Raw genomic sequence first — 57,671 nt, 5'->3', positions numbered from 1 at the left:
TGCTCCTGCAGCAGTGTAAGCTCTGCTTCCTTCTTCTTTAAATTCGATATGTACACCTCTCGGATTAACTCATCTATGTTCTTGCCCATGTCATTGAACGCCGCTGCTATTTGGGCGAATTCGTCATTTCCTTTGTACGAGATCCGCTTGCGGAAATCACCGCCTCGAAAGGCGTTCAAGGAAGCAATGATTTTGGTGATGCGGATGGAGAAAGTTCGGGATACCATAACACTCACAGCCGTTAAAACGAGGAAGCTGATCAAGCAAACCAGCATCGTAATCTGACGTACGGAATCTGCATTTGCAGCAAGCAGCTGCGTCGGAATATAGGCGACGATTCGCCAGTTGAGCCCGCTGTCCAGCGGTTCGTCTATTCGGAGATAATCCGATTTCCCGCTGTCTGCACCCTGCTCAAGCAGTGCGGTATCCTTGTCACCAGAGGAAAAGAGCGGTCTATTCTCCCCATCGTAAACGACCAATGTCGCATAATCGCCGATTTTCAAATAATCGATGGCATCGAATATTTCGCTCAGCTTCGCGGTAATGCGAATAAAGCCAATCTGATTGATCTTGGCATAATCGTTTAAATTGCGAAGCAGCGAGATATTCCCGTACTGCTTATCCTCTGCGATTTGCAGCCACTTCACCTCTTGATTGGCCCCGTAGATCGTCGAAATTTTCCAGGGTTCATACCATGCTTCGCTTTCCAGCCTATCAAGCTGATAGAGGTTGTATCGCTTACCCAGCGCAAGCGGGTCCTCATCTTCCGCCGTAAAATAATACTCCGGTATCGCCCTGTTCTTGATATACACCTGCATATTAATATGCAGCGTTGATAAGTCAATCGCGTTCTGAAAGGTTGGCTTCAGATGCTTAGTCAATGTCTCATAGCTGCTCCAAGCGTCCTCTTCTATGCTCAAGTTGCCCTGCAGCTGTTGATCCATATAAAGCTGGTCCGACACGCGTCCGACATCCTTGATTCGATACATGACGTTATCTTTCATTTGAAGCAGCGTTCCTTGAATATTCTGACGGGATTGCCTCTTGGCCGATTCTACGGAAGAATGATAGGAGAACGTGCCAATGATAATAACAGGCGTCATAATCAGAATAATGTAGGATACCATAAGCTTGAACCGGAACGACAGCTTATTCCCCATCCCATGTGGTCCTCCTTCTATCGAAACGACGTCAGCATTGCTTGCGGAAATCTCCCGGGGTCATGCCCGACCATTCCTTAAACTGCCTGCTGAAGTAGGCAATGTTCTGATAGCCTGCCCTATGCGCGACCTCGTATATTTTTAGCTTAGGATCCTGCAGATGGTTCCTAGCTGCGGTCATTCTAGCCCCAATTAAATAATTGCTGAACGTTTCTCCTATCTCTTCTTTGAACAACAAGCCCAGGTGATTCGGGGAGAAGGAAAAGTGGTCCGCTACCTCCTTCAGAGTCAGATCAGTACCCAACCGCTGCTCGATATACATCCGAACCTCTTCGATCAATTTTCTGTTCTTCTTCTGTCCCTTCACATGCAGCTTCTCCGACACTTCGAACAATTTACGCCGAAACCATGACACGATGTCGTCGATTGTCTCGTAACGATGCAGGATGTCCAAACTACGATAGTCCAGTCCGATCATTTGATAGAGATCTTCATTGATGCCAAGCAAATAGTGCTCCAGCTTTGAGATCAAATGCAGCAGGAAATTGTACACGGTACTCTTCTGCTCAAGCTTAGAAGCGAACGCAAACAAATCCAGCAAACAGTCGTCGACCTTCACTAAGTCGTAGTCGGCGGCTGCTTTGAATAGTTCGGACAGAATTTGATCCAAATTACTGCTGCTTGCAATCGGCTGGTCTTCCAGCTCCTCGTATGTGATGATCTTTCCTTTCCCGCTAAACAGCTTGGCATGCAAAGCTTTACGTGCTTGCAAATAGGAGGATGGAACTTCTTCGGGACAAATGACAACGCTTCCAATTCCAATTGTAATCGAAGCCTGAAACTGCTGTTTCACTCTCTGAATCAGCCGCCTCAATTTCGTTCCATAATCATCCCCGCCTACTACCAGACCTATTCGATGCGTTTCTACCTTGCACGGGTATCCGATTGCTTCTTCCACGCATGCGTTGGTAACAAATTGTTGCAGCTCATCTATCCCATCCCGGTGGTGCTGCTCATTCTGACCGGTAACCAGCTTCCAGGAAACATCGTCGACTTCTATTATTGCTGCGGCATAGGAGGCATTAAAACTACTCAGACCAAGCCGTTCCAGTTTCATGAACAGCTCTTTCCGTTCTCCTATTCCTGTTTCAGTGCCTTCCAGCCATTGACGGATAAACGCATTGCGCAAATAGGGAATTGACTGCGTGTAAGTTTCAATCCACGACTGCTTCTCTCGCTCCTCGTTCAACTGCATGCTTACTGTGTTCATGACCTGATTGAATTCCTCGTCATCTACCGGCTTTAGCACATAGTTGCTGGCGCCCATTTCCAATGCAGTTTTGGCATACTGAAAATCTTCAAAGCCGCTCACGAAAACAACCTTTAACGCCGGCTGCAAATCAAGCGCCGAGCGTGCAAGTTCAAGTCCCGTCATACGCGGCATACGCACATCCGTGACCAAGATATCGACCTTCTGCCGGTTAAGAAAATCAAGGGCCGCGAAGCCGCTGTTCACAGCTCCAATGACTTGCATGTTCATTCGTTCCCATGGGACAAGCCTTCGGAGTCCTTCCAGATCGAGTCGTTCATCATCGGCAAGCAACACAGTATACACAGCCATTCTCCCTTCCATCTCTCATTTTGGTAAAAAAAGAGAGTATACCTAGTTTCAAGTATACTCTCCTTCTAGTACCCGGCAAGATACAATTATTGTCCAACGATGGTCTGGTTGTTGTGCCAAGCATTCTCTTTATATTTCAACACACTGTCGAAACCCACTTTAAGTGCGTCTTTCTCTGCCTGCGCCAACACTTCATCGACCTCCGCGTCATTCTTTGCAAAGATAGCTTTAGCCAATGCTTCCTTCGCAATTTCGCCTACGCTTTGCGCCGCAATTCCCTCTGCTGTATCCGGCAAAGGATCCAGATTGACGAATTGGGTCGCGTTCATCGATGTTTTCCAGAACACATTGGTTTGCTGAACCGTCGACCAGTTCCGTTTATCTTCAGGCAGCGTCATTTCGATTTTCACTTTAGCGCCATCAATGAAGGTAGTGTTGCCGACGAAATTATACGATTGCAAACCGATCTTATCTTTCTCCTCCGGAGGCATAGTTGTCCACTTGTCATTCGGAATCGGAATCCCATCCCCGTCAACCGAATCCCACAGTACGCCTTGCGGACCGAACCATACGACCTGCTGTCCTTCCGGACTTGTCATCCAATCCAGGAATCTGAAAATCGCCTCCGGATCTTTCGCATTCTTCGTAATGACGTTCACGTTCCAGCCGAGAGAATTCCAGTTGTTTGGCGTAATTTTGTTTTTATCGAGACCGGCTTTATGAATCGGCCAGATGGCCATATAGCCGTCTTCCGGATCTTTCTTCTTCAATTCTTCGTCCGGTGAACGCCCGAGGTTCGCTGCATCGCCAGCTGCGATGACGGCAACGCGTCCGTTGACCAATTTCTCCGAAAGCTGATCTCCGGTTTGGGTAAGCGCATCTTGCGAAATAAGCTTCTCTCTGAAAAGCAAGCTCGTGTACTTCAACGCTTCGGCATAAGCCGGATCGCCCCAAATCGGTTTTAACGCATCGCCTTCGGTATACACAGAGTGGTCGACCAGCATCGGCGGGTTATTCTCTTTAAAACCGGTGTAGATCATGCGATGTCCCCAGCCTGATGTATCGATTTCCAGCGGAATGACATTCGGATATTTCTCTTTGACAAGTTTCAGGTAAGCATGTAAATCATCGAAGGTTTCCAGTGCCGGAGATCCAAGCTCTTTATAAATCTTCTTCTCGATCAGCCAGCCCGAGTTCCCGTTCGGCGTAGACGTATAGTAGTTTGGCAGCTGATAGAGCTTGCCGTCAGATGACCGGAGCAGATTGAGCGTCGCATCCCCGACATATTGCTTGAAGTTCGGATATTTGTCTAAATACTCATCAAGCGGCACGAGAGCTCCCGCGGCACGAAGTCGTTCCACGCCAGGTCCGCGATCCATCAAGATGAGATCAGGCAGCTCGTTGGACGCGATCATCGTATTAAGCTTGGCTTGCGATGCGCCTCCTGTAGCTACTTCCTTAACCGTAACACCCTTGTTGTCCGTTATCCATTTCGAGATGGTATTGTCACCCCATGTGCCAAGTCCCCACCAGTCATAATTGCCGAAATAAGTAAAGGTCAGTGGCTCCTCCTTTACAGCTTTCACATCGTCGCCATTACCTTCCTTACTCGTCGCATTGCCATTGGCCGACTTCCCATTATTCGAGCTGTTATTGCCGCTGCTGCATGCAGAAAGCAGTAGAGCCGAACCGAGCATGCTTACAAGAATTACCGAGAGCATTCTTCTGGCCTTCAAGTGGATTCCCCCTGATAACGATTAATGTAAATCATGTATGTGTAAGCTCTTCCCAAGCTTATCACCAATCCTACGATTCGATCAGCCCTTTAGTGAGCCAACCAATACACCTTTGACAAAATACTTCTGTACGAATGGATAAACCATAATAATCGGCAGTGTCGCCACCATCATCGTTGCCGACGACAGCGATTTGGTCGTGACCGTCTTCAACCGATCCATGGCGTCCAGCGCAGAAGCATTGCCCCCGGCAGCTTGAGCCAGCTGCTCTGAAACGATGTTGGAATTCAAAATCTGATTGAGCAGCGTTTGAATCGGAATCAGATTCGGATTATTAATGAAGATCGTCGCCGTAAACCAGTCATTCCAATGGCCAACAGCCGTAAATAGCGATAATGTGGCAACGACAGGACCGGACAACGGAAGGAAGATGCGGAAGAAGATACTAAAATGATTTGCACCGTCGATTTTGGCCGATTCCTCAAGTCCGTCCGGCAGCTCCATAAAAAAGGTCCGAAATATAATCATGTTCCATACGCTTATCAAGCCTGGAATAATCATGACCCAGAAGGAGTTCATCATGCCCAGAGAACGGCAAAGCAGAAAGAATGGAATTAATCCCCCGCTGAAATACATCGTGATAATACAGAAGACCATGTAAAACTTCTTGCCGGCTACTCCCCTGCGAGACATGGCATAAGCGAAGATTGCCGTGCAGAAGATCGCCATGGCCGTACCGATGACCGTACGTAAGACCGATACGGAGAATGCTTGCAGCAGACGTTCATCCTTAAAAACGATTCGGTAATTTACCAGCGTAAAGTCACGCGGCCAGAAAGTGATGCCGCCTAGTGTCGTATCGGTCCCGGAATTGAGTGAGATGACCAAACTGTTCCAGAACGGATACAACGTAACGAATGCAAGAATGACGAGAAAGCTATAAATAAACAGTTGCATAACGCGGTCTCCGCCGCTTAAATGCATGACTGGTCGCCCCTTTCCTTCCTATTCCAAGCTGCTGAGCTCCCGCGGTTCACCACAAACTTGAGCCAAGACGTCGCGCCACGCGGTTAGCCAGAACGAGCAGCCCCACACTGATAACGGCTTTGAACAGTCCAGCTGCTGTCGCGTAAGAGTACCGATTGCTCAAGATACCAATGCGATACACATAGGTATCGATGACATCGGATACATCTCTTAGAATCGGATTGTTGCCAAGCAGCAGCAGATCATCGAAGCCCGCATTCAATATTCCTCCTACCGCCAGGATCAGAAAGATGATCACAACCGGCATAATACAAGGAAGCGTGATGAGAATCATCATCCTAAAGCGGCTTGCCCCGTCTATGGAGGCCGATTCGTACAGATGCGGGTCAACACCGGCAATCGCCGCAAGGTAAACAATCGTCGCAAAGCCGATATCCTTCCAGATGCCCGTAGTAACCACGATTGTCCAGAAGTATTCCGGCATGGACAAGAAGTTAATCGGTTCCTCAATCAAATGCAGCTCCTGCAGAAGGATGTTAATACTGCCGTTATCCGTGGAAAGCATAGACATCGCAAAGCCGGCCACAATAACCCAAGAGAGGAAGTGAGGCAGGTAACTTACCGTTTGGACAATCCGCTTAAACACCATACTTCTGACCTCATTGAGAATCAGTGCCAGAAAGATCGGGGCCGGAAATCCGAAGAACAGTTTAAGCAGGCTGATCGCAATCGTGTTGCGCATGATTTGCCAAAATTCAGGCGCCTCAACAAACATCTTGAAGTGCTTAAACCCTACCCAAGGACTTGCCCAGAAACCTTCAAACATGTTGTAGTCCTGAAACGCCATCAGCACACCGTACATCGGAATGTAACTAAATACAAAGATGAAAACGATGGAAGGGATGATCATAAGTTGCAAATCCCATTGGTTTCTTAGCGTCTCGATCAGCTTCGGCTTTGCTGCTCGCTTTGTTTGTGCCGTCGCCGCAATGATGGATTGCTGCGCCTCCAACTTGTTACCCCCTCCTGATTTGTTACATTTAGTATAGAAAAGAATAGATCCCTTTCCTATGAGAGTGAGCAATGAAAACTTGCACATTTCAATGACAGTCGCACGATAATGTGTAAACAAAAAACAATCCGCTTCGCCGCTTAGGCGTTAGGATTGTTCTTGTCTTTGCTAGAATGTGCGCAGTCCATCTTGCGTTTCTCTTAGCTGCCAAATAAAATCAGAGCCGCGTTCCCGCAGCATGCCATAAGTAATAATCGTCCCTTTGGGGATGTTTACTCTGGCAATCACGTTCTGAGCGAGTGCATAAGGCAGTCCGTCCTCTGAAGAGGTGCCTACCGCCGCTACCAGATGAGCACGGACCGTTTCTCCGCCCATTCCATCGAGTGCTTCCCCTGCCTTAATCGTTCGTTTGGCGACAGCCACGACATCGCTTGTCGCTTTAAGCTGCGGACTTCCTGTAGCTTCACCGAGCAGAACGGCCTTTGCAATCGATATCGGCGTTTCCATCCCTACGAAGTGATGCGCGCGATAGATAACCCCTTGAGATCCATCCGTTGACATCGGTATCCCCTTATCCCGCAGCTGACGTTGTACGAAAGGATCAGTACTGCCAATGACGATAAAGACACCGCCGTTCAGATGATCATGGCTGACATCGCCAATTTCGCGAAAATCAACGACATCGACGACTCCATGACGGTGAAGAATCCCTCCCTCCTCCCGTAAACGAAACACCTCGGGAATTTGCGAGAGCGGCACTCGGGGCTTGTGCATGCCTGGAACATCCGGTACGTAACCAGTCATATTAGCCATGCACGCCATCTCGATTTGGTATTTGGAACCGTCCCAGTACGCAATATCGGTGTCGTGCATCGCTTCTCGATCGTTTAATCTGCGGTCGACTTCCTCCTGTGAATGAACGGTCATCCATTTGCCGAGCACCGGCACGTCAAACCCTAAGGTCCGCGCCCAATCGTACAGCCCCTTGGCTAAACTTGGTTGATCGCCGTCGGCAAGCGTATATATGACGCCTTCCTGTTCGGCAACGCTGCGAAGCGCAGCGCCAACGCCAACATCTGCTTCAATATTGACCATCACTACATGCTTCTTATGGCGAAGTGCCTCGTAGGCGAACTGTGCCCCGAATACGGGCAAGCCCGTCGAATCCACGATGACTTCGAGATCGCAGCTCAGCATATCGAATGGATTCATCGCAATGACGGGTTTACCAGCCTCAATCCCTGCTTGAATAGCAGCCTTAGAATCCGCAGTCTTGATCTCGTCTCTGGCGAATCCGGCTGCCATATACATTTCTACTGCGTAGGACGGATTCACATCATAGACAACCGCAATCTGCATCCCCTTCATTCGCGCAGCTTGAATGGCCAGTCCGGTGCTGAATCTGCCGGCACCGGCAATGCCCACACGAATCGGTCTCTCTCGACATGTAAGCAGCCGAAGCAAGAGATTCTCCATTTCATCACCTCTTTATTGGAATACACGCGGATCACGCGGCCACGGGCAGGCGCCTAGCAGCATATTTCGCAGCGGCGTGTTCTCTTTATTACCTAGCAGCGCAGCGCCTGGTTCATAACCCGGCCATTGCTTGAGAAACAGCGGACCATAATTGTAAATCAGCGATCTCCGCTGCTGATTTGAGGTATTATCCATTGCGGCGTGATAGGTGGCCCCATCGAACAAGACAGCCGTTCCTGCTTTCACGTTCATCCGTACATGACCGGGCATTTGTCCGCCCGCTTGGTCAGATGGCAGCACATCATCATGCATATGCCGGCTTCCCGGCAGGAAGGAGAGGCAGCCTCCATCGTATGGCACGTCAGCCGTAAAATAGAACACCTTCACCATAAACGGCACCCGCTTCCCTCCAATTAGCATCGTCGTTGCCGTATCCCTATGCCAATTCGCATGCGTCACTTGTCCGGGATGCTTGATAAACAGTTCATTGTCAATCATTGTGAAGGCATCGCCAATGACATCCCGCATAATGCCCATCATCCGTGGATGCTCCATCAACGCAAGATAAATCTCCCCATGCTCAATAACGCTGCTCACCTTATCGATATTAGGCGGCATGGCATTCCCTTTAGCCTTCCAAGCCGCGAGTGTTGCATCCATCGCCGTGTTGTAAGCAAGAAGCTCATCCTCGCTTAGAAAATCCTCAATCGCTATGTAGCCGTCTCGCTCCCAGGAAAGATACTGCTCCATCGTCAATTCATGCAAATGCATCGATTCAACCTCCCCTTAATGTTTATCCATAACCTTATGTTAAGTCGAATATGGGGATGATTATAGAGGTTCATTTGCTCCGTTTCCGTGACATTTTGCTGTTTCGACTCATTAAAAAGGCGTTATCTCACAAGCCCATCGCTTTAGATGGTGCTTGTCAGATAACGCCTTGATTTAATGCCTTTTCCTTACACGTCACTGCGCTTCGGACCGTCCGCCGAGCCGGTTAGCAAATCCTTCATTCGATCTTCCCTGCTGGGAAAGCCGGCAAACGGCTGCGAAGGCAGTGACTGATACCAGTAAGCAACCGCACAATAATCATCACTTAGCTCAAAATAACAATCGTCCGCATCAGGTCCATTACCTGCCGCCCGATACCTCGTATAATCATCTCCTAAATAAGCCTGAGCTTTGGCACCGGAGCCATAGCCGATTTGCTGCACCGTTACCTTCAAGCTATCTTGGAAATAGATCGGATCTCGGACATGGAACCGATAGATGGAATAAAGGCCGTTGTCATGATCGACCAACGGAGCACCTTGATACGGCGTCAATACCTCATCAAGTCCCCATGCTGAACCCATGTAATCCTCAGCGCCTGTTCCGCAGATGGTCGGGTAATCCGAATCGCCATCGATATAGAACTTCACTTCGCCTTCTCCCCACCAGCAATCCCGGTAGATGCTGCGCACGCCAAGAGTCGTTCCGAGATAAACGCCCCGCCCCTTAATGTTATCCGCGATGACGAAATCCTCGTGCATCGGGCATGGGTTACTCCGTCTGAATTGGGCATGAAAATATCCGGTCGACTCGTCCAGCTCATCGCCGCGCGTCACATCGAATTGATAGAACAGTAGGGATACATCAGAGCTGGAGTCATTCTCGATCGTGACGATCGCCTTCTTCTTGAAGGGCATCGGAATCCAGCAGTTCAGCCCTTTCCCGCTCTGCATCGTGACACAGTCGGATAACATCGACTTCTGCCGACCATGCGCAACGCCGAAGAAATCACCGATTGGCGCTTCCACGCTCGGATGCGTCTGATTATCCCAATACATGCGGATAATGACATTACGCATATGATCGATGTTACCCGGCGGCAGCGTAATCCATATATGACGGATTATGCCCGGTCCGTCGCAATTGACCAGCTCGATCGTCTGACCCCTCCGGAAACCTTCAATACACGGTGAACCCTTCCGGCCATTCTGCGTTTGCCCGCCGGCGCCGACTGCCCCTGTCTTATTTTCCGACGTAAAGGCTCGACTCTCTATGTTCTTCAACTCATACAGCATGCTGCAGCTACCTCCGTCTAATTAGGGATATAATTGTTCCTCTACCTATTAATGCCACTACTTTCACCCTATTGTCTATAGAAATAAAAAAGACCCCGAACCGGTTCAGCGAACACGCTTCGAGGCCTTCTTCTTGCTTAGTAAACTACTCTTTCACCGAGCCCAGCATAATACCGCTGATGAAGTACTTCTGCATGAACGGATACACAACCAGAATTGGAATCATGGTGATGACCAGCTTCGCAGCGGTCAAACTGCGGTTGGATACCGAAGCCATGCTCTTGATCTGCTCTACATCGCGTACCGTCGTATCGAATTTGACAACGAGCTGCTGGATATAGGTTTGCAGAGGGAAATCGTCCGTTGTCATGGAATAGATCAAGCCATCATAATAAGCGTTCCAGTTACCGACAACGACGAAGAGTGCAATGGTCGCCATAATCGGCATGGAAAGCGGAATATAGATTTGGAGCAATCTGCGCCACGGCCCTGCGCCGTCTATACTTGCGGATTCTTCAAGCTCAGCAGGGATATTTCTGAAATAGTTCAGCATGAGGATAATATTGAATTGACCGACAGCACCCGGAATGACAAGCGCCCAGATTGTCCCAAGCATGTGCATATCCTTCACGGTGAAGAACATCGGAACTACGCTTGGTCCAAAGAGCATGGTTGCGATAATAATCCACATGTACACGCCTCTGGAGCGAAATACTCTCTTGCTCCTGGACAGCGGATAAGCAGCTAGGACAACCAGCACCATGTTAATGATCAGAGCAAGGATAACCCGTTTGAACGATACGCCGGCCGCAGTCAGAATGGCGTGATCTTGGAAGATCGTCGTGTATGTTTTCCAGCTCAGGCCAAGCGGATAAATCGTTACCAGACCTGCTGTTGCTTTGGCACTGTCGCTGAGTGAAATGGCCAATATGTTGAGCAGCGGAACAAGTGTAATGACGGCCAACAAGGTCAGAATACCGTATATGATCGTGTTGGTGATAATATCGCTTTTCGTTAACCTAATTCCCATCTGTTTCACCCCAATCGTCTAGAACACCTTATATTCGCCGTATTTTTCTGCCAGCCATTGTGAGAGTAGAATAAATATAAAGGCAACTGCCGATCGGAACAGCCCTACTGCAGTAGCAAATTCATATTGATTGCTCTGGAAACCCATGCGGTAAATATACGTGTCATAGATATCCGCAACTTGGTAGACTAACGGATTGTACAAGTTGAAGATTTGGTCAAAGCCTCCGCTAAGAATACCTTGAAGACTTAGGATCAGAATCAGTACAACCGTACCTTTGATGCTCGGCAGCGTAATATTCACGAGCTTCGCCCATCTAGAAGCGCCGTCTACATCAGCAGCCTCATATAAATTCGGATTAATGGCCGTGAGTGCCGCCAAGAAGACGATGGCATTGAAGCCGAAGCCCTTCCACACATCCGTTAAATAAATGATGACCATAAACCAAGTGTTGTTATTGAAGAACATGGTCGGCTCGCCGCCGGAGATTTTGTGAACCAAGCCGTTAATCAGGCCGTCAATCGAGAAGAAGTCTTTAAATATCCCAGCCATAATAACCCACGATAGGAAGAACGGCAGATACACGATCGTCTGTACCGATCTCTTGAACCATTTTTTCTTAATTTCGTGCAGCAGCAAAGCGAAAGCAAGCGCGCAAGAAATATTGAGGATGATTTTGATAATAGAGATCGTGATGGTATTAATGGTGATTTGCTTAAACTCCGGTATTTGAAACAGCATTTTGAAATGGTCCAGCCCCGCCCAAGGCGATCCCCATATGCCAGCAATCGGATCAAAATATTTGAAAGCCATAATGGATCCAAGCGTTGGATAAATGCTGAAAATAGCCAATAGGACAATACTCGGAAACAACATGAAGTGATAGTGGATGGCTTCCTTGCTACGCACTCTGTTCGTCTTCAACATCATTCCACCTCAATTCGGATGAAACAAGTGCTGAGGCTGGGGGCAGCTCAGCACTTGTTAAAGAGTCATATTCTGAATTATTTACCTACGATATCATTCACTTCAGCCGTAATATCTTTACCACCCATGTCGTTCCACAGCTTAACGAAGCTATCGAACTCTTCAATGGACTTCTTGCCTGTAATGATTTCAAGGAAAGTCTTCTTCTCCAGGTCATCCATGGAAGCTTTCTTCTTCTGCATCAAATCAGTCGAACCGATAAATGCAGGAAGTGTTTGTTGAACCGGATTCTTCACCAGACCTGCTGCGCCGACCGCGAATTGGTTAGCAAGGCTCCACAATCCCATATCCGCAAACTTGTCTGTTGCTTTCTCATAGTTCTGAATCGCTGTTGCTTGTGCTTTGGACTCCGGATCTGCTTTGTCCATAGGCGTTGTGCCGTTTAGGACATCTTGAATCGCTTTGTAACGAACCGTAATTTCATGCGGATCCTTCGCGCTTACGCCAACCGGCAGCAAAGGCATTTTCGCATTCAAATATTTAGCGCCTTCGTCAATGGTAAGCTTGTTGTACCAATCCAGATGTTTCGTGCTTGCTTCTTGTGCATAGTTCAACATTTTCATAATGGCTTCCGGATGGCTGAAGCCTTTCTTCACCACTACAAATGATCTAACCGCGCCGTAACCTTTAGCGTGAGCAACGCCGTCTACACCTTGCAGTACAGTCGCCTGCCAGTTCGCTTTATTATCGTTCTTAATGGAGTCAGGAAGCGGATACCATGTGGACCACCAAGCGCCTTGGAAGACACCTGCTTTGCCTTTAGCAATCATTTCAACCGATTTGTTGCTGTCGTTCATGATGAAATCCGGCGCAATCATGCCTTCTTTATACCATTTAGCCAGTCTTTCCAGCGCGCCTTTCATTTCAGGCTGAACGGAACCGTAACCAACGCTGCCGTCTGCTGTTTTCACCCATTGACCCGGATAGGAATTGTAAGCTCCGAATACGAAGTCGAAGGAGTTTGTGTCTGCGCCATAGATATTTTGCTGAGCTGGAAGCACGCCGGCACCGAACTTGTCTTTGAATGCTTTAAGCGCTGTTTCTACATCATCAAGTGTTTTCGGTTCAGGAAGACCAACTTGATCCAGCCAGTCCTTACGTGTCCAAATCACCGGAATTGCCGTTTCAACGTCTGCGATCGATGGAATCGCATAGAGCTTACCATCAGAGGACACCGAATTCAGCGCATCAGGTCCACCTAGTGCAATGCTTTCTTTCAGGAATGGCGATGCATAATCTTCGTATACTTTAGACAAATCCTCGATCATGTCTGCTTTAATCAGCTTCTTCAAGATGCTCAGACCATTCGGGTCCACGCTGATCGACAGCACGTCAGGGATGTTATTAGCTGCAATCAGCAAGCTGACCTTCTGCTCGAAAGCAAAGTTCTGGTCACTTGTCGACCATGCCATCTTCGGCTTTACATTCAAGTTCTGTTCGAACCATTTCTGTACATCGTTATTCTCAAAGCTCTCTCCGGCAGGCGGTTTCGCTTCTGCGGAAATTGAAATCCCTGTCGTGAATTCAACCAATTCGTCCATCTTGCCAAACGGATCAGGCTTCTCAGCAGGCGCAGTGTTCTCTGCTGCCGCGGCGTTATTGGTGCTTGTTTCATTCGTTGCTGCCGCATTGTTGGTTGCTGCAGTGCTGCCGTTCTCGTTTGCGTTGTTTGAATTACCGCATGCTGCGCTTGTCAACATCAATGCCGCGATCAGTGAAATCGATGCTGCTGCCTTTACTTTGTTGTTCACGTGAATCCCCCTTGACCTCTGTGAATTTGTTGTATTGCGTATCTCTATAGTAAGCCTGAATTGCGGAAGGACGAGATAGACAATCATCATCAGCAACTGGGAATTCGGTTATCTGTTGTACACGTTTACAATACAAATTTCGTACCATTACAGCAAAATTTTCCCTTGTTGTTGAAAGCGCTTAAATTGCAAGTTCGGAACTACCGATTCCGTTCCCGAAACTCGGTAGGCGTCATGCCGCAATGCTCGCGGAACAGCTTGCTGAAATACTTCTCATCCTGGAAGCCGAGCTGGTCGGCGATCAAGTAGACCGGCTTGCTCGTTTTGCGCAGCAGCGATTCGGCAGATTGGATCTTCAAGTTTTTCAAGTAGTCACTGAACGGGGTTCCCACGATATCCTTGAAACACAGGCTGAAATACCCTCTGCTCATATTCACGGCCTTAGCGACCTCTTCTTGGTTAATGCCATGGAATAAATGCTCGTTCATGAATTTGACGGCATTGTTGATGCAGGAGACCACTTCCTCTGAATAACGTTTCCCATGTTCGTTCTTGAAGATCGGCGGATAATCGCTCCCGCTCCGATCTTTGTTATCACGCTGAATCCGGCTTTCGATCCGCTCCAACACGTCCTCGAGCTTCTCCTTCTCCAGCTGTGTTTTCACAATATAATCAATAGCGCCAAGGCGCATCGTTTCTTGAATGAACTCAAAATCTTGATGGCAGGTCAGCACGACCACCTTCAAATCAGGGAAGCTGTTGCGCGTCTCTTTCATAAGCTCAAACCCTGACATACCCGGCATTGTAAGATCCATAAACATAACATCGACACTGTTGTCCTTCAGAAATTCAAGCGCTTTGTCCCCGCTGCTGACGTCGCCAACGATCTTAAAGCTGAATTTCTCCCACGGCAGCACAGAAATAAGCCCTTTTCTCACATAAATTTCATCGTCTACGATTAAGGTATTGATCATTGCGATTCCTCCTTATGCGCTATGCGATTGATAGGTAGACGGAGCTTAAATACAGTCCCTACACCCTTCTCGCCTTTGATGTCCATTTCAGCCTCTTGCCCATAATTCACTTCAAGCATGTATTTGACATAGCTTAGTCCGATTCCCATACCGACCTTCTTGTGCTCCTCGGATTGCGGCTCCAGCATTCTTGCAATGTCCGCGTCGGTCATCCCTTCACCGCTGTCCTCAACGGTAATAATCAACTGCTTGTCCTGCTCATACACGGCAATCTTGATAGACCCGCTCTCATCTTTGAGACCGTGATAGATGGCATTCTCCACAATCGGCTGCATGATAAACCGCGGAATACTTACATCACCAAGCGTAGGATCGACGACAATTTGCACGTCAAAATGATAGGCGTACCGAATTCGCTGCAAATCCACATAGTTCTGAAGCGCCTCCACTTCCTCGTTCAAGGAGACGATGCCGCCTTCCTTGCCCAGGTTATAGTGAAGCACTCTCGTGAATAGGGCGACCAGACGGTCGATCTCGTCCTGCCCATTCATTCTTGCCAGCCACTGGACGGTATTCAGCGTATTATGCAAGAAATGAGGATTAATCTGATGAAGGATTTTCTCCACCTCAATCACTCGTTTCTTGCGCTCCTTCTCCTCCAGCTCCTTGAACAAGTCCGAAATTTTGATTTTCATATCGTTAAACTGCACTAGCAAACTATCAAACTCGACAATTCCGGTCATCTTTACTTTGGAATTAAATTTGTTATGCGCCAGCAACATAATCTCTCTATTAATTGTCCGCAGCGGCCGCGAGACAATTCTCCATATGGAGAGCCCGAGCAATATACTGATGACAATCGACAGTACGGCGAACAGCGCGAATTTGCCGATCCACTTCTTCACATCTGCGCTATAAGCCTTCGTCTCGACGGCGGAGAGAATATACCACCCCAGCTCGCCCTTCTGCGAGAAGACATAGTAGCCTTTCTTGATGGAATCCGATTTGCCCGTACTGCTTAGCTGCTTCACATCGATCCGCTCGCCAATTGCGAAATCCTCCGGACGCTGACTGTACATCACTTGGCCTTTGTCATTGAGCAGGATCGACGATACATCCAGCTTGTAACGCTGCGATTTCAACAGATCTTCAAACAGTTTGATGCTGGTCTCGATATATACGTATAAATCGGCTCCCTCAATGAGGTTGACCTTTCGCGCAATCGAGAAAACCATCATGTCCTTCGCACGCTTCACTGTCATATGCGGTCCGTAGAAGTTTGCGTTAAGGCCATCTGCCAGCTGCGGCAGCAGCTCCAGACTAAACCCATCATCGACACTTTGATTCTCGAACATGACTTGATTCTTATTGGCGTGATAGAAGAAAATCAGCCCAATATCCGGCTTAGCGGCATTTATGAGCGAAATGCTTTCAATGACCGCTTTCTTCTTCTCATATTTGGTCATAATATCCTTGGTATCAATAAAGGTCTCAATATCATCGGCCACTCGCCCGTTATACATCGCAAGCTGCAGCGCTGAATCTTCTAAATTCGAGAATACATGGTCAACGCTAATTTGGAACTGTTTCATATTGCTGTGAATGCCATCATCGATATTCGTGTTTAGCAGGGAAATCATAGATACATAGGAGATGTAGCCGATTAGAGATAAGGGAATGATAGAACTAAGGATTAGGAAAAAGTAGGCTCTGTTCTTCAAAGAGTACGATGATTTCGGCAGCAAATTGTGGTTCCCCCGCTCCTGATGAGTAGTTTCCATTGATTGTTATTATTGTAAGGAATGCAAAAGGGAACCGTCAATCCGCCATAATAATCCATATTCTGACAAACTTCACGCTTCCTCTATGAAGCAAGGCTGGCCTTGGTCCATTCGGACCAAGGGCCAGCCTTTGATGGATGCCGCTGAATTGCGCTTAAGACGGGAATACCAATGCGGTATGATTGTTGCGGAACGCATTCGTCGCAGGCGTTAGCGTGCTAAAGTTGCCGGCCGAATCAACCCCGTTCGAGGTCCAAGCCTGCACTCCCTGCCAACCGTTCAAGTAGCCGTTCTCATAATCCTGCGTCAGCGTATGCCCGGAAGTTCCTACGCCCGGCGTTTCTCCGAGCATGGCCGGCTTGCTTGTTTCGAGGCCGAAGGATGCAGGCGACGTGTAGAACGGATTGCCCCAATACTGCCCCATCCAGTCATAGTAGTGCACCGAGTAGAAGTCGACCTTCGCCTTCGTGTTGTTCACTTGGGCCTGCAGCGCCGAATTGCTGATCTTGTTGCCTTGTGCGCCGGATACAGTATCGCTGTTATACTTGATCATCGCCATGCCGACCGTCACGAGAATTTGGCTGTTGTTGTGAATCGCCACCGCGGCTTTGGCAAAGTAACGCTGAAGCACGTTCCAAGGCAGCTGTCCTGCCGCCGCATCCTCATAGATCCAGTCCGGCTCGTTGACCAGATCGATCGACCACAGATACGGATTGTTCTTGTAACGGTTGACGAACGGGATAATGTAGTTATTCACGAACGTATCTGTTTTGCTGCTGCTATTGATCATGTTCCGCCATTTCATGTAGTTGGTGTGGCTGTTCTTAAAGTGGTCGAACGAGATGAGCGTCGCCATAATATAGATGCCGTTCTGCTGCGCCAATTGGAACAGCGTATCGAGATTGTTCCAGTGTGCCGTCGTAGCGCCGGATACCGTACCGTCCGTTGCGATATTAATGCCGACTTCGCCATTGCAAGTAATCCAAATCCGCGTCGCGTTGACACCATTATCGTGCAGCGACTTGAAATGATTGCCCCACCAGGTGGCGTTGAAGCTGCCGCCAAAATCATTCCAGGAATTCCATGGCGTATTCGCGGCATTCATCCAAATCCGCTTTCCGCCGGCCATAAACTGCGTTCCGGATACCGTAATACGGTCCCCGAACGCAGCGCTCGCCTTCTTCGGTACGAGCGTCAGCAAGGTTGCGAGCATACACATCACCATAAGTAAGGATAAAGTCCGACGAGTCGTTAACGTCATTTCAATCACTCCCATGTTCATCAGAATAGGGTAGTCATCTCTTGCGTTAGCTAAGCCGCTAGTATGGCCATGCTGGCAGTTACATCAGACATTCCCCCTCTCGCGAAAGGCCTCCGTCTTCAAACCGGCTCTATGCTGACTGCTCGATACCTCCCGGAAGAATCAAACTTAGACGGTTTTGGATTAACCGCGGACAATGATTATCGTGTAAATTTGCTGCGTTGTACCGTCCGGTGCCGTTACTTTCACCGTCACGGTGTTGTTGCCTTTCACCAAGCTGCTGCCGCCGGTAATCGCTACTTTGGCTGTAGGGAATACCGAAAGCGCTGTAACTTGAACCGACTTCGTGTTCTTAGATACGTTTACCTTATAAGCGAGCTTGTCAGGAGAGAAGCCCGGAACCGGTTTCCCGTCAATTAATAGCAAGCTTAGATTTGCATTGCTTGATTTAGCGCGCGTAATCGTAATGGTATAGGTTTGCTTCGTGCCATCTTCCGCTGTTACTTGCACGTTTACTTGATTACTCCCGATGACGAGCGATAAAGCAGGATCCACGGAAACCTTGGCTGTTTCACTTTCCGCTTTAGCACTCACATACACCACAATCGTACTGTTCGGCACGGTTACGGAATACGTAAGCTTGCCGGGTACTAAAGCAATCAGCGATTGCCCGTTAATTTTCAATTCGCTTAGCGCGGTGTTGCTGGATTTAGCCCGAGTGATTGTCAGCGTGTATACCTTGCTGCTGCCATTCTCAGCTGTTACCGTTACCGTCGCCGTGTTGTTTCCAACCGCAAGTGACGTACCGCCATTCACCGCAACCGTTGCATACGGATCAGCTGTCGTTGTCACCGCGATCGAAGTCGTTTCGTTCGGCACCTGCAAGGAATAGGAGAGCGTATCCGCCGAGAAGCCTGCTACCGTGACACCGTCGACTTTCAGGTCACTCAGGTTCGCATTCTTGGAAATGCCGGATGGGAACACCAAGTCAGGATGTTGGTTGTAGAAGCTGCTTGCCGCCGGACCGACTCGCGTAAGATCACCAAGACCGTCTACGCCGTTGGAGGTCCAAGGCATCATGCCTTGCCAGCCATTCGTGTATGCACTGACATAATCCTGCGTCAATGTATGACCTGACGTGCCTAGTGCTGCTGTCTCGCCGATAACCGCCGGACGATCCGCTGACAATCCGAACTGCTCCGGTGTCATGTACATCGGGTTGCCCCAATATTGACCCATCCAGTCGTAGTAATGCGGTGACCAGAAATCAAGCTTCGCCTGCGGATTGCCGCCGACTTTAGCCATCAACACACCATCGCCGACTTTATTGCCTTGGCAGCCTTCCGTACAAGTGTCGCTGTTGTATTTGATCATCGCTACGCCTACTGTTGTAAGCACGTTGCTGTTCTCATGAATGCCTACACTCATTTTGGCGAAGAGGGACTGGAGGTTCTCCCAAGGAAGTTTACTTTCCTCGAACACCCAATCCGGCTCGTTCATAAAGTCGATCGACCACAGATAAGGATTGTCCTTGTACCGATTCGTGAACGGAATAACGTAGTTACTGACATAGGAATCGATGTTAGCCTCGCTCATTAACATCTTTCTCCAGCTGTCATAGCTCGGATGGGAGTTCTTCATATGGTCAAAAGAAAGCAGCGTTGCCATGATATACACGCCATGCTTCTGAGCCAAGTAGAACAAGCTGTCCAGATCATTCCAATGTGCCGCTGTCGCACCGGATACATGCCCGTTAGCATCGATGTTGATGCCGACTTCTCCGTTGGAAGTAATCCAAACGCGGGATGCATTCACGCCATTAGCATGCAGGAGCGCAAAGTGGGTATCCCAGAAGTCGTAATCGAAATCGCCGCCAAAATCATTCCAGTTATCCCAAGGCGTATTGGCTCCGTTGAACCAAATGCGCTCATGACCGGCATTGAACGCTGTGCCTTGGATTGTAATGTGATTGCCTTGGCTTGAAGGAAGATCGCGAATCAATCTAATCGTATACGTCTGCTTGGTTAGATCCTTCGCCGTTACCTCTACCGTAACTGCATTCTCACCGACGGCAAGATTGCTGCCTCCGGTAATCGTCGCAGCTGCATCAGCTGCAGTAGTTGTAGCCGTTACAGCTGCTGAAGTCGTTCCGTTCGGAACATGTGCAATATACGAGAGATCTTTGCTTGTGAAACCGGCTACCGTCGTGCCGTTGACGCGAAGATCGCTTAAGCCTGCAGGATTCGGAACCTCAACAGGCGTACCGCCAAGAATGCCGATGCTGTCGATATAGACGCTGCCAGCAAAGTCGCCGCTCGATTGCACTTGAACGCCAAACTCGTTGAAAGGCGTCTTGGCACCGGCTGGGATTGTCAGTGTCAGCGTATTCCATGCATCCTTCGTCAAATTGGTATACGGCACGTAGTTGCCTGTCCAAGACCAGGTGCTGTCCATCATATAAGGCTGGACACCTGCGATGCTTGCGCCGCTCGGTACCCAAATATGGAATTCATAAGTGCTTCCTGCAGTTAGTCCGGCAGGTGAGCTTAATTTAGCGAACGGCCCTGCGGAGCCTGTAACATTAAGTGTCATCTTCATGGATTGATTGCCTTGGTAGGCCTTCTCCGTAGTGACAGCGAGCGTCGCCCCGGACGTTCCTGTAAATCCTTGTGTATTCGTCTCGAAATTGAATTGTGCTGGATCCGCTGCAGCGTTTACACTTGCAGGTACGACTAGCAAAGCTGCCAACATAGACATGATGAGGAATAAGGCGATCTGTTTACGAAGCTTTATCATTCTTCATTCACCCCAACTAATTTAGTTTTAGTAGATTTCCTAAAGCCTAGCATTGACATTCTCGCTAGAACTCCCCCTCTCGGCATCGTGAAGCGCTTACATTTTTGTGAAAAAAAGAAACACAGTTTTGGATTCTGCTTTGGAACTCGAACTTTACAATACTGTAAATTTTGTAACATTTAAGTTTACAATTTCAACTTGAATCCTTAACTGTTTAGTGATTCTGATTATAGTCGCTTCATTTTATTACTGTAAATATGCAATTTTCGAATTTATCTATTGTTTAGGCTTTGTTCGTTCATCATTTTGTTTAGTTACAAAAATGATGTTTTGTTTATTGACTAAAATCACGGCTAACTTACAATGAAAAGAGAGATTTCAACATCGAAGGATGGGTTACCGTGAACAGAAAAATGACGACCAGCGATATTTCCCTAGCACTCGGCCTTTCCCGAAACACGGTTTCCAAGGCGCTTAACGGCCATCCCAGCATTACCGTAGAAACGCGAAAGAAAGTGGTGGACCACGCCATTGCAATGGGCTATAAGAAATTGAAGCCCTCCGCAACTAGCGGTACTGCTGCTGAATCCATCGGCAAAGCCCGGAGCATTGCCTATATCACCAAGAGCCAGATTAATCACGGAACAGGCTTCTGGATGAATGTCTTAAGCGGCGTGGAGCAGATGATCAGCCATAACGGATATGAGATGAAGCTCAGCTTTATTAAGAATGAAGATATTGAAGCGCTTGAGCTGCCGGCCCTGCTTGCAAGTGACATTGCCGGTTTTATCGTAGCAGGCAGCTTCGACCAACCTTATACAGAGAAACTGATGGCACTCCCGCATCCGAAGGTGTTCATTAATATCCATCCCGATATACCGCTGTCCGGCTTGCAGGCAGATGTCGTCTTTATGGAGAATGAAGACAGCATCTACCAGATCACGCGGCATCTAATGAATCACGGTCATACTGAAATCGGGTTTATCGGCGAAATTCACTCATGCCGCAGCTTCATGGAGCGTTGGTTCGGCTTCCAGCGCGCTCATTTCGATGCGAATTTGCAGATCCAGCCATCCCTCTGCATTACATCGCAGAACCCGGAGAGTTATCAGAACTATGAAGGGATTGCACGTTCCTTGAGGGAATTGACGAAGCTGCCAACCGCCTTCGTTTGTGCGAATGATAAGATCGCCCTTCATGTCATCAAGTATCTCTATGAAATCGGCAATGCCGTCCCCCGCGATATCGCTGTTACCGGATTCGACCAGATTAGTGAAGCTGAGTTTCTCGGCTTCACCCTTACGACCGTCGCGCTCGACGAGCACCAGCTCGGCCAGCGGGCGACGGAGCAGCTGCTTACCCGCATGAGCAAGCCTAACCGCGCGTTCGAGACGGTGCGCTTAGCGGCCGAAGTCGTCATTGGCGAGAGTTCATCGTCGAGACAGCAGTAAATAACAACGCAGGCTTCTCACCTCCAAGTTCAAGGGAACGTGGGAGAGAAGCCTGCGTTGTGTGTAACCTATAGAAACCGTTAGTTCACCTTAACCAGCAGATGCGAGTATTTCTTAATCTTCGCCTTCGAAATCGGGACACTTATTCCCGCATCCCCCTTGAAATAGGCATCGTTGCCGTACAAACCTACCTCAATTCGGTCCACAAGAGGGACATTGACCAGACAGGATGGATGAAACAAATCATAGCCAAGTGGTGTCAGCACCTGCTTATAGTGTTCCACATTGACTAATTGCAAGTAGATGCCATCCATCGTTACAAACATCGGAATGCCAGCCTTATAGCTGGACTTCCCCCTTAACTGCGGCGTTACCCCCATGTACAACACTTCTGTGGCCAGATTCAAATTTCGACAAATAACCTGGTTGTTGACCGGTTCCATTTTGACACAGTAGACATAAATGGAGTCCGTTCTCTCGTTGCTCTGATTGCTCTGATTGACCACCTATTGTATTCTACCTCCCATAACAATCACATATCGCGACTTTCATAGCTATTAGTATATGTTCACATTACGTGATTGTAAATAACGATAGACACATTTCGAGTCTGATTTTCCTCGACCATAGGTTGTAAGCTATAATAGCAAATAATTGGATGACGTTATGGGGGTGAACGGATGCGTACGTTCGGAGAACGACTTTCTTACTTAAGGCATCGCAAGGAGTTGTCGCAGGAGGAGTTTTCGAAGATGCTGTCGATTGGGAAAAGCACATTAGGGATGTACGAGACGAATAAACGTGAGCCCGGCCATGATATGACATCACATATCGCAGCATTCTTCGAAGTTAGTGTGGATTGGCTAACGACAGGCAAAGAGTTCACCTATACGCCGATGGCATCTACGCAAGAGGAAATCATCATCAAGGACCTCGTGCAGCGCTATAATATTGATCTGACAAGAGAGCGTGCCAGAGCGAAGCTGGAGAAGATCATTCAGCTTGTTTTTGAAGAAACGACTTGATGACCGCATTCTGAATAAACGCAATCAGTTCCTCCGTCGGCACATCTCGCAATTCCGGTATTTCCTTCTTCAATTCTTCGATCATACGCTGAACTTCGTCCATGGACTTCTACTTACCCCTTTGGCAGTTGTTCTTATAGTATTAGTATAAATCGAATTGCAAGATTTGACATATTGATTCAAATTGTTAGATTATTGTTGACATAAACTAGTAAAACATGGTAACGAAAGAGGCTTCCCCTCACGTTCGGTTGAACGTGCGAAGGGAAGCCTCTTGCGCGTGCTTGCGTTACGGCTTGCTAGGCAGTTTGTTCGCTTGACGAATCAGCGAGAAATACTGGTCCGCCAGGACGACGTCATATTCAGGTCCGAGCGAATCGGTAATCGCAACAACGTCTGTAGGTGTCAAGCTCCAAGCCAGAAGACCGATAGAGATGAAGAGCGGCGATTTGCCGTCCCATTTCGCTTTGGCATCGGCGAGAATGTTCTTGCCTTCGCTCACAGCGCTAATGCCTCGGATTGTCGAAACCGGCAATCCATTGCTGATTTGCACTTCGGAAGTATCGCCCCAGCTCAAGAATACTCCTGATGGATTGTACTCCTTAAGGTATGCCGTACTCTTCGCATCACTAAGCGGGATGTTCTGTCCGTCTACACGGTTAAGGATATAAGGAATGTCCATTCCCGTCTGTTTCAGATACTTCTTGCTGTTCTTCAAGAAATCGGCGAACGAGCTGTCCGGCCAAGCGTCCGGGTAGAAGTATCCGGCGCCGGAAGGTCCGGCGATAATTTGATCATTCGCTGTTTGCGAACTCCGGAAGTAGTTCAGCATGACCGGAGCCGCATCATATAACAGCGGGCTGGATGTCCAGTTAATCGGCACTTGACCGCGCTTTGGATCATCCCACAGAATACGCATCCGGTGCTGGTTATACTGAAGGTTGTCCCCTTCACTGAACGTATAGGTGACATAGATTTTGTTCTCTAGCTTCACCGGTGCAGGCGCTTTGGACTTCACATCCTTCGGCTTGGAACCGGAGAACACCGTTAGATTGCTAAACCAGTCTGCGGCCAGAACATAAACGCCATGGTTGGACGTGACTTCAACGCCGTTGAACTCGCCTTCCACATCATTGTTGAACCAACCTAAGTAAGGCGTGCCCGGTTTCACATCAGAGAGGATTTTCTCAAAGAGCTCCTTCTGCGCCGGAACGTTGGAATCGAGCCAGAACACCATCGCTTTATTGGCAACCGCGTAGTCGCGCAGATAACCATACGGCTCCTTCGTCATTGACGTGAACGGCTTCTCATTGCTTGCACTTACTTTGTATTGATTCCACATTTCTGCGGACACAACCAGCTCTTTCGTACCGGCCGGCGGTGTGAATTTGTACGTGAAGTAACGACCGTTATCCGCAAAACGATGACCGCCGCTGCCATCCGAAACCTGCGAGCTCTGCGGATCATAGAGGAACGGCTCTTCCTCAGGCTTACCCGGAAGGAAATGTGCGATGACTTGGCCATCCGCCTTCACGGTAACTTCATGCACCGCTGCCCCCCATCCGTCAGCCGGGAAAGCATCGCCGAACTTCACATACACATCCGGCTTGCTCAGATATTTGCTCAAGTCGAGGTCATATACTTTCCGATTCGCAGCATCCCGCTCTTCCGTCGGCTCCTGTGCAACCGTTTCGAAGCGGTCCGGCTGTTCGACAGGCGCCTTCGCCGTTACGTCAGGGCTGAGGCCGACTATCATCCGGTGTGTCGTTTCTTTCCATAGATTCTCATACTGCCACGTGTAGGCATCCAACCGGTCTTTGAATTTCCCCTGCAGATCCTCAATTACGCTTAGGTTATAAGGAGCAGCTTTCAGCTGTGCCGCAAGCTCCGGGCTTACTGCAACGCCGCCTCTTAGCCCTGCCAACGTTGTCGCAACGTTAATCGAATCCGGGACGGCCGGATCGTAAACGATGATGCCTTTGACTTCGCCTTTATAGCGCTTCAGAATATCCCAGTAGCTGTCGTAGACGCGGTAGTTTACATTCAGATCGTTAAGCCACTTGAATTTACCTTCTTCTTTGTTCTCAAGCAGGTAGATCCGCGGCTCCTGACGATTCACAATACCCTGCAAGGTACTGAACAACAGCTTTATGTCCCCTGGAGCATCGTAAATATCAGCAACATCAAGCTGCTTCGCCTGTTTGAAGCTTGGAAGCATTTGCTCCTTCGGCCAAGAGATGGACTGCGTAGATTGGTTTGCATTCTGCGGCTGTGGAGCATTCTCCTGAGGAGACTCGGCGAACGTGCCTGACGAGAATGTTATCGTGGATACTAATGCAAGACTGATTGCGGTTAGCTTACGGATCATATTTACTTACACCTCTCAGTTATGGGATTGTAACGCTTCTACAGAATCGTTCGTCGGGCTTCGTAAATCAGTCCCAGTCGCTTACACCCGCACCTCCTCAACAGCCGCTGCTCGTAGCCAACCGAAACTTTAACCTCATGTATATATTTAATATATCTTTTATGATAACACAATCGTTTCGACAAAATTTCCCATAAAAATAAACAGCTAGCCCTACATCTGGGACCGCCTCGAATCCATAAACGACATACAAACTGAGAAACTAATAACAAAAAAAGACCGCGATCGCGGTCTTCAGGCTGCCCAAGAAAGTCTCGACAGCCAATGTTAGTCTATACAACATGAATAAAACTGTAACGGTTGTCAGCGTGGCTATTTCGTGAATATATGCCTTTTTGAAACGCTAACGGTTGTGACAGACGTTATTCGCAGCATATTGGTCGATTCCTAGTGGAAAACGTTCAGATAAGCTCGCTGGCAACCGTTAGAAAATAAATAGGGTAAATTCAGGCTAAATAGCCACTGTCACAACCGTTAGAGTTAGAAGCGACAGTAGCATTCGTTCATCGCAGAGGCACAGGACATGCCCCTGCCGGAAGCTGAAAAACCCACGTTCTATCAACGCGGGTTCTCGACAGACCGAAGACCGCGACTGCGGCCTTCGGTCTGTTCCATTCCTAATCAACTACCACAACACTTCCACCTGAACACCATCAGGGCTGTTCGCATAACGGAGCAGCAACGTCATACTCCCCTCATCCCAAACGTAAGCCCTCTGAGACTTGGAACCATCCGCGGCACCTAGAACAACCCGCTTCGGCTCACGCGGGCAGCGGAAGCGCGCAGAAGCCTGAATGCCTTCCGGTCCTCGAGCGACGAACGCAAACCCGCCGTCCCGCTCCTCGATTCCATCGATTCTGGATGCCGCAGCAATAAGCTGCACGCCTTCCCCTACTCTGCTCAGATCATAGAGCAGCGCTTGTTCCCCCGGCTCTACCGTTACCTCATGAAGCACGGGAAGGTCAGCGTTCAGCAAATCCACATATGCCCCGTTCAGCACGAACGACTGCGTATCGACCGACTCTTCCAGCACGGCTGCTATAACATAAGGACCACGGCGCAACGCCATGCGGTTCATCGTTTCCCACTGCGAGCCAGCAGCATCCTGTCCCTGAGCGCCACCCGCTGCCGCAAGCGCTCCCCTGACCGTCAACCGCAGCTGCTCGGCTGCGTCGGCATGAAGCGCGCACTCGGCAGGATGAACATTCAAATAAGCCAGACTTCCTTGGCCAACGGAATAAACACCTGGCTGTAAGGAGGCTTCCAAGCCCAGACATGTAAAGAGATGCTCCATCGGAGAGGCGTATTTCTTTGCCCCCTGATTCCACCATTCACGAACGGTATGGAAGTCGTCGCTGCCATCGCCTATATAGACGAGCGCTCCCCCATCCTTCACCCATTCTGCCAATACATTATGAAGACCGGCCGATTCCGGCTTCATATACTCATAGCTTAGAACCAGCGCTTTGTAGTCATCCAGATAACCCGCGAATCTTCCGGCGTTATCCAGCTGAACAGGCCGTACGGCCGCACCGTGTTTCAATAAAGGCAAGGTCAGCCCATAGAATGGCGACCAATCAAGCAGTTCCATAAACTCGCTGCCAAGCGCCGATGCCACTTCCGTACCGTCATATTTGAATCCGGTCGCCTCTTCGCTCCAATCGGGATGATTGCGCTGGAACATAGCGGAATCCGCCAGCAGCACGCCGATTTGCAGGTTCGAGGTCAACCATTCCGTATCCGGTTGATCCATGTCTGCGAGCGTATTCAGTACAACCTGCAGCTCTGTCGCATAGGTAGCCGGGATGTTTACGCGCCCCCCTTCACCTTGTTTCGGATAGGTGCCATGATAGATCCGTCTAGGCCAAGGGCATACCTCATACCGGCTTACATGCGGATGCAGAAGCGAGGCAACCAAGGTCCGAATATAATTCTGGCGGTAATCCTCCCACGTATGCTTCGGATCATCGGCAATCGGATCATGCAAGAACCACATCCGGCGGTCCGTGCCGCGAACAAGCTCCTGCATAATGCCGTATTCCAGAAAAGCCGTCTCGAAAGTGCGTTCTTTACGAACTCCCTCATAGACATTCGGCGTCTGAGCCGTCCCCGTCCACACCTGCGCAATATAACCGTCAATACCAGGTAGCTCGAGCAGCTTCGACTCCGGGCTGACAATACGCCACTGCGTATAGTTAATCAAACTATGTGTCGGCACATAGAACCGAATATTCCGGTCATACTTGACCTTCGCATATTCCTTCAGCGTGTTGCAAATCCGGTCCAGCGTACGGGCATAGAGATGCACCTTCAGCTTCGAAGCCCGATATTGCGCATCAACCGTCGCATGCGGTGGCTGCCACGGCTCCCGGTAATAAATTTCCCACTCTCGTTTGAAAGCGTCGGAATAGCCGCCTTCCACCCAGAACTCCGGCTCTTCCAAATGGATCGCTTCCACGCCTGCATCAACAGCGACGCGAATTTGCTCGGTTAGGAAATCCGCATAAGCTATCGTCGGCACCATATAGGGGATATCCACGGAAGTCCCGTGAATAATATGCTCGTTTCTGCGATTCTTCTGCGCTTCATCCCAGTGCGTTCTGCCATCCACTTCGCCATTCAAGTAATGCTGATAACCGCCCCAAGATACGCCGGTCATCAGATGCACCACATACCCCTTTTCCTTCCACGTACGAATGCGTTCCTTCAAGTCCCCGCGAATCCCATACACCATGACAAAATCAGTCTGCAAATCATACGACGGATGGTACGGCCCACCCTCCTGAAAACCGGTTAATTCGTTCAAACGATCTCTTGAATTCAAGGACACGGCTGCATGCCTCCTTATTAATGTACAGAGAAAAGGGAAGGTCAGCCCTTCCCTTTCCGGTTTTCCGGCTATGCTTTCAACTTGATGCGGAGCGTCTTAATCTCAAAAGGCTGGAAGGTCAGCTCCGCCGAGCTCGACATTCCCTGCAAAGCAGCTATCGGATTCTCCAGCAGATCAGTCTCCTCGACTGTCTGGCAGGTCAGGCCGAAGTTCACATTTACCAGCGCCCGCGTACCTGAAGCTTCGTACAACCGGATGATAAGATGCTCGCCATCCTCCGCTTTCTTGACAGCCTCGATCATCACATTCGGATTATCGATTTGAATGAGAGAACGCAGCTCGGAACGCCCTGCTGCAGGTGCGGCACCCGCCGACTGCACAACCGTAAGCGGCGTGTTTAGCTCATAACCTTTACGGTACACCTTCGCCTGAACGAAGTCGCCCTGATGCGGATAGATCGCATACACGAACTTGTGCTCAGCACGGTCGCAGGCAGGGTCCGGATAGCCGGGGCTGCGCAGCAAATTCATGTCCAGTACATTTCTCTCCGCACTAAAGCCGTACTTGCTGTCGCTAAGCAGCGCGACACCATAATCAGGCTGTGATAAATCTATATATTGATGTGCGCAAATTTCATCTCTAACGAACTCTACCATTGTATTACGCGTTGTCGGCCGTTTCAGATAGCCGAACTGAATCTCGCAATTGACTTGGTCCGACATTACGGTGACAGGGAAGGAAGTCCGAAGCATTTTCTCCGACTCCTGCCAATCCACTTTCGTTTCGAACTGAATGGTCGTTCCATCCTCAGCCAATACGATACGTTGCTCCAAGAAAGACTCGCCATAGCGATAGGTTTGCACAAGCACTGCATTTGAGCCTTGAATGGAAGCAGAAGAGCTTTCCAGCTGCATCGTACCTGCTACTGTATCTCGGTAATCGCGCGGGAAATCCCATGCATCGCCTTTGTCATGATAGATGGTCAGCACATTCGCTTTCTTGCCGACTTCAATAGATTCTCTGCCCGCGACTTTGTCATAGATCGATAGAATGCTTCCATCCGAAGCAAACGTAACGCGCAGATTACGGTTTTCAAGTGAAGCTTCATCTGCATGCAGCTCATAAGAAGCCTGCCGCTGGTCGTTCCGGTTACTGCGCAGCTCTTCCGAGAGCGCAATAAAGCCCATTGACGGCACTTTGACATCGTATTGAACGCCATTCCGTTCCACTACCTCTTCGCGATCCCATGGCAGCGAATTGACAACGATCGCCTGCCCGCCGGCAATGCCGGACAATCCCGCAACATTCGCATAAGTCTGCTCAATCATCTCTGCCACTCGGGTATGAAGGATTTCATAACGAGCCAGTGATTCATCGAACACACGCGTAATCGAAGAACCTGGCAGGATATCATGGAATTGATATAACAAAACTTCTTTCCATATGGTATCAAGCTCTTCTGTAGGATACGCCTGCCCGCCGAGCACAAGTGCCAGCGATGCAGCAAATTCCAGCTCTCGCAGCGACTTCTCCATTTTGCGGTTATACCATTTGTTTCTCGCTTGCGACGTCAACGTCCCTTGATGCTTCTCCAAATACAGCTCACCGCGGTACGTTTGGAAGCGCGGCCCTTCCTCTGCCAGCTTCTCGAAGAAGGATAGAGAAGATTCCTGAACAACCGGCGGCAATCCGAGCAGATTATGCTCACGCGCCAAACGTTCCAGATGTTCTTCGCCCGGTCCGCCTCCGCCATCACCTATGCCAAACAACATCAAAGCATGCTCGGAAACGTTGCGGTCTAGATAGTTGCTCTCGATCTTCGCAAGCGATCTCGGTGCTCCGGGACTATTATACGTATCCTCAGGCGGCAGATGGGCAAGCACTTTGCTGCCATCAATACCTTCCCAATGAAAGCTATGATGCGGATGCGTATTGTATACGCTCCATGACAGCTTCTGCGTCATCATATAGTCAACGCCGGACTTCTTCAGAATTTGCGGAAGACTCCCGTTGTAGCCGAATACATCCGGAAGCCACAGCACCTTCATCTCCTCGCCAAACTCTTCCTGGAAAAACTTCTTCCCATACAAGATCTGCCTAACCAGCGCTTCGCCGCCGGAAATATTCGTATCCGGCTCCACCCACATGGCGCCTTGTACTTCCCAGCGTCCTTCCTTCACTCTCGCTTTGATCTGGTCGTAGAGGGTCGGATAGTACTCTTTCATCCATTGATACAGCTGCGGCTGACTTGCGCCGAACACATAATCAGGATACTTCTCCATGTTGCGAAGTACGGTCGAGAACGTCCGTGCTCCCTTGCGAATCGTCTCCCGAATCGGCCATAACCATGCCAAATCCATATGTGCATGCCCAATCGCGCTAACCGTCACGGTCGGATCTCCTCCGCGCTTGGCAAGTTGCGTAGCTAGAATCTCCCTAGCGCGAGCAACGGTTTCTTCATTAATGACTTCAAGCACAAGCGCAGCCTCGTATAGGCTCTGAATAACTCGTTCTTTCCTTGCGCCGGCATCAGGCAGTTGCTCCGCCAGTTCCAGCAGCACCTCATAGTCATAATAGAGACGACGGGTTTCGTCGTTGCATATCGCGATATCCGCTTCTTTGAGCGTACCGCTTCGATATTTCCCGAATAAATCATTGCACCCAGCATCTGCCCAGAGTTGAATGGCTTCTCCGGCAGCAGATTCACTGATATCTACCACACGCTTCCCCGGCAATCCAAGGCTGAAATCAAATTCGGAGTTAATGTTGGTGAGTCCTTGATAAGGTGATCCTTCGTTATCAACCAAGCACAGCTCACCATTTACATCAATGAGCAGCACGACTTTCTTCCCCGCAGCGCTCTCCGGCACACTGCCCTCGAAACGGAACCATGCACAATCCCATAAATTTCCCCATTTATCACCCGGCTTCACATCCATGTAGTTTCCGGACGTACGCTCTGCATAAGGGACAGGCTCCTTTGTCACCCACGCTGAAACTGTCAAAGCTGCTATTGGCTCATAGATGGCATTTCGAATTCTCGGCAAGAGCCCTTTTGCCTTTTCCAGTATTATTTTCTTAGTCTCGTAGGGCATTACGGTCCCTCCCCATTCCCTGAACGTTTGTTTTATTAAGAAAGAGGACTGACAAAAACAGTCCTCTGCGTCTTTGTTTCTATTTATTTGGTTACCAGTTCCGCTCTCTTCTGAGCGTCATCCAGAATGGCTTTGATGTCGCCGTCTGTCATAAGCGATTTCACTGCTGCATCACCAAAGATTTGCCAAGCCTTCGAGTTGTCTTTGGAGAAGGTTGGAAGACCTTGAACATTGCCGATCATCGCTTGATAGTGCAGGTACATTTCCGGATGCTTCGTTTTGTAGTCATCCGACTCTGCGATTTCTTTCAGAATTGGCGAGCGCGTGTTGGAATCCGCAATAAGCTGTTGAACATCTTTGCCATACATCGCTCTGATGTAATCAAATGCCGCTTCTTTATTCTTAGCATCTACAGGAACGGAGTGGAATGCAGCTCCGATCGTTACGTTACCCGGTTTGCCGTTTGGCGACAATGGAATCGGCGCCATACCGCACTCTAGGCCAACATTCTTACATTCTTGCGCACGCCATGGGCCATCGATCAAGTAGGCCAGTTGACCTTTATTCCAAGCATCGAAGTATGTACCTTCGTTGTTATTCAACATCAGACCTTTAGGGTGGTTAGCATTCAGTGCTCTTAGCAGCTCGACAACTTCAACGTTAGCATCGGAATTGAAGGTCGGTTGTCCGTTAGCATCGGCAAATGTTCCGCCATTGATTGCAACCAGAGCGCCGTAGCGAAGGTATCCGCCAAAGTTAGGAGCGCCATATACGCCGCCGCCGTAGAATTTGCCTTTACCTGCATCCGTTACTTTCTTCGCGTTGTCTACAAGCTCAGCCCATGTCGTAATTGCTTTCTCAGGATCCAAGCCGGCTTCTTTCACCAGTTTCTTGTTCCAGAACAAGCTGCTTACGCCCGGCTGTGATGCCAAACCATAAATTTTACCGTCGATTTCCATCGGTTTCCACGCTGCAGGAGCAAGCTTCTCACGAATCTCTGCTGCCATATCATCCGGGAACGCTTCAAGCAATCCTTGTTGAGCAAAACCAGGCATTTGCGTTTCGCCTACGATGATGTCCGGAATGTTCTTCGCCAGGAAGCCTGCTGTTTCTTTCTGGATCAGCGGCTCGCCCCAGCCCCAGTCTTCGGTTTTGACGCTAATATTTTTCTCTTTCAATTGCGTGCTGATGAATTTTTGATAATAAAGACCGAATGCTCCGCCTTCGAATTGATTGCCCGGCGTATAGCTTGTATCTGTACCGCCGTCTTTCAGTTCTTTCTCTTTCGTAACTAACAATTCATCCACTAAGCCCACGCCAATGCCGACAGCGCCTTCATTCAATACAGTAAGTGTAACAGGTTCTGCAGCAGCGGGCGTATTCTCCGTTGTTGTATTGTCCGCCTCATTCGTTGCATCTGTTGTCGCTGTGTTGCTTGGTTTCTCATTCTCTGCTGCGGTATTGGTGTTATTCCCGCCGCACGCCGTCAGAGCAACCATTAATAGCGCTGTTCCCATTAAGGTTGTGGTCTTTTATAATTTCACATGAACCCCTCCATTTGTGGATGACTATTTGCTACATCTGAAATATAACATACTAATATAATATATTCAATATGTTATTTAGATTTATTTTAGCCTTTAATCCCCGTGTTGGCCAACCCTTGCACAATGTACTTCTGGAAGAAAAAGAACATCAATAGGGCAGGAATGGTTGCGCCAAGCCCAAGCGTAATAATGAGCGGCCAGTTCGGTATTCCGGCTGGGCCGGCTGCAGCTGACGACAATCTCGTAATCGCGGCAGGAAGCGTCTGCAGGGAGTCTGTTGATGTATAGAAGAACGGTGTTGCAAAGTCATTCCACGTACCAAGCGCTGTCGTAATTGCTATATATGCCATAATCGGCAGCTGGAGCGGTAACAATAGCTGAAATATGATCCGGAGCGTACTCGCACCATCCACTTTTGCCGCTTCATCCAATTCAAACGGAACCTTCTCAATCGACTGTTTGACTAGGAACGCGCCCATAATATTGATGCTCGGCCCGCCGATGAGGTACACCCACCAAGTATCCAGAATGCCCGTACCGCCATTAAAGATATGATTGCCTCCGGCAAACGGAAATCTTGCATACTCCAAATAAGTAGGGATCAATGCAATCGTACCCGGAATCATTTGTGTACCGAGCAAGAACAGGAACAACTGATCTTTCCCCTTAAACTTCAACCGAGCGAATACATACCCCGCCAGGAAGGAGGTCAATAATGCCCAGAATGTGTTGTAAACCGTTCGAATGGAGGAGTTAATAAAATATTTCTGTACCCCCGCTTCCGTAGAACCATAGAACAGGACCAAATAATTTCGCAGCGTCGGCTCCTTCGGAATCGGGAGCAGCCCTAATACGGATGATGTGAATTCAGCTCTGCTGAAGAAGCCCGCCAATACCATAAATACTAAAGGATATAACAATACAAGGCCGACACCGAACAAAACGATATGCGCGAATAAATGAGTTGGCTTTAATTGAACCGCGACTTGTTTACGAAATCCTGCTGTTGCTGCCATGGTTTATTTCCTCCTTTTCAACGGGATTGTATTGCTTCTGTCCGAATTCGTTGACCAGCGGTAATAGAGCACCGTTACCGCGAATACAACAACCGCCATTACAAGCGACGAGGCTCCCGCCATTCCCATGTTGAAATCCCAGAATGCATCACGATAAATACGGAACACGAGCACTTCTGTCTGTCCGTACGGACCGCCGTTTGTCATAAACAAGACCTGCTCGTAAATTTGAATCGCACCGATCAAGCTGGTAATAACGATATAGGTTGCAATCGGTTTCAGACCAGGCAGTGTGACATTGACCAATTTCCCCCAACGGCCGGCGCCGTCGATTTCCGCTGCTTCATACAACGTCGGGTCAACGGATTGAAGGCCGGCAAGCCAGATGAGCGCCGCACCGCCTACGCCTTTCCAGACCGAGTACACGACGATCCAGAACACACCCCAGAACACGGAGTATTGCCATACAATCGGTTCTTTGCCAATCGATTTCAGAAAGTTATTAATGACACCGTTATTCGTATCCAGAAGGATGTTGAAAATTTGGGTTGTTGCAACTGCCGAAGTAACCGCCGGAATGTACCAGACGGAACGATATACCCCTTTACCGAACAAGGGCATGTTCATCAGCATCGCAGCTCCGAAACCTGCCGCTAAGGTAACTACCGTTACCAAGCCGCCCATCCATATGGATCTCCAGAGCGCTTCATAATACAACGGATCTTGAAAGAATCGAATGTAGTTATCTATTCCAACGAACTTCGGACTGCCGGCAATGCCGATCCATTCGAAGAATCCAAGCAAGAAGCCGAATAGAATCGGGAAACCGGAGAGGACAAGCCACCATAATATCATTGGACCTAAAATAACCGTGGCAATAATCGCATCTCGGTGTTTCTTGGTGAATTTCTTTAGCGTTGACTGACTGCTCACATTTGCACTGTTTTGCAGCGAAGCTTGACTGCTTACAGTTAAACTGCTTTTCTCCATATTCACACGCCTCCTATGTCGAATTATTGTACTTCTTGTTTCAAATCACAGCTTACTCGCTGGAATAACTCTTCAGGCGAATCTCTCTTTATGGGAATAATCATCAGCGGAAAGCGAACTTTGTTCCCTATTCCTTAAACGTCCAGCTGTCATCTTTATCACTTACATCTTAGATTTGTTTCAATTCTCTTCTAAATCCTTCAGCCATACGTCATCGTCAGTATCCGATATGTAAATATCCGGCCGTTGTGCAGCAGCTCTTGCCATGCATGCGTCATACTTGCGTCGAGATGACTTTATGGTTACCACCCCTGTCCCCCTCGTCTCACACGTAACATTCCATATATTAACCTCTATAATATAAATTATATTAATTATATCATTATAGTCAATTGAAATTTATAAAAAAAACCGACAGCGCTGTGAATGTTACATCCACAGCGTTGTCGGTCCTTCTTTTGTGCAGGGTGCCTGTTAGTTTAACTGACCTGTTGTTTTGCGAATGACAAGGCTTGGTTGTAGGTCAATCTTCTTGTAGCTCGGCTGTTTGCCTTTATTGTCAATCACTTGCAGCAACAAGCGAGCAGCTTCTCTGCCGATTTCTTGCTCGGATTGGTCGATGTGCGTCAGCAGGCTGAATTCGTCCAGCAGCGGACTCGGGTTATCAAAGGTAACAATGGAGATATCCTCCGGTACGCGCAGTCCGACTTGCTTGGCAATCGTTAAGATGTGGACGCCGAGCGCACAGTTCAGCGCAATGTAGGCCGTCGCCATCCGGTTCTTGATAAAACGATACAGCGGGTGATCCTGGTTCAATATGGTTTGGTTCTCGCTTGACGTAGTAAATAGTGTATTTACACTCCCTTGCGAAGCATTAACATGGAAATCAGTCAGAATCAGCGCCGGGTTAATGAGCGCGCCTTTCTGTTTCAGCGCTTCATTGTAGCCTTGAATCCGCTCCTCCACCGATACGGTCATAAGCGGAGAGTCCGAACAGATCGCTATATTCCGGTGACCCAGACTCCATAGATGATCAACCGCCAATATGGAAGCTTGGACACTATCAGAAGATACGACATTCGTTTCGACGCCAGGCAGATGACGATCAATTAGCACGAACGGATAATTTTGCATCTTCAGCGCGATAATTTCTTCGTTGTAGACTTCGGCATCCACCGGGAAAATAATCAATCCGTCCACGCTATTCTTCAGCTCACGGATGACTTCCTTCTCCATTTCCTTGGAGTTGTAGGTGAACATGACCACCACGGAATACTTGCTCGCTTCCAGCATTTCCGTAATTCCATGAAGCAGCCGGATCGCGAAGTAATCGCCGATGAACGGAAACACCAAACCAATCTTAGCCCGGTATGTCGCACGATTCGGCACAGGCGTTTCAATCATTGTACTTGTCGCAATATGCGTCTCCGGAATGCCTTTGATGAAGCTTCCTCTACCCGGTATGCGATAGATCCAGCCGTCCTTCGCCAGCTCCGCCAATGCATTAACAACCGTAATCCGACTGACCTCGAACTGATCCATAAGGTCCTTCTCTGTCGGAATTTTATCATCCTCTACCAGCTTCCTGGTTATAATCAGGTCCTTAAAATAATTTTGAATCTGAATATATAGAGGCTCTCTATCCTGACTCATGAGCCAATCCCCCATTATCTATTTATTTCACCGCACGTACCTTTATATCAAATATATCATAAACAATCTGGATTATAAAGTAACCTGACATGGCGCGCCTAATAAAAAATACGTACCACCCATAACCAAACATTTATGCAATTTATTAGATATTTTGTCTCGAAAACTGATGTTTCAAACAATATAATGATCATGTTAAATAATGTGAACACTCCTAGCGAAACAAAAAGAGAAACCCGACGGGTTCATTACCGTGGGTTTCTCCGTGTGTCGAGTTGCGCACCTTCGAGATGATCGCTTGAGCGCATGCTTTGTCGCTTCCAACTCTAACGGTTGTGACAGTGGCTATTCGGCATAAATTCACCTTTTTTATTTTCTAACGGTTGCCAGCGAGCTTATTTGATCGTTTTCCGCTAGGAATCGACCAATCTGGTGCAAATAGCTTCTGTCACAACCGTTACAATTTCAAAAAGGCTTATTTGCATGAAATAGCCACGCTGGCAACCGTTAGACTTTTGTTCATGATGTATAGACAATAAAGCGGCTGTCGGAACTCAAAATAAGAGTAAGGTAGTTACCCGCCACAACCGGGAAGATAGCAAGGAACAAGCGAGGCTAACCGGCAGAGTAATTCCCGCAAGCGACTTTACCGTAAACGCAAAGAAATGATAGAGCGAAACTTTGCGGATGCTAACAAGCTCCACGGATTTCGCTCTCAAATCATCCCCGAAACCTAAGAGAAACCCGACGGTTTCATAACCGCGGGTTTCTCTCTCTTCTCTCTACAGCAGCGCAGACCTAATTAATCGTAATTCGATCGGCCGTTATCGTGGCTACGTCGTAGAAGTACACTCTATACTCCAGTTTACGGTTAAGCGCCTGATTAAACGTCAGGTTGAAATCCTGATACGTGTTAGCCGCCGTAAACTGATGCCTCGTAATGTCCGCCTGTGCCACAACAGCACCCGCTTGTGCGTCCCAGACATCGATTTTGGCGACATTCAAGTTGTCCAGCGTGTTGTTGTCTACCTTGAGGCGGAATGTTATTTGACGATTGCCGATCGGTACTTGGGTATCATACGGTCCGTAAACCATATGCCCTCCGTTGTCCAGCGTCGGACTCGCCTGCCAGCCGTCGCCGCTTACGCGTCCGAGTCCATGACCTACTACAGTGCCTTCCGCTTCATATTTGCCAAGTCTGGTTGTTACTGCAACCTTGTCGACGTTGATAGCGGCTTTATCCTTGTAATTCACCCTGAATTCCAGCGCACTTCCGGTTGGATTAGTGAAGCTCAGGCTGAAATCCTGATACGCATTGTTCGCCTTGAATTGATTCCGGTACACGTCGAGGGCGGCGAGCGTCTGTCCGGTCGAGTTGTCCCGAACATCCAATGTAACGACATTGTCGTTTACGCCCGTAATGGAATCGATCTTCATCTTGAACGAAGCCGTTAGTTGACCGACCGGAAGCGTATTGTCATACGGCCCCCACATCATGAAGCCGGAACCATCTTGGGTTGTGTTCGCGCTCCAGTCACTACCGCTCGCACGGCCAACCGTATGCGAGAACGCGGTTTCCGCTTCATACTTCTTCACGACGGCAGCCGGGTCAATCGGCAGCTGATTATTTTCCCGCATGAGCTGGAAGTACGTGTCCGGTCTAACGAATACGATGTTGCTGTTGCTGCTGAAGTTGTTGACGGCATTGATAAAGCTCTGATACGTGATGCCTTCCCATGGATTCGACTGAATGGTAACGAAGCGAGGCGACGTTCCGTTCCAGCCTGAGATGGCTCCGTTGATTTCGGAAATGATCGACGCCTCCGAGTAACAATACGTTGCGTTGAGCCCTTGGCTAGGTAGCGTATTGTCATACACGGTGATGGCTCCACCTGCGTTCTGAGCTGTCAAACCATATAGTGAAGGTGCATATTGAGCAAAGCTGTTCCCTACGTTTGCATTCGTTGCGCCATTGATTTGATTCCAAACCGTAAGCACTCGCAGGCCCGCACGGTTCATATAATCGTTGGTCAACGCCACATAGTTGTTCAGATAGGTCTGATTCCCCCAGTAATTCGGGTACGTATAACCGATACCCGTCGGTCCGGAAATCAATTCATCATTCGGCGTGGCCGTGTTGTACAGATAGTTCAGTACGCCCGGCATGGCATCCAGCATGGCCGGAGATACGGTCCAGCCGAGCGGCACCGTCCCTCTATTCGGATGATCCCAGAACGTTTTGAAGCGATGCTCCAAATATTGAATGTTGTCGCCATCGCTCAAGATGAGCGAAATATAGATTTTGTTCTCCAGCGGCGGCTTATTGGGAGTGCCCTTCACGTTGACTGTTCTGGATGTACCACCGAACACCGTCAAATTGGATGCAAAATCACTCGCAATCGTGGACACGCCATATTCGGAAACGGTCTGAATGCCTAAGCCCTCATCCGGCCACCAGCCCATATAGATCCCGCTGCCATAGGGCATGTCAGCCAGGAATTGGCGAAGCAATGTATTCTCAGCTGTAATTGCCGGGTTCAGCCATATCGTAGCCGCACCTACCGCAGTGGCATAATCACGAAGAAAACCTTTGATACCCGGGTTCAATCCGACAATGAGCTTATGCGTGACCAGTGACCAATAATTCGTATACAAGTATTGATAGACTTGCAGCTTGGTCGTGAAATCGCCGCGCAAATCATTAAGAATCGGCAAATTGTAAGGTGCTGCAGTAAGCTTCGCAACCATGCCTGGCGACGCGACAATGCCGCCACTAAGCGATGCGATTGTAGTCGCCAGATTCACGGTATCCGGAAGCGCGGCATCATATACGACAATCCCGCTAATCTCGCTTCTGTATTTGGTAATAAGCGTGTACTTGTCTGCCACATCGGCATAACCGAGTCCCAAGGAATTCGGCCAGTTGTACTTGCCTTCCTCGTTGTTAACCGCATTATCGAATGTATAAATCCGGGGCTGGGTTTTGTTGACGAGCCCTTTGAGCGTCGTGAAGAGCACCGCTTCTTCTTCCTTGATCAAAGGCCTCGCGCCTACGCTATTGACTTTCATATAAGCGCCACCGTGCCAGAACACCCTGAATTCGAGCGCATGCCCGGCAGTCGCATTGGTGAAAGGAACTTCAAACCGCTCGTAGACAGACGCCTGTCTCCATTCTTTCCGTGTAATACTTCTGCTCGCTAATACAACGCCGCTCGTGCTGTCTCTGACATCAACCGTTACCATGACATCATCGTTCGCCGTATTATTATCGATTTTCAAATCATAGAAGGCACTGTAGCTTCCGGTAGGAATCGTGGTCACATTAGGTCCGGTAATCATGTTGAGATTAGGCGCATCGATCGAGGTCTGTGCCAGCCAGCCATCGCCATCCAAGTGACCTGTCGCATGTCCGACCGCCGCACCTTCCCCTTCATACTTGTATTCGACATCATCCGTTCTCACATCGATCAGATCAAGCGTGGATGCAGGGGCCGAGAAGGAAGGAAGCACTTGACCCGATGGCCAAGTAAGCCCGGCTGCTGCTGCAGGTGAAGTCGGGAGAAGCGGAAGCGGAGATGCTGAGGCAATGATGACGGCTGCCAGTCCTAAACCAATCCATTTCTTTACTCTCATTTTCATCCTCCAATACGTTCATAATTTGGAATCCAAATGAATGCCGGCCATGCGCGTAATTCTATACTCGATATAACCCGTATCCTCCTTCGCTTCCGAATAATTCCCTTTCTCCTGTGCTGTAAGTGCTTACAATGTAAATTAAATATATCGTATATATTCTATAATATCAATATACATTACAAGCAGAAGTTACATAAAATTTGTTAAAATCATACCGCTCGAGCAGAGACGCTAGATGATAATAGTCATGCGAAAAAGCCGCTTCCTCCTGCGTGGAGAAAGCGGCCTGCCTAGGTTGCATATGAAACCTACTATTTCCGGCCCTTCGCGTACTGAACGACAGGTCCGGTCGATTGACCGACGACCAGCTTAGGTTCGAGAACGATTTTGTGATACCCTTCATCATCGTTTGGACGGTCCAGCAAATCAGTCAGAATACCAGCCGCCCTGCTGCCGATTTCTTCTTCCGATTGCGCGATATGCGTATACCATTCCTGGCTGTCCACTTCCGAAGACGGATCGTCGAATGATAAGATCGACAATTGTCCGGGGACATTCAGCTTCATACTGCGGGCCAACCCGGAAATGTAGAGAGCGAGCTTCGCATTCAACGTAATATAAGCGGTTGCTTGACCATTCTTGAGACAGCGAGCCAATGCATGAGCATCGTCCTTCTGATCATAATCGATGACAAGCTCCGTCAGAATGAGCGCCGGATCAATCATCGCTCCTCTTTGCTTGAGCGCTTCAACATAACCGGCAATCCGCTCCTCAACCGTCACTGTCGGAAGCGGCGAGTCCGAGCAGATCGCAATGTTCCGATGGCCAAGCTCCCATAGATGGGAGACCGCTAATTGCGCTCCCAGCCTGCTGTCCGAGCAGACGAAATGCGTTTCTACCCCCGGCAAATACCGATCAATGAGCACGAACGGAAACTGACTCATTTTGAGCGACAGGATCTCCTCATTATACGTTTCGGCATCAATCGGGAAGATGATCAGACCGGCTACATCCTTCTCCAGCAGCTGAACAATCGCTTCTTTCTCGAATGCATTGGAATGATTCGTTAAGATGACGGCCAAGTAATAATCGCTATGCCTCATAATCTTGTTCATCCCCTCAATCAAACGAAGGGCAAAATAATCATCCAGCGACGGGATAATAAACCCGATCATCCGCTTACCGAGCGGACGCTCACGTTCGGCGATCCCCCGTTTCTCGCGCACAATCTCCGTTATTGCCGGCAGATTCTCAGTTGGGGAAGGAGGTACCTCGGGAACGAAAGGCATATCCTTGCTTACAAAGCTGCCCCTGCCCGGAATCCGATAAATCCACCCTTCCTTGGCAAGCTGGGTTAATGCATTGGCAATTGTGATCCGACTCACATTGAAATCGACCATCAATTCCTTCTCGGAAGGAATCTTCTCGTCAATCGTCAGCGCCCCGGAACCGATCAGCTTCTTAAAATGCTCCTGTACTTGGAGATATAGCGGCTGTCGCTCTTTCTGCATCATGGATAACTCCCAACCCAAGTTAATAACTTATTTAATATAATAAATACAATACTTTGATATATTATATGTTGTCAATGACTTATTTAGTCGATAAATTGGGTTCAATTGGCAAACCTTTACTTTCACGAACCAGCTGGAAATACGTGTCCGGACGTACAAACACAACATCTTTATTGGACAAGTATTGATCCCTTGCGTTCACGAAATTCTGATACGATACCTGCCACGGATTAGCTTGTATGGCTACGAAAACAGGAGATTTGCCATCCCATTTCTTAACGGCTGCTTCAATTCCATTGGTTAGGTCGCTTTCCGCGCTGCCATAAGAGACGTTCAGCTCTTGTCCCGGAAGCTCATTCTTGTACACTTCGATCTTGCCGGTACCAAACTGGGAGGTAAAACCAAGCAGCGAAGGTGCATGCTCTGCGAAACGATTGGCAGCCTCCGGCGTGATCTCCCCTTTCACGTAGTTCCAAATGGTCAACACCCTAAGTCCTGCTCGCGACATATAATCATTCGTGCGGGTGACGAAGCTGTCGAGCCCCTCTCCGTCCTTCCAGAAGTTCGGGTACGTATAGCCCATCCCCGAAGGACCGGAAATTAACGCATCGTTAGGCGTTGCCGTTTGGTACAAGTAATTGAGGATACCAGGCATCGTATCCACCATTAGCGGCGAAACTGTCCAGCCCAGCGGCACCTCGCCTCGGTCAGGGGTATCCCAGAATTTCTTGAAAGAATGCTCCATATACTGCAGATTGTCGCCATCGCTCAGAATGAACGACACGTAGATTTTATTTTCCAGCGGCGGCTTCTTCGGCAGTTCAGGTACCGTAATCTCGCGCGAGGTTCCGCTAAACACGCTTAGATTAGAGGAGTAGTCGCTCGCGACGGTAGCTAATCCGAAGTCGGAGGTCTTCTTCACTCCTTCACCTTCATCCGGCCACCAGCCCATATAGAGCCCGCTTCCGTAAGGCATATCCTTCAGAAATTTATCGAGCAGCTCGCTTTCCTTCGGCTCTTTCGGATTAAGCCAGACGACAGCGGCTGTGAGATTCATTGCGTAATCTCTGAGATAGGATTTAAGCGTTGGGTCGAGGCCGATAATAACGCGGTGCGTAACTTTGGGCCAATAGTGCTCCAGCATATATTCATATACATCCAGCTTTGATGTGAAATCACCGCGCAAATCCTCCAGTATGGGCAGGTTGTAGGGAGCTCCCGTCAGCTTCTCCACCAGTGCCGGAGGTGCCACAATTCCGTCCTTCAAGCCGGCAATCGTCGTTGCCAGATTGATGGTATCCGGCTGGCTGTCGTCATACACGACAATACCGCTTACTTCCGAGCGATATTTATCGAGCAGCTTCCAGTTATCCTTCTCTTCTTTGTAGGCAAGACCGAGCGAGGTCAGCCATGACGTACCTGTGCTACCATTCACATTATCGGTGAAAGCGTACAAGCGAGGTTTGGTTTTATTGACTACACCTTTCAAGGAAGTGAACACGAGGTTCTCATCCTTGCGAAGTGCCCAGGAAATGCCGATGTCGAACACCTTTACAGTGGATTTGCCGGTCCACTGCACCCGAAATTCAAGAGCTTGCCCATCTTCCGAGACGGTAAAAGGGAGCTCGAAGCTCTGCGACGCATTCGGCAGCTTGAAATCCCAGTTCGATATATCAAGCGAAGCAAGACTCGTACCCGCTTCTTGATCGAGCACCTCCAGTTTAGCTACAACCCCATTTTCATTCGCAAAGCTGTCCACCTGCATGTTTACAATCGCCTTGTTCTCCCCGGCCGGCATGTTCGTTTGATTCACAATGTCCAGCATCGGAACATTCGGCGCATCACTGCCGGCTGTGGCTAGCCAGCCATCTCCGTCTGCTTTGCCGGTTTTATGCGCTAACGAGGCATCTTCCGCCTGGTAATAGAAGTTATCTGTGGTGTACATTAGATCGAGTGTTGACGCCGGCTCCTCGAACGAAGGCAACGCTTGCCCCTTCGGCCAATGGACCCCCTCCCCTTTACTAGGCCAAGCAAAATAAGTGGTGACGGCTGCAGCAGCTACGACAATTACGGAACCGAATAGAGTAAATATAAATCTGCCTTTCAATGGATCTCCTCCTATTGGGACGAATGGTTGGTTGATGGGTGATCACATGATGTAAACTTCTTAATATTTACTATAATATATATAACAAATAATATCTAGGATGAATGACAAAGATGGCATGGCGGTTAAAACCTGTACGACTCAACGATCGCCGCGCTGAACGTTTGCATGCCACCTCCCTCGTGCCGAGCTGAACATTGCCATACCTCTCCCCCTCTCGTACCGGGTCCCGAAAATCTATCGAACTGTAGGGCCTTATTTGGCCGAATTGCGGGTTCCCGAAAATCTAACGAACCGCAGGGGCTTTATTTGGCCCAATTTGAGCCCCCGAAGTTCTAACGAATTGTAGAGGTCTTATTTAGAAAAATCGGCCCAAAAATTCCCTAAAACCGTCAAATAAGACCTCCACGGTTCGTTAGAACTTTTTTGGAGCTATTTTCGGGCAAATAAGCCCTGTACGATTCGTTAGAATATTCCGCACGGCAGCACAGCACCGTAGAACACCCTGCACCTGTTGAGCTCTGCGTCACTCATAGTTAATTTCTATAGTTCGTCCTTTTATAAACATGAAAAAAAGCCGCCGACTTAGCCGGCAGCTTCATGTTCATATGCTAGGGAACAACTAAAATTACGTCCCTAATATATATTGGTTTATAAATGCATTGCCGAATTTACCTTCCGGATCATAGATGCGAAGCAGCTGCTGAAAGTCAGGTAACTTCTCGTAGTGGGATTGCAGCTCGGCTGGCGACATGGTGAATAGCTTCCCCCAGTGAGGACGAGCATGGAATGGTTTAAGCTGCTCTTCTATAATCGGTAACAATTGTTGAACGGCCTCCCAATTATCCTTCCATGTAAAATGGATGGCCACCATCTCCTGCTTGAAACAAGGGCTGAGCCACAGATTATCTGCGGCAATTGTGCGAATCTCAGAAACATGAAGGAACGGCGATATCTGTTCACGCAGGCGGTTAATCGCACACAAAGCAAGATAAGCATCCTTACGCGGAACAAAATACTCACTTTGCAGCTCCTCTCCCGCACTCGGAGTGAAGTCCATGCGGAAATGCGGCAGCCGTTCATACCACGGTCCTGCGATTCCCATCTGTTCGCTGCAATTCACTGGAGAGGCGCCAGGCACTGGGTGCAGATGCGATTCCGCTAGCGTCGCATCGTAAAACTCAGGTTCCGCTATCATCGCCGCGGCAGCATCTGATTGTTTCTTCTTCATCCACAATTGATTAAACGACGATGACTTCCAATCTGTAAACAAACTCACGCTGTAGGCACTGGAGAAGATCGCGTCAAAGTGGTTCTCGAGCTGCACCAGCGGCAAAGTTTCGTATATAACCTGACTCATATCAAAGGCTGGAACCACGTCTAGTGTGATTGTCGTAACTACGCCTAATCCCCCAAGCCCAACGACCGCCCCGGCGAAAACTCCATCCGCTCGATCGCGAGCGAGCACTATCGTCTCCCCGTCCGCTTTCACTATCTCTAAGGAATAAACCGCTGTTGCGAGATTACCATTCAAATCCCCAGAACCATGCGTTGCTGTAGCTACCGCGCCTCCAACCGAAATATGTGGCAGCGATGCCAGGTTATGCAGAGCATAACCGTTACTATGAAGATAGTGACACAGCTCTCCATACCGAATTCCCGCTTCCACCGTTACTCTATTGTTCGTGCGATCTAATTCGACCACTCGGTTCAGCTTCTGCAGCGAGAGATGACATCCGTTCGTATCGGCGATTGAATTAAACGAATGGCGTGTACCAAGCACCTTAATTCGATTGCTGCGAGCAACTAACGCTTGTACTTGTTCTACAGTTTCAGGAACATGAACCTCCGAGGCGTTGTACTTGAAGTTCCCTGCCCAGTTACGATTATTTTCCACAGTAAGACATCCCTTCCTGGACTAATCTTTAGCGTTATTACATGCTTCGCTATCCCTTGAGGATATACCTGCATCTGGGGTAGGCACTGCAGCCTTTAAACTTTCCGTACTTTCCTGTGCGCTCGACAAGCTCACTACCACATTTGGGACATAAATTGTTTGTGACCATTCTTTGTTTTGTAGCCGCTACCTCTTTAATGGCTTTCACGTGCTCTTTCTTTACTTGCTTACCATTCAACTGACTTGCCTTCAAAACCGCTACAATATGTTCTATTTGCTGCATATCCAAAACGACATCATTATGCTTCTCTATCGTTCGAACGAGCTTGGAAGCATAAACAACTTCTTGCGAAGTCTTTACTTTTAAATCAGCTCTTCCGCTAAAGCTAACGATTCCTATTAGCGGTAGATTATCTCCATCAGGAAACAACGAAGCGATCGCTTGAATATGTCCGTAATTTTGCCGCAAAGGATTGTACAATTTTTCCTTACGTTTATAAATGACCTGTGTCCAGTATTCAGATCGCTCGTCTCCAACAATCCAGCCTCGATAGTTTTTCGTTTCAATAACGAAAATACCATAAATAGAAACAACCACATGATCGATTTGCGTGGTTCTCCCTGATGTTGAGGGAATAGTTAAATCATGAATAACTTCATACTTCGTCTTGTCTAACTTATTCAATTTACGTATGACGGATTTCTCTCCAATAATACCTTTAATAGTTGGAGATTTATTAATGATGGCCAGGATTAATACTAGAAGCAACAAAATATAAATCATAAATATCCTCCCTGATCGCTAATTGCAGCGTATATATGTTTCTAGTAGTTACGACCCATATATTCTGCCACATTAAAAAATATAGGTAAATGTAACTATAATTGGAAACGAGAGGCTGCACAGTGCATAGAAAAGCACCGACCGTTGTTACATAGAATATGCATTAACAAAGAGAAGCCAGCCACGATTGTTCTGTGGTTGGCTTCTTTTATCACATACGCATTCCCTTATCAATCATAATCCCAAACACATTCCTCCGGCTGTTTATCAGCCAGGAACCCTCTAAAAATCGTAGTTCTCAGCTGATGCATATCCGTTCGCTCCAGATAATCGATTCGGCAGCACAAGCGCGGCTCGATCCACTGCGTTTGTTGATTTGCCGCGGTATGGAGCTGCTGCGCGATCGCCAGGAATACCTGCTTTTCTTCCGGCTTGATGCCAAATTCAACGGTTCCTACAGGCTTATTCCTAATCGTCTTGAAGTGAAGTCCGAGGACAAGCGCAAACGGTTCTGTCCGATAACCGAGAATTACCGTGTCAATGGACTTGAAATGTTTGATTTTCAACCAATCCGGCGATGTCTTATTCAGTTGGTAGCTGGAATCCTTCCGTTTCGCGACGATGCCTTCCATGTTCTTCTCTTTCGTCATCGCGAACAGGGCCTTGCCCCTCCCGTCGACAAACATGGTTTTCGTGAGAACCTGTGAATCGGACACGACATCGGCTAAGCGTTCCTTCCTCTGCAGCAATGGTTCATGCACATGTGCTCGATCCGTATATAAGAGATCAAACACCACGAAAGTTGCCGGATGCGTAAGCGTCGCTTGTGCGATTCTTGCAGAATGGCTTAGCCTCCCACGATACGCGAAATCATCAAACACGGGCCGTCCCCCGCGCATACAAATCCCTTCGCAATCCAAAATAGCCGAGTCCGCCTTGATTGCGGACGCCGCTTCCTTCAATTCGGGAAACTTGGCTGTCACAAGGTTTCCGTAGCGTGTATAGGCTTCAATTCGTTCGTTTTGCTTATGAATGAGCATGCGCCAACCGTCATATTTGGGCTCGAAAATATAACCTTCATTGTCGAAGGCTTCTTTCCCGATACTCACAATCATGGGCTTCAAAGCAGAAAAGAGCATAGGTGGCTTCCTCCCCCTATACTCTATTGTCGCCGCAATGAATAGAGTGCAAACCAGACGGCTGTATCTCTGTATTTCTAGCTGCTACTCGGATTCTTTTTCAATCACATAGCCGTTCTTCGTAATATGATCCTCGAACATCCGTTGTATATTAGGGAACTGCTCACGTTCAAGCCATGTTTCCGTTTTCCATAAGCTCGACGTATTCAGCGCCCGCGGGCAATGAACGAAACACTCTTCAACAGTTACCTTCACTGCGAATTGCGGAGGTCTGCCATTCAGAGCCATGCTCTGCTGCAAGGTCTCGTTATAGACCATGCGCGCCGTTCCGTTAATGCGAAGCACCTCATTCATCCCAGGCAAAATGCAAATCATGCCAAGCCGAGGATTTTCCAGCAGGTTCATCATCGAATCAACCCGTCGGTTCCCCATTCGCTCAGGAAAAGCTAATGTATGATCATCCAATACCTTCACAAACCCTGGCTGATCGCCGCGCGGTGATACATCGCATTGGCCTTCGGCGTTAGACGTCGCGAGAAAAAACAGCGGACATTGGGCCAAATAATTACGGACATGATCATCGATATGGTCGATGGTTTTCTTAACAACAGCTTCATGCGGAACGCCTACCAGCTCCCGCAGTCGCTCAATAGAGTCGATAATTTCGTCTTCCGAATGGTTATAACTCATTTTGTTTCTACCCTCTTCCTGATGTTGGCTTCTATCATCCTACCCGCTGCCGCGGATTAATGCAAGGTTGAAAAAAACAGCCGATTCAGATCGAATCGACTGCTCTTCTTGTACGTTATTTCAAGCTAATCCTATTTCAACAGCCAGTCTTCCCAACCATCTTCATAAGCCGCATAAACATGCGAAATGGACGCTTCCATTACATCGTCATAGGCCCAATAATCAGCTGTAACGTCTGTCCACTTCGCTGGAATTTCAATCATCCACGGTTCGCGGCTGAGCAGTTTATTGAAGATGGATACCGCTTCCGCACGGGTAATCGGTTGATCCGGTTGGAAGGTTCCATCCGGATAACCGGACAAAATGCCCTGCTGCGCTGCTGCAGCAATCGCTTGCTCCGCCCAATGTCCATCTACATCCGAGAATGTTGTGCCGTCTTTCGCTTCCCACTTGTAGATATTGTAGAGAGCTTGAACAAATTCAGCACGAGTAACGCGAGCCTCCGGCTTGAAGCTTCCGCTCGGATAACCCTTCATCCATTGCTGCTTAGCTGCTATCTTAATAGCGTTAGCCGCCCAATGTTTGAATATATTTCGACAAAATTCGTCATAAATAGAATGCAAACAATAAAAAACCTCCTACAAGTTCAATGAACTCATAGGAAGCCTCTTATTCATTAGTTAAAGATCGTAGCCGTCTAAGCGACGGAAACAGAACCATCCACAGGCCTGCTACCACAATCGTGCCAATGCCCCCGATGAATGCGGCTTGGACCGGGCCAACCATGCCGGCAAGCGTGCCCGACTCAAACTCTCCCAACTGATTAGAGGTTCCGATGAAGAGCGAGTTTACCGCATTCACGCGGCCCCTCATCTCATCCGGCGTTTGCAGCTGCACAAGAGAAGAACGAATGACCACGCTGATGACATCTGAACCCCCGATAAGCAGCAAGGCAACCAGCGAAATCATGATATTCGTCGATACCGCGAAGAGCATGGTAGCTAATCCAAAAACACCGAGTGCTCCGAACAGAATCGGACCGAGCGCTTTCCTCAAGGGGTAATAGACTAGCGTAATGGACATCAACAGCGCGCCAACGGCAGGAGCCGTCCGCATGATACCTAATCCCAGTGGACCCGTATGCAAAATATCCTCCGCGAAAATAGGCAGCAGCGCTGTCGCGCCGCCAAGAAGAACGGCGAACAGGTCAAGCGATATCGTTCCCAAGATAACCGGGTTGCGTCTGACGAACACTAAGCCGGAGAAGATGGAGCTGGCCGTCACCGGCTCAGGCTTCCTGACTATGATCTCCATGCGGATGAGGAATGTAAGAATCCCGGCAACTAATAGTGCCACTGCCGCTGTGACATAGACGAATACCGGTCCCACCGCAATAAGAACACCGCCCAGGGTCGGTCCGATGATCTGAGAGGTTTGTCCGGTAGAGGTTGTCCAGGCGATCGCTTTCTGCATGAGTTCCTTTGGCACCAGCATCGGCAGCAGCGATGAAGACGAAGGACCCTCGAATGCTCGGCAAGAACCAAGAATCGCTGCAGCTACCAGGATCTCATTTCGCCCAAGCCATCCGGCTAGGTTCCCAACGAGCAGCAGCGCAGCAATACCACTTTCGATGATTTGGCATAAGAAAACGATTTTTCTCCGGTCGTAGCGATCCGCAACCTGCCCGACAACTAACGTCAGCAGCATCATCGGCAGAAACTGTGCTAATCCCACGAGCCCAAGGCTGTAGGCATCATGCGTCAGTGCATACATCTGCCAGCCAATCGCAACCGAGAGCATCTGGAAGGAAGTCGAGGATAACGTTCGCGAAACCCAGAATTTCGTAAAAGAAGGCTGCCGTAGTGTAGCTTCCGTTTCCAACACGGTGCAATTCACGCCCTTTCGGGATAGATAATTTCCATACTAGTCATGGGAATTGTACTCGATATTCATCAAAAAGACTACCTCCTGAAGGAAGTAGTCTAGTTATTCTCGTTCTCGCGTTGTCTAAACTTTCATCCGCACACGGAGCAGCGTGGAGTCCATCGGCGAGAGCTCGCACACGACGGCCTCTTCGTCCCAGGACAAGAGAGACGTCTCCGTCCATAAGTTATCGATTCCTTCAACAAGCCCCGCATCAATCTGTAGTTGCTTATAGGAAACCCGTTTGCGAACCGTATCGATCTCGCTTGTATTGAATAAAGCTACGTAAACGGCATTCTCACCCGGACTCGATGCCGTGAAGATATGAGCGCTTCGCTCGCCGTGGACTTCTTCGGCCGGACGGAAAGTGAGCTGTCTGCCTGCTAACCTCACGATTTCTTGGTTGGCGAGCAAACCTTCTACTCGAGTCCTTGCTTCGTCTCTGCGGAAATCATCGCTAAGCAGAAGTACGGATCCCCCGATAACGGTGGCGTTTAACCGGCTCCTCGCCTCGTTCAGACTCGATATGCCTTGCTGAAAGCTTTTGTACATGACCGTATGATCCGGATCATTGTATGCATAGATGCGATGGTTCATCCACCATCCATGCGTAATGGAATTCAATAAATATTCGTTGTCCTTATTCAGGCCGAACGCATCGCAGGAGATTCTCCGGCTATGTGCAAAATTGTATGGGAACAGCGGAGCAATCGACAAGTTAATGAAAATTCGCTTCTCGTCCCCTTGCGGCTCCAGGCAATCACGCAAGTAGCACATCGCCATGTAATAAGCGGCAGTTCCCGTCGTAATATCGCTGCGGAAGTGATTGCCCTCCATCGCAGCATGGCTTAGGAAGTCCAGCTTCAAGTACTCGTAGCCCCATGCTTTGAACTTGTCCATGTAATACTTAATCCGCATGAGCGTTCCCGGATGCGTCGGGTCGATCGGTAAGGCTCGGTCCAGAAGTGGCAGCGTATTCCCATCGTCGTCCCGCAACAACAGGTCATCTATTATATATTGGCCGTTCGTTCCTGGAACGACTGCATTGCGATCTTCGAAAAACTCCCAGAAAGCAAACGGCGCCCAATAGATGCCGGCTTTTTGTCCGTTAGCATTCACATGCTTCACTGTAGCCAAGAGCTCTTCCTCCGGCCAACGGCTCCATAAGGCATCTAGATTCAAGTAAACGACACCGTTCTGATGGACTTCGTGCTTATCTGTCATTTCCTTTAAGAAATCGGAGGCATTCAAGTATACATCTGTCGTGAGGTCCCCTCCAATCGCAGCGAAGCTGTTCCATCCGAGCGGAATTTCGCCATCCCACGGCATGGCAGGAGACACCTTGTGGTTCGCTTCTCCGAAGCTCTCCATACCGTCCCGATAATCTTCAAAATACCCTAGGAATATGTGCGGCGAACGGATGCTGCTGCCTACCACTTCACCATGCGGCAGGGAATCCCGCGTTTCCTCGCTCGACACACCTCCGTAAATCTCGAAAGCGTCTATACCGCCGAGTGTGCCCTTGATTGTAATGCCGGTTTTCCACAGCTCATGTGTAACCGAACCTGCAACCACGCCTCTGCGATCACCGGATTCGTAGAGTGCCGTAACCTCATAGCTTTCCCTTGCCGCATGCACATAATGAGAGCCATAACGGGTCCATCTATCGTTGTCGTAAGGAACGTAGAGCATTTTCAGATCCGTTGCGCCCGCAATCTTAAGCTCGCCTGTCCGATATTGGCTGACCGCAAGGGGAGCCATACGGTTGCTCCTAATTTCCCCAGCAGACTCTGCTTCCAGTTCCGCAAACAAGTAAGGCAAGTGATCATAGGAGCGGAAGATCTGGCGCAATATGGGCAGTCCGGCTGAGCGATGCTCGATAACCAGCATGATACCGCTTCCAAAATCATCCTCAATGGCCCCAGAGCGATCTTCCGCAAACGCATGGCTTTCATAATCGGTTGTATAAATTCTTTCACCGAACATTTCTATATAAGCGTAGGAGTCTCGAAGCTCCCACTTCTCGTTGCCGATAATCGATACGGTTCCGCTCTCAAGATCGGCCGTAATGGAATAAGACGAACGCTCTACTATTGCCGACTTTTCCTTCAGGTGAATTCCGTTCATGCTCTCGGTCCCTCCCTAGAGTCATTACTTCCATTTTTCTACCTATTAAGGATCCTTGCATTCGGCCTCCCTTCACGAGAATAGTCAGCTTGGCACTTCTATTAACTCACATTTGGTGGCAGGTAACAAGGGAAAAGAAAGTACGGCGAAAAAGACTGCCTCCTAATAATCGGAAGCAGTCAAGGGGCGGCGCTTATCATTACCAGAAGGTAGGCTTCACTACCATAAATGCCAACATACAAAGCAGGAGCACAAGGTAGATCCATAGCGACCGAGCAAGCAATCGAATGATGATTGCTTTGTCTTGGCCCGGTTCATTGAATTTCCGTATTTTCGGAGAGAATGCGCGAGCCAGGAAGAGTAAGGACCCAATCAAGAGCAGGATCGTCAAGACGATCCAGGATGTCGACCAAGACCACGAGCCCACAAGAACAAGCAAGATTCCGGAACCAACCAACACATGGCCTGCGTGCTTCGCCAAACGTATAGCGGATCGGAACGTATTCAGATAGGCATTCTGCTCTAAGGCTTCTGCCGTCCGGAGCTTCTTCATCACGGGAATGAAAATAAAAAAGGGTCCAATCGACATAATCGCGCTAAGGATATGTATATAGAGCAGCAAAGAGTACCAGAAACCCACCTTCTATTTACTCCTGTACCTGACTAAATTCATGCACCCATACACGCATATGCGGCAGCCATGGCATACCGGGGTGATAGGATAAGATCGATTGCTTGTAGGCTTCTACATTCTCGTACCCTTCTTGCTTGGCGTGCTCATCGGTGAGCTCACCAAGCGATTGCGAATACACCTTTTCAACTACGAAACGGTGCCCTTGAAGCTCCATGATTTCTCCGACATCGGCATACCGCCCATTACGCCGAGTTGCTGTTTTAATGCCTGCTATCACTTTCTCTACGTCCGGCTTAACCGTTACCAATCGCTCTATCGAGCATGTTTTGGGCGGCAACTCATTACTTTGATTCATATTTATCATCCTCCTAGACAATCTAATCACTATAACATAAATAGAATGCCCAATTCTAACTGGAAAATTCTTCTGCGCACACAACTCGTATGGAGAGTACTCATCTCGGCCATAAGAACGACGATGCAACCAAGAACGTGTATCTGCACGTCACCAAACCAATGAAAAAAGAGGCATCCCACAAGTTCGGTGAACTCATGAGAAGCCTCTAGTTTTCTGCCTATGTTACCCAATCCATCACCCATTTCAATTTTATGGCGTACTCACCCTTGCAGCTACTTCAATGACCGATGCATTGCTGCATGCAAAACAGGCTACGATGAAATTTCCAGCATAGCCTGTGACTCTAACATTCTTACTTAAGAAGGCGTATACGACAGAGTGGCGCTAAATGAGAGTTGCGTGATATCTGCTGCTGAGGGATCTGTCGATTGTAGCGTCCTTATACGAATCCCAATACGATCACCTGCAGCAACTACTAATGGTCCCAAATTGATATTCGTTGCGGCACGGAAAGTGCCCGCTGTAATGATATTATTCGGAAATCCGAATCGAACTGAACTGGTTAACGGTGTTGTCACGTAAGGTGAAGCACTGTGATCAATCCCGCTATTAGGAACTGACGGTGCGAGGAATACTGTAAAATCATATTGAAGGCCGAGCGTATTTATGGAAACCACAGAAGCAACCAATAGATCTGCACTGATTTGTAAATTTTGAACAGTACCCGCGAATGGAATTGGGAAAGCAAATCCACCTGCTTCGGGTGGACTGGTTGATTCTCCGGAACCGTCAATAACTTCAACCGTGTGATTGCCAAAGCCCATTAAAATCGGAGCTGCCGATACCACTGTAGCACCGCTAATGATGATCCCCGTCGAAAACGGAATCAATCCTCCAGCTCCCGCAGCCCCTGTGGATCCTGTTGGTCCTGCCGGTCCTGCTGCACCTACTGCTCCTGCAGGACCCGCTGGTCCTGCCGCTCCCGCTGCTCCTGCTGGTCCTGCTGGTCCTGCTGGTCCCGCTGGTCCAGTTGCTCCGGCAAGCCCTGCTGCTCCAAGTGCCCCAGCCAGACCTGCCAGACCTGCAGGTCCAGCCTCCCCAATTGCTCCTGCCAGTCCTGCTAATCCAGCTGGTCCAAGCGCTCCCGCAAGTCCTGCGGGTCCTGCTGCTCCTATTGCTCCGGCAAGTCCTTGAAGCAATTGCGCCCCTTCCGCCGGAGGCCCTGGAGGTCCTTGTGGCCCTCTCGGTCCTTCCGGTCCCGGAGGTCCCGGAGGACAGTTATGTTTCCCCATATAGTCTCGTCTCCTTATTTAGTAAAGTAAAGCTGTTTCATCATATTCATCATCCGGCAAATGGATGGGAGTAGTTGCCTACATATTTAAAAATGGGTGGTAATTATTGTATATTTTTCCAACCTATTATGTCTTTGTCCCTATCAAAACTACCACTCCAGCATTTAATAGTACTAGCGATCGAAGACTGGGAGAGTGGATAGATTGGAGAGTCAACCGTTAGTAGGGATTTTAGTAACCGAGAGAAACAATAGAAAAAGTATTTTGAAACTCTATCAGCGGTATGACAAATTGAAGATGAAGCTTTTTGCCTTTACCCCGGCGGATATTGATTGGGAGGAAGAACGTATCCATGGACTCAGCTTAAATAAGGGCTTATGGAAACAAGGACTGTTTGTTTTTCCTGATGTCGTCTATAATCGCAGTTTTAACAAGAAAACAATCACCATTCAACGCTTGGAGAACGTGATTGGCAGGAACAAATGTTTCAACACTATCAACTTCTTTAACAAATGGGATCTCCATAACCTATTGAAACAGTCATCTCTAAGCGCCTATATACCAGACACTTATTTATACAATGATGTGAGCGTATCATCGGTAATAGAGAAATATAAAACCGTATATATTAAGCCTACGTACGGTTTTAAAGGGAAATCCGTCTATCGTATCGAGCAAACGACTACAGGGGATACACATATCTCCCTGAACGCCCTAGCTCCAAAATATATATGCAGAGCGAATGAGAGCATTGCGGAAAAGTTAGATGAGCTTCTCGGATCAGGGAACTATATGGTTCAGCAGGGAGTTAGCATACGTCATCTGAATAATCGTTATTGCGATATTCGAGTCCTTGTTCAAAAAGACATTCGGGGTGAATGGACGGTTTCCACCAGCGCTTGCAGAGTAGCTTATCAGGATTATTTCAACACGAGTGTTTGCGAGTTCATTTATGACGCCGCGGAAATTTTCCACCTCTTATTTAGTCCAGAAAAGACAAATGAGATGCTCCAATCTCTTCATGAAATAAGTGCAGCAGCTGCACAAACAGCAGAAACTCATATGGGTTCATTGGGCGAATTGAGCGTTGATTTTGCTTTAGATGACGCAGGAAAGCTATGGATCATCGAACTTAACGGGAAACCCCAGAAAAGCATGTTCAACGACCTTCGTTGGTTTAAAGACAAAGACATCATCTACAGCAGACCGATGGAATATGCCTATTACCTCGCTCGCTCTGAGTGATAATTTTCACAGAATAGTTCCTGGTATACGTGTGACTCTTACTCTGAAATTATTATTTAAATTGCGACTCATCTGATCGATGAGGCTCTCCGGCAAACTAGGCAAGCCGAAGAGCTACGTTAAAATTCCGTGCGGAAGCTGATAGTCAGCGGCACGGAATTCCGCACGCGGAGCTCGCGGCAGAGGCGTAAGCTGAGAGAGCACGGCGATCAGCGGCGGGTGCTGCAACCTCGTCGAGCATGACGGCTAAAAGACGAAGTCCACGAGTAAATGCTCCGGACTTCGCCTTTTTGGCATGTTTTTTGATTTTCTAGCCGAGTTGCGTGATAACAAGATGTGCTGAAACAGGCCTTGTTCCTCCTGCGACAGGAGTTATGGTTAGTGCCGTAGCATTACCAGCAGGATTTCTTACAGTGAGTATTGAGTTGGCAGCTATCGTTTGTACAAGAGCCATTCCTATTATTTGTGAAGTACCTGTTGCTCGCCCGACCACCGTATAGGGTAGCTCTACGTTATTTAGTGTCAAATCCAATTGACCCGCTTCGTCCACACTTACTTGAAACAACACCTGATAAGTGCCAGTTGCAGATAAGTTAAATGTACTGGGACTTGTTCGGGCAATAGCAGTCCCACTAGAAGGACCGTTTTGCGGAAAGCTTACGTCTGTACCAGGAGCAACTGTCGCTGCATTGTCAGAAGGCATTAACGCAAAAAAATCTGCAAAGTTCAAGACTCCGGTATCGCCCGTTGCTCCGGTTGCTCCAGTTGCGCCGGTTACTCCTGTTGCTCCTGTTGCTCCTGTTGCTCCTGTTGGGCCGGTTACTCCTGTTGCTCCTGTTGCTCCTGTTGCTCCTGTTGCTCCTGTTGCTCCAGTTGCGCCAGTTTCTCCTGTTGCTCCGGTTACTCCTGTTGCTCCGGTTGCTCCTGTTGCTCCGGTTGCTCCTGTAGGGCCGGTTACTCCTGTTGCTCCTGTAGGGCCGGTTACTCCTGTTGCTCCGGTTGCTCCCGTTGCTCCTGTTGCTCCTGTTGCTCCTGTTGCTCCAGTTTCTCCTGTTGCTCCGGTTACTCCTGTTGCTCCGGTTGCTCCCGTTGCTCCTGTTGCTCCTGTTGCTCCTGTTGCTCCTGTTGCTCCAGTTGCTCCAGTTGCGCCAGTTTCTCCTGTTGCTCCGGTTGCTCCTGTTGCTCCTGTTGCTCCTGTTGCTCCTGTTTCTCCGGTTGCTCCTGTTGCTCCGGTTGCTCCTGTTGCTCCTGTTGCTCCAGTTGCTCCAGTTGCTCCTATTGCCCCGGTTGCTCCGGTTGCTCCGGATGCTCCAGTTGCTCCGGTCACTCCTGTTGCTCCGGTTGCTCCGGTTACTCCTGTTTCTCCGGTTGCTCCAGTTGCGCCGGTTGCTCCGGTTACTCCTGTTGCTCCGGTTGCTCCTGTTGCTCCGGTTGCTCCTGTTGCTCCGGTTGCTCCGGTTGCTCCTGTTTCTCCGGTTGCTCCTGTAGCTCCAGTTGCTCCGGTTGCTCCTGTAGGGCCGGTTGCTCCTGTTGCTCCTGTTGCTCCAGTTGCTCCAGTTGCTCCAGTTGCTCCTATTGCCCCGGTTGCTCCTGTTGCTCCGGTTGCTCCAGTTGCTCCGGTCACTCCTGTTTCTCCGGTTGCTCCGGTTACT

The 57,671-nt window shown here is 48.8% G+C and carries 41 protein-coding genes and 3 pseudogenes (1 of these 44 running past the window's edge); 5 read left to right on the top strand and 39 right to left on the bottom strand.

What is annotated here, in order from left to right:
- The 15 genes from AC0YNS_RS27235 to AC0YNS_RS27165 all read right to left on the bottom strand — a co-directional run.
- A protein-coding gene (locus AC0YNS_RS27235; RefSeq protein WP_475784079.1) for a sensor histidine kinase crosses the window boundary here: on the bottom strand, positions 1-1,160 show its 5' portion. 604 nt of this gene lie to the left of the window's left edge; the window shows 1,160 of its 1,764 coding nt (coding positions 1-1,160); the start codon lies at positions 1,158-1,160; its stop codon lies beyond the left edge, outside the window.
- 31 nt (positions 1,161-1,191) lie between these two features.
- Complete coding sequence (locus tag AC0YNS_RS27230) at positions 1,192-2,775, bottom strand: response regulator (protein ID WP_475784078.1); 1,584 nt, start codon at positions 2,773-2,775, stop codon at positions 1,192-1,194.
- A 92-nt stretch (positions 2,776-2,867) separates the two neighbouring features.
- A complete protein-coding gene (locus AC0YNS_RS27225; protein WP_475784077.1) occupies positions 2,868-4,517 on the bottom strand; it encodes an extracellular solute-binding protein in 1,650 nt (549 codons plus the stop codon).
- A gap of 81 nt (positions 4,518-4,598) precedes the next feature.
- A complete protein-coding gene (locus AC0YNS_RS27220) occupies positions 4,599-5,501 on the bottom strand; it encodes a carbohydrate ABC transporter permease (protein WP_475784076.1) in 903 nt (300 codons plus the stop codon).
- Between the two features lie 49 nt (positions 5,502-5,550).
- Positions 5,551-6,414, bottom strand: a complete 864-nt coding sequence (locus AC0YNS_RS27215) for an ABC transporter permease (RefSeq protein ID WP_475784186.1) — start codon at positions 6,412-6,414, stop codon at positions 5,551-5,553.
- Positions 6,415-6,684: 270 nt separating this feature from the next.
- Positions 6,685-7,992: an NAD(P)H-dependent oxidoreductase gene (locus AC0YNS_RS27210; protein WP_475784075.1), complete on the bottom strand. Its 1,308-nt coding sequence runs from the start codon at positions 7,990-7,992 to the stop codon at positions 6,685-6,687.
- 12 nt (positions 7,993-8,004) lie between these two features.
- On the bottom strand, positions 8,005-8,763 hold the full coding sequence (locus AC0YNS_RS27205) for a phytanoyl-CoA dioxygenase family protein (protein ID WP_475784074.1): 759 nt from the start codon (positions 8,761-8,763) through the stop codon (positions 8,005-8,007).
- Positions 8,764-8,951: 188 nt separating this feature from the next.
- Positions 8,952-10,058: a glycoside hydrolase family 172 protein gene (locus AC0YNS_RS27200; RefSeq protein ID WP_475784073.1), complete on the bottom strand. Its 1,107-nt coding sequence runs from the start codon at positions 10,056-10,058 to the stop codon at positions 8,952-8,954.
- Between the two features lie 145 nt (positions 10,059-10,203).
- A complete protein-coding gene (locus AC0YNS_RS27195) occupies positions 10,204-11,088 on the bottom strand; it encodes a carbohydrate ABC transporter permease (protein ID WP_475784072.1) in 885 nt (294 codons plus the stop codon).
- 18 nt (positions 11,089-11,106) lie between these two features.
- The gene (locus tag AC0YNS_RS27190; RefSeq protein ID WP_475784071.1) at positions 11,107-12,012 is read right to left on the bottom strand and encodes an ABC transporter permease; all 906 of its coding nucleotides are present in this window, start codon (positions 12,010-12,012) and stop codon (positions 11,107-11,109) included.
- 80 nt (positions 12,013-12,092) lie between these two features.
- Positions 12,093-13,826, bottom strand: coding sequence for a type 2 periplasmic-binding domain-containing protein (locus AC0YNS_RS27185; protein ID WP_475784070.1), 1,734 nt, complete (start codon positions 13,824-13,826; stop codon positions 12,093-12,095).
- A 200-nt stretch (positions 13,827-14,026) separates the two neighbouring features.
- Entirely contained in the window at positions 14,027-14,800 is a 774-nt protein-coding gene (locus AC0YNS_RS27180; protein WP_475784069.1) for a response regulator transcription factor, read from the bottom strand.
- Complete coding sequence (locus AC0YNS_RS27175; protein ID WP_475784068.1) at positions 14,797-16,545, bottom strand: sensor histidine kinase; 1,749 nt, start codon at positions 16,543-16,545, stop codon at positions 14,797-14,799. The genes AC0YNS_RS27180 and AC0YNS_RS27175 overlap by 4 nt, the downstream gene beginning before the upstream one ends.
- A 190-nt stretch (positions 16,546-16,735) precedes the next feature.
- Complete coding sequence (locus tag AC0YNS_RS27170; RefSeq protein WP_475784067.1) at positions 16,736-17,842, bottom strand: glycoside hydrolase family protein; 1,107 nt, start codon at positions 17,840-17,842, stop codon at positions 16,736-16,738.
- Between the two features lie 183 nt (positions 17,843-18,025).
- Positions 18,026-20,638 (bottom strand): cadherin-like beta sandwich domain-containing protein, encoded by a 2,613-nt coding sequence (locus AC0YNS_RS27165; protein WP_475784066.1) that lies wholly within the window; start codon positions 20,636-20,638, stop codon positions 18,026-18,028.
- Positions 20,639-21,039: 401 nt separating this feature from the next.
- Here AC0YNS_RS27165 and AC0YNS_RS27160 point away from each other — a divergent pair, with 401 nt between their 5' ends.
- Positions 21,040-22,089, top strand: coding sequence for a LacI family DNA-binding transcriptional regulator (locus tag AC0YNS_RS27160; protein WP_475784065.1), 1,050 nt, complete (start codon positions 21,040-21,042; stop codon positions 22,087-22,089).
- Positions 22,090-22,169: 80 nt separating this feature from the next.
- On the opposite strand, the gene AC0YNS_RS27155 is transcribed toward AC0YNS_RS27160, so the two are convergent.
- A complete protein-coding gene (locus AC0YNS_RS27155; protein ID WP_475784064.1) occupies positions 22,170-22,595 on the bottom strand; it encodes a hypothetical protein in 426 nt (141 codons plus the stop codon).
- 174 nt (positions 22,596-22,769) lie between these two features.
- Here AC0YNS_RS27155 and AC0YNS_RS27150 point away from each other — a divergent pair, with 174 nt between their 5' ends.
- Positions 22,770-23,114 carry a helix-turn-helix domain-containing protein gene (locus AC0YNS_RS27150; protein WP_475784063.1) on the top strand — a complete coding sequence of 115 codons (345 nt, stop codon included), beginning with the start codon at positions 22,770-22,772 and terminating at the stop codon, positions 23,112-23,114.
- Here the strand turns inward: AC0YNS_RS27150 and AC0YNS_RS27145 are convergent.
- From AC0YNS_RS27145 to AC0YNS_RS27105, 9 genes are all read right to left on the bottom strand, one after another.
- Positions 23,083-23,217, bottom strand: a complete 135-nt coding sequence (locus tag AC0YNS_RS27145; RefSeq protein ID WP_475784062.1) for a hypothetical protein — start codon at positions 23,215-23,217, stop codon at positions 23,083-23,085. The genes AC0YNS_RS27150 and AC0YNS_RS27145 overlap by 32 nt on opposite strands.
- 186 nt (positions 23,218-23,403) lie before the next feature.
- Complete coding sequence (locus AC0YNS_RS27140; protein ID WP_475784061.1) at positions 23,404-25,482, bottom strand: GxGYxYP domain-containing protein; 2,079 nt, start codon at positions 25,480-25,482, stop codon at positions 23,404-23,406.
- 685 nt (positions 25,483-26,167) lie between these two features.
- Complete coding sequence (locus AC0YNS_RS27135; protein ID WP_475784060.1) at positions 26,168-28,372, bottom strand: hypothetical protein; 2,205 nt, start codon at positions 28,370-28,372, stop codon at positions 26,168-26,170.
- Between the two features lie 68 nt (positions 28,373-28,440).
- Positions 28,441-31,467 (bottom strand): alpha-mannosidase, encoded by a 3,027-nt coding sequence (locus tag AC0YNS_RS27130; RefSeq protein WP_475784059.1) that lies wholly within the window; start codon positions 31,465-31,467, stop codon positions 28,441-28,443.
- Between the two features lie 83 nt (positions 31,468-31,550).
- Positions 31,551-32,984, bottom strand: coding sequence for an extracellular solute-binding protein (locus tag AC0YNS_RS27125; RefSeq protein ID WP_475784058.1), 1,434 nt, complete (start codon positions 32,982-32,984; stop codon positions 31,551-31,553).
- Positions 32,985-33,100: 116 nt separating this feature from the next.
- A complete protein-coding gene (locus AC0YNS_RS27120) occupies positions 33,101-34,030 on the bottom strand; it encodes a carbohydrate ABC transporter permease (RefSeq protein ID WP_090983414.1) in 930 nt (309 codons plus the stop codon).
- 3 nt (positions 34,031-34,033) lie between these two features.
- Positions 34,034-35,020 (bottom strand): carbohydrate ABC transporter permease, encoded by a 987-nt coding sequence (locus tag AC0YNS_RS27115; protein WP_475784057.1) that lies wholly within the window; start codon positions 35,018-35,020, stop codon positions 34,034-34,036.
- A gap of 180 nt (positions 35,021-35,200) precedes the next feature.
- Positions 35,201-35,329, bottom strand: coding sequence for a hypothetical protein (locus AC0YNS_RS27110; RefSeq protein WP_475784056.1), 129 nt, complete (start codon positions 35,327-35,329; stop codon positions 35,201-35,203).
- A 165-nt stretch (positions 35,330-35,494) separates the two neighbouring features.
- On the bottom strand, positions 35,495-36,673 hold the full coding sequence (locus AC0YNS_RS27105; protein ID WP_475784055.1) for a GntR family transcriptional regulator: 1,179 nt from the start codon (positions 36,671-36,673) through the stop codon (positions 35,495-35,497).
- 552 nt (positions 36,674-37,225) lie between these two features.
- Here AC0YNS_RS27105 and AC0YNS_RS27100 point away from each other — a divergent pair.
- Positions 37,226-37,386, top strand: a pseudogene (locus tag AC0YNS_RS27100) (transposase); the annotation flags it as partial.
- 85 nt (positions 37,387-37,471) lie between these two features.
- Here AC0YNS_RS27100 and AC0YNS_RS27095 read toward each other — a convergent pair.
- The 12 genes from AC0YNS_RS27095 to AC0YNS_RS27040 all read right to left on the bottom strand — a co-directional run bounded on the left by AC0YNS_RS27095 (position 37,472) and on the right by AC0YNS_RS27040 (position 53,488).
- A complete protein-coding gene (locus tag AC0YNS_RS27095; RefSeq protein WP_475784054.1) occupies positions 37,472-40,306 on the bottom strand; it encodes a GxGYxYP domain-containing protein in 2,835 nt (944 codons plus the stop codon).
- Between the two features lie 314 nt (positions 40,307-40,620).
- Positions 40,621-41,823 carry a GntR family transcriptional regulator gene (locus AC0YNS_RS27090; RefSeq protein WP_475784053.1) on the bottom strand — a complete coding sequence of 401 codons (1,203 nt, stop codon included), beginning with the start codon at positions 41,821-41,823 and terminating at the stop codon, positions 40,621-40,623.
- A 79-nt stretch (positions 41,824-41,902) separates the two neighbouring features.
- The gene (locus AC0YNS_RS27085; RefSeq protein ID WP_475784052.1) at positions 41,903-43,930 is read right to left on the bottom strand and encodes a GxGYxYP domain-containing protein; all 2,028 of its coding nucleotides are present in this window, start codon (positions 43,928-43,930) and stop codon (positions 41,903-41,905) included.
- Between the two features lie 628 nt (positions 43,931-44,558).
- Positions 44,559-45,827 (bottom strand): FAD-binding protein, encoded by a 1,269-nt coding sequence (locus AC0YNS_RS27080; RefSeq protein WP_475784051.1) that lies wholly within the window; start codon positions 45,825-45,827, stop codon positions 44,559-44,561.
- 49 nt (positions 45,828-45,876) lie between these two features.
- The gene (locus tag AC0YNS_RS27075; RefSeq protein ID WP_475784050.1) at positions 45,877-46,611 is read right to left on the bottom strand and encodes an NERD domain-containing protein; all 735 of its coding nucleotides are present in this window, start codon (positions 46,609-46,611) and stop codon (positions 45,877-45,879) included.
- Between the two features lie 230 nt (positions 46,612-46,841).
- Entirely contained in the window at positions 46,842-47,750 is a 909-nt protein-coding gene (locus AC0YNS_RS27070; protein ID WP_475784049.1) for an ATP-dependent DNA ligase, read from the bottom strand.
- 84 nt (positions 47,751-47,834) lie between these two features.
- The gene (locus tag AC0YNS_RS27065) at positions 47,835-48,440 is read right to left on the bottom strand and encodes an MSMEG_1061 family FMN-dependent PPOX-type flavoprotein (RefSeq protein WP_475784048.1); all 606 of its coding nucleotides are present in this window, start codon (positions 48,438-48,440) and stop codon (positions 47,835-47,837) included.
- A 131-nt stretch (positions 48,441-48,571) separates the two neighbouring features.
- A complete protein-coding gene (locus tag AC0YNS_RS27060; protein WP_475784047.1) occupies positions 48,572-49,063 on the bottom strand; it encodes an S-layer homology domain-containing protein in 492 nt (163 codons plus the stop codon).
- Positions 49,064-49,109: 46 nt separating this feature from the next.
- On the bottom strand, positions 49,110-50,324 hold the full coding sequence (locus AC0YNS_RS27055) for an MFS transporter (protein WP_475784046.1): 1,215 nt from the start codon (positions 50,322-50,324) through the stop codon (positions 49,110-49,112).
- A gap of 123 nt (positions 50,325-50,447) precedes the next feature.
- Complete coding sequence (locus tag AC0YNS_RS27050; RefSeq protein ID WP_475784045.1) at positions 50,448-52,490, bottom strand: alpha-amylase family protein; 2,043 nt, start codon at positions 52,488-52,490, stop codon at positions 50,448-50,450.
- A 199-nt stretch (positions 52,491-52,689) separates the two neighbouring features.
- A complete protein-coding gene (locus tag AC0YNS_RS27045) occupies positions 52,690-53,079 on the bottom strand; it encodes a hypothetical protein (protein ID WP_475784185.1) in 390 nt (129 codons plus the stop codon).
- A 58-nt stretch (positions 53,080-53,137) separates the two neighbouring features.
- Positions 53,138-53,488, bottom strand: coding sequence for an ASCH domain-containing protein (locus AC0YNS_RS27040; protein WP_475784044.1), 351 nt, complete (start codon positions 53,486-53,488; stop codon positions 53,138-53,140).
- A 95-nt stretch (positions 53,489-53,583) separates the two neighbouring features.
- Here AC0YNS_RS27040 and AC0YNS_RS27035 point away from each other — a divergent pair.
- Positions 53,584-53,691: pseudogene (locus AC0YNS_RS27035) on the top strand (tyrosine-type recombinase/integrase); the annotation flags it as partial.
- A gap of 147 nt (positions 53,692-53,838) precedes the next feature.
- Here AC0YNS_RS27035 and AC0YNS_RS27030 read toward each other — a convergent pair.
- Positions 53,839-54,774: a hypothetical protein gene (locus AC0YNS_RS27030; protein ID WP_475784043.1), complete on the bottom strand. Its 936-nt coding sequence runs from the start codon at positions 54,772-54,774 to the stop codon at positions 53,839-53,841.
- 204 nt (positions 54,775-54,978) lie between these two features.
- Here AC0YNS_RS27030 and AC0YNS_RS27025 point away from each other — a divergent pair, with 204 nt between their 5' ends.
- On the top strand, positions 54,979-56,019 hold the full coding sequence (locus tag AC0YNS_RS27025) for a YheC/YheD family endospore coat-associated protein (protein ID WP_475784042.1): 1,041 nt from the start codon (positions 54,979-54,981) through the stop codon (positions 56,017-56,019).
- A 310-nt stretch (positions 56,020-56,329) separates the two neighbouring features.
- Here the strand turns inward: AC0YNS_RS27025 and AC0YNS_RS27020 are convergent.
- Positions 56,330-57,671, bottom strand: a pseudogene (locus AC0YNS_RS27020) (collagen-like protein); the annotation flags it as partial.

The organism is Paenibacillus sp. J22FR21 (assembly GCF_056269135.1).
The sequence above is the reverse complement of the archived record's forward strand: the minus strand, read 5'-3'. Positions and strand labels throughout refer to the sequence as shown.

Excerpts from the sequence above, each read along its gene's own strand:
- AC0YNS_RS27220 (WP_475784076.1), bottom strand. The coding sequence starts at position 5,501 with ATGCATTTAAGCGGCGGAGACCGCGTTATGCAACTGTTTATTTATAGC.
- AC0YNS_RS27215 (WP_475784186.1), bottom strand. The coding sequence starts at position 6,414 with ATGATCATCCCTTCCATCGTTTTCATCTTTGTATTTAGTTACATTCCG.
- AC0YNS_RS27210 (WP_475784075.1), bottom strand. The coding sequence starts at position 7,992 with ATGGAGAATCTCTTGCTTCGGCTGCTTACATGTCGAGAGAGACCGATT.
- AC0YNS_RS27205 (WP_475784074.1), bottom strand. The coding sequence starts at position 8,763 with ATGCATTTGCATGAATTGACGATGGAGCAGTATCTTTCCTGGGAGCGA.
- AC0YNS_RS27200 (WP_475784073.1), bottom strand. The coding sequence starts at position 10,058 with ATGCTGTATGAGTTGAAGAACATAGAGAGTCGAGCCTTTACGTCGGAA.
- AC0YNS_RS27195 (WP_475784072.1), bottom strand. The coding sequence starts at position 11,088 with ATGGGAATTAGGTTAACGAAAAGCGATATTATCACCAACACGATCATA.
- AC0YNS_RS27180 (WP_475784069.1), bottom strand. The coding sequence starts at position 14,800 with ATGATCAATACCTTAATCGTAGACGATGAAATTTATGTGAGAAAAGGG.
- AC0YNS_RS27170 (WP_475784067.1), bottom strand. The coding sequence starts at position 17,842 with ATGACGTTAACGACTCGTCGGACTTTATCCTTACTTATGGTGATGTGT.
- AC0YNS_RS27165 (WP_475784066.1), bottom strand. The coding sequence starts at position 20,638 with ATGATAAAGCTTCGTAAACAGATCGCCTTATTCCTCATCATGTCTATG.
- AC0YNS_RS27150 (WP_475784063.1), top strand. The coding sequence starts at position 22,770 with ATGCGTACGTTCGGAGAACGACTTTCTTACTTAAGGCATCGCAAGGAG.
- AC0YNS_RS27145 (WP_475784062.1), bottom strand. The coding sequence starts at position 23,217 with ATGGACGAAGTTCAGCGTATGATCGAAGAATTGAAGAAGGAAATACCG.
- AC0YNS_RS27140 (WP_475784061.1), bottom strand. The coding sequence starts at position 25,482 with ATGATCCGTAAGCTAACCGCAATCAGTCTTGCATTAGTATCCACGATA.
- AC0YNS_RS27130 (WP_475784059.1), bottom strand. The coding sequence starts at position 31,467 with ATGCCCTACGAGACTAAGAAAATAATACTGGAAAAGGCAAAAGGGCTC.
- AC0YNS_RS27125 (WP_475784058.1), bottom strand. The coding sequence starts at position 32,984 with ATGGGAACAGCGCTATTAATGGTTGCTCTGACGGCGTGCGGCGGGAAT.
- AC0YNS_RS27120 (WP_090983414.1), bottom strand. The coding sequence starts at position 34,030 with ATGGCAGCAACAGCAGGATTTCGTAAACAAGTCGCGGTTCAATTAAAG.
- AC0YNS_RS27115 (WP_475784057.1), bottom strand. The coding sequence starts at position 35,020 with ATGGAGAAAAGCAGTTTAACTGTAAGCAGTCAAGCTTCGCTGCAAAAC.
- AC0YNS_RS27105 (WP_475784055.1), bottom strand. The coding sequence starts at position 36,673 with ATGAGTCAGGATAGAGAGCCTCTATATATTCAGATTCAAAATTATTTT.
- AC0YNS_RS27095 (WP_475784054.1), bottom strand. The coding sequence starts at position 40,306 with ATGAGAGTAAAGAAATGGATTGGTTTAGGACTGGCAGCCGTCATCATT.
- AC0YNS_RS27090 (WP_475784053.1), bottom strand. The coding sequence starts at position 41,823 with ATGATGCAGAAAGAGCGACAGCCGCTATATCTCCAAGTACAGGAGCAT.
- AC0YNS_RS27075 (WP_475784050.1), bottom strand. The coding sequence starts at position 46,611 with ATGATTTATATTTTGTTGCTTCTAGTATTAATCCTGGCCATCATTAAT.
- AC0YNS_RS27070 (WP_475784049.1), bottom strand. The coding sequence starts at position 47,750 with ATGCTCTTTTCTGCTTTGAAGCCCATGATTGTGAGTATCGGGAAAGAA.
- AC0YNS_RS27065 (WP_475784048.1), bottom strand. The coding sequence starts at position 48,440 with ATGAGTTATAACCATTCGGAAGACGAAATTATCGACTCTATTGAGCGA.
- AC0YNS_RS27050 (WP_475784045.1), bottom strand. The coding sequence starts at position 52,490 with ATGAACGGAATTCACCTGAAGGAAAAGTCGGCAATAGTAGAGCGTTCG.
- AC0YNS_RS27045 (WP_475784185.1), bottom strand. The coding sequence starts at position 53,079 with ATGTCGATTGGACCCTTTTTTATTTTCATTCCCGTGATGAAGAAGCTC.
- AC0YNS_RS27040 (WP_475784044.1), bottom strand. The coding sequence starts at position 53,488 with ATGATAAATATGAATCAAAGTAATGAGTTGCCGCCCAAAACATGCTCG.
- AC0YNS_RS27030 (WP_475784043.1), bottom strand. The coding sequence starts at position 54,774 with ATGGGGAAACATAACTGTCCTCCGGGACCTCCGGGACCGGAAGGACCG.